General features: G+C 70.6%; 58 protein-coding genes (1 of these 58 cut by a window edge). 41 read left to right on the top strand and 17 right to left on the bottom strand.

Going from position 1 to position 55,198, the window contains the following annotated elements; all coding sequences use genetic code 11:
• Window positions 1-1,591: the 3' portion of a methyl-accepting chemotaxis protein gene (locus MFF55_RS09280; protein ID WP_306421407.1), read on the top strand. It extends 80 nt beyond the left edge of the window; 1,591 of the gene's 1,671 nt are visible here — the last part of the coding sequence; its start codon lies beyond the left edge, outside the window; its stop codon occupies window positions 1,589-1,591.
• A 14-nt stretch (window positions 1,592-1,605) separates the two neighbouring features.
• Window positions 1,606-1,932 (top strand): GAF domain-containing protein, encoded by a 327-nt coding sequence (locus tag MFF55_RS09275; RefSeq protein ID WP_238243799.1) that lies wholly within the window; start codon window positions 1,606-1,608, stop codon window positions 1,930-1,932.
• 28 nt (window positions 1,933-1,960) lie between these two features.
• On the opposite strand, the gene MFF55_RS09270 is transcribed toward MFF55_RS09275, so the two are convergent.
• The 8 genes from MFF55_RS09270 to MFF55_RS09235 all read right to left on the bottom strand — a co-directional run bounded on the left by MFF55_RS09270 (window position 1,961) and on the right by MFF55_RS09235 (window position 9,249).
• Window positions 1,961-2,380, bottom strand: a complete 420-nt coding sequence (locus MFF55_RS09270; protein ID WP_238243798.1) for a PilZ domain-containing protein — start codon at window positions 2,378-2,380, stop codon at window positions 1,961-1,963.
• 120 nt (window positions 2,381-2,500) lie between these two features.
• Window positions 2,501-2,782: a hypothetical protein gene (locus MFF55_RS09265; RefSeq protein WP_238243797.1), complete on the bottom strand. Its 282-nt coding sequence runs from the start codon at window positions 2,780-2,782 to the stop codon at window positions 2,501-2,503.
• The gene (locus tag MFF55_RS09260) at window positions 2,779-3,267 is read right to left on the bottom strand and encodes a TspO/MBR family protein (protein WP_238243796.1); all 489 of its coding nucleotides are present in this window, start codon (window positions 3,265-3,267) and stop codon (window positions 2,779-2,781) included. The genes MFF55_RS09265 and MFF55_RS09260 overlap by 4 nt, the downstream gene beginning before the upstream one ends.
• Entirely contained in the window at window positions 3,264-4,448 is a 1,185-nt protein-coding gene (locus tag MFF55_RS09255; protein WP_238243795.1) for a geranylgeranyl diphosphate reductase, read from the bottom strand. Before MFF55_RS09255 ends, MFF55_RS09260 begins: the two co-directional genes overlap by 4 nt.
• Before the next feature lie 11 nt (window positions 4,449-4,459).
• On the bottom strand, window positions 4,460-5,794 hold the full coding sequence (locus MFF55_RS09250) for a BCD family MFS transporter (RefSeq protein ID WP_238243794.1): 1,335 nt from the start codon (window positions 5,792-5,794) through the stop codon (window positions 4,460-4,462).
• The gene (gene chlG, locus MFF55_RS09245) at window positions 5,794-6,678 is read right to left on the bottom strand and encodes a chlorophyll synthase ChlG (protein WP_238243793.1); all 885 of its coding nucleotides are present in this window, start codon (window positions 6,676-6,678) and stop codon (window positions 5,794-5,796) included. The genes MFF55_RS09250 and chlG overlap by 1 nt, the downstream gene beginning before the upstream one ends.
• A gap of 192 nt (window positions 6,679-6,870) precedes the next feature.
• Window positions 6,871-8,319, bottom strand: a complete 1,449-nt coding sequence (gene ppsR / locus MFF55_RS09240) for a transcriptional regulator PpsR (protein ID WP_238243860.1) — start codon at window positions 8,317-8,319, stop codon at window positions 6,871-6,873.
• A gap of 45 nt (window positions 8,320-8,364) precedes the next feature.
• On the bottom strand, window positions 8,365-9,249 hold the full coding sequence (locus MFF55_RS09235; RefSeq protein WP_238243792.1) for a cobalamin B12-binding domain-containing protein: 885 nt from the start codon (window positions 9,247-9,249) through the stop codon (window positions 8,365-8,367).
• Between the two features lie 299 nt (window positions 9,250-9,548).
• On the opposite strand from MFF55_RS09235, the gene bchF reads away from it, so the two are divergent.
• From bchF to MFF55_RS09130, 22 genes are all read left to right on the top strand, one after another.
• The gene (bchF, locus tag MFF55_RS09230) at window positions 9,549-10,049 is read left to right on the top strand and encodes a 2-vinyl bacteriochlorophyllide hydratase (RefSeq protein WP_238243791.1); all 501 of its coding nucleotides are present in this window, start codon (window positions 9,549-9,551) and stop codon (window positions 10,047-10,049) included.
• Complete coding sequence (locus MFF55_RS09225) at window positions 10,046-11,329, top strand: ferredoxin:protochlorophyllide reductase (ATP-dependent) subunit N (protein WP_238243790.1); 1,284 nt, start codon at window positions 10,046-10,048, stop codon at window positions 11,327-11,329. The genes bchF and MFF55_RS09225 overlap by 4 nt, the downstream gene beginning before the upstream one ends.
• 5 nt (window positions 11,330-11,334) lie before the next feature.
• Window positions 11,335-12,894, top strand: coding sequence for a ferredoxin:protochlorophyllide reductase (ATP-dependent) subunit B (gene bchB, locus MFF55_RS09220; RefSeq protein WP_238243789.1), 1,560 nt, complete (start codon window positions 11,335-11,337; stop codon window positions 12,892-12,894).
• Complete coding sequence (locus MFF55_RS09215) at window positions 12,869-16,579, top strand: magnesium chelatase subunit H (protein WP_238243788.1); 3,711 nt, start codon at window positions 12,869-12,871, stop codon at window positions 16,577-16,579. Before bchB ends, MFF55_RS09215 begins: the two co-directional genes overlap by 26 nt.
• Window positions 16,576-17,469 (top strand): ferredoxin:protochlorophyllide reductase (ATP-dependent) iron-sulfur ATP-binding protein, encoded by an 894-nt coding sequence (bchL, locus tag MFF55_RS09210; protein WP_238243787.1) that lies wholly within the window; start codon window positions 16,576-16,578, stop codon window positions 17,467-17,469. The genes MFF55_RS09215 and bchL overlap by 4 nt, the downstream gene beginning before the upstream one ends.
• 14 nt (window positions 17,470-17,483) lie before the next feature.
• Window positions 17,484-18,218, top strand: coding sequence for a magnesium protoporphyrin IX methyltransferase (bchM, locus tag MFF55_RS09205; protein WP_238243786.1), 735 nt, complete (start codon window positions 17,484-17,486; stop codon window positions 18,216-18,218).
• Complete coding sequence (locus MFF55_RS09200) at window positions 18,215-19,651, top strand: BCD family MFS transporter (RefSeq protein ID WP_238243785.1); 1,437 nt, start codon at window positions 18,215-18,217, stop codon at window positions 19,649-19,651. The genes bchM and MFF55_RS09200 overlap by 4 nt, the downstream gene beginning before the upstream one ends.
• An 18-nt stretch (window positions 19,652-19,669) precedes the next feature.
• Window positions 19,670-20,443, top strand: coding sequence for a photosynthetic reaction center subunit H (gene puhA, locus MFF55_RS09195; RefSeq protein ID WP_238243784.1), 774 nt, complete (start codon window positions 19,670-19,672; stop codon window positions 20,441-20,443).
• Window positions 20,440-21,117 (top strand): photosynthetic complex putative assembly protein PuhB, encoded by a 678-nt coding sequence (gene puhB / locus MFF55_RS09190; RefSeq protein WP_238243783.1) that lies wholly within the window; start codon window positions 20,440-20,442, stop codon window positions 21,115-21,117. The genes puhA and puhB overlap by 4 nt, the downstream gene beginning before the upstream one ends.
• Window positions 21,118-21,187: 70 nt before the next feature.
• Complete coding sequence (gene puhC / locus MFF55_RS09185; protein WP_373874764.1) at window positions 21,188-21,646, top strand: photosynthetic complex assembly protein PuhC; 459 nt, start codon at window positions 21,188-21,190, stop codon at window positions 21,644-21,646.
• The gene (locus tag MFF55_RS09180; protein WP_238243781.1) at window positions 21,643-21,942 is read left to right on the top strand and encodes an O2-dependent cyclase accessory protein; all 300 of its coding nucleotides are present in this window, start codon (window positions 21,643-21,645) and stop codon (window positions 21,940-21,942) included. The genes puhC and MFF55_RS09180 overlap by 4 nt, the downstream gene beginning before the upstream one ends.
• Window positions 21,939-23,030: a magnesium-protoporphyrin IX monomethyl ester (oxidative) cyclase gene (gene acsF / locus MFF55_RS09175; RefSeq protein WP_373874763.1), complete on the top strand. Its 1,092-nt coding sequence runs from the start codon at window positions 21,939-21,941 to the stop codon at window positions 23,028-23,030. Before MFF55_RS09180 ends, acsF begins: the two co-directional genes overlap by 4 nt.
• 1 nt (window position 23,031) lies before the next feature.
• On the top strand, window positions 23,032-23,853 hold the full coding sequence (gene puhE / locus MFF55_RS09170) for a putative photosynthetic complex assembly protein PuhE (protein ID WP_238243780.1): 822 nt from the start codon (window positions 23,032-23,034) through the stop codon (window positions 23,851-23,853).
• 132 nt (window positions 23,854-23,985) lie between these two features.
• Window positions 23,986-25,203, top strand: coding sequence for a 5-aminolevulinate synthase (hemA, locus tag MFF55_RS09165; RefSeq protein WP_238243779.1), 1,218 nt, complete (start codon window positions 23,986-23,988; stop codon window positions 25,201-25,203).
• A 163-nt stretch (window positions 25,204-25,366) separates the two neighbouring features.
• Window positions 25,367-26,380, top strand: a complete 1,014-nt coding sequence (gene bchI, locus MFF55_RS09160) for a magnesium chelatase ATPase subunit I (protein WP_238243778.1) — start codon at window positions 25,367-25,369, stop codon at window positions 26,378-26,380.
• Between the two features lie 49 nt (window positions 26,381-26,429).
• The gene (locus tag MFF55_RS09155) at window positions 26,430-28,190 is read left to right on the top strand and encodes a magnesium chelatase subunit D (protein ID WP_373874762.1); all 1,761 of its coding nucleotides are present in this window, start codon (window positions 26,430-26,432) and stop codon (window positions 28,188-28,190) included.
• Entirely contained in the window at window positions 28,187-29,083 is an 897-nt protein-coding gene (gene bchO, locus MFF55_RS09150; protein ID WP_238243776.1) for an alpha/beta fold hydrolase BchO, read from the top strand. The genes MFF55_RS09155 and bchO overlap by 4 nt, the downstream gene beginning before the upstream one ends.
• An 80-nt stretch (window positions 29,084-29,163) precedes the next feature.
• Window positions 29,164-30,693, top strand: a complete 1,530-nt coding sequence (locus MFF55_RS09145; RefSeq protein WP_238243775.1) for a phytoene desaturase — start codon at window positions 29,164-29,166, stop codon at window positions 30,691-30,693.
• Complete coding sequence (locus MFF55_RS09140) at window positions 30,674-31,756, top strand: phytoene/squalene synthase family protein (protein ID WP_238243774.1); 1,083 nt, start codon at window positions 30,674-30,676, stop codon at window positions 31,754-31,756. Before MFF55_RS09145 ends, MFF55_RS09140 begins: the two co-directional genes overlap by 20 nt.
• Complete coding sequence (locus MFF55_RS09135) at window positions 31,753-31,905, top strand: hypothetical protein (RefSeq protein WP_238243773.1); 153 nt, start codon at window positions 31,753-31,755, stop codon at window positions 31,903-31,905. Before MFF55_RS09140 ends, MFF55_RS09135 begins: the two co-directional genes overlap by 4 nt.
• Window positions 31,902-32,036, top strand: a complete 135-nt coding sequence (locus MFF55_RS26775; protein WP_283206719.1) for a hypothetical protein — start codon at window positions 31,902-31,904, stop codon at window positions 32,034-32,036. Before MFF55_RS09135 ends, MFF55_RS26775 begins: the two co-directional genes overlap by 4 nt.
• Entirely contained in the window at window positions 32,024-32,209 is a 186-nt protein-coding gene (locus MFF55_RS09130) for a hypothetical protein (protein ID WP_238243772.1), read from the top strand. The genes MFF55_RS26775 and MFF55_RS09130 overlap by 13 nt, the downstream gene beginning before the upstream one ends.
• 17 nt (window positions 32,210-32,226) lie before the next feature.
• On the opposite strand, the gene MFF55_RS09125 is transcribed toward MFF55_RS09130, so the two are convergent.
• The 3 genes from MFF55_RS09125 to crtD form a co-directional block, all read right to left on the bottom strand.
• Window positions 32,227-32,424: a DUF2283 domain-containing protein gene (locus tag MFF55_RS09125; RefSeq protein WP_238243771.1), complete on the bottom strand. Its 198-nt coding sequence runs from the start codon at window positions 32,422-32,424 to the stop codon at window positions 32,227-32,229.
• Window positions 32,425-32,507: 83 nt separating this feature from the next.
• Window positions 32,508-33,407 carry a carotenoid 1,2-hydratase family protein gene (locus MFF55_RS09120; protein ID WP_238243770.1) on the bottom strand — a complete coding sequence of 300 codons (900 nt, stop codon included), beginning with the start codon at window positions 33,405-33,407 and terminating at the stop codon, window positions 32,508-32,510.
• The gene (crtD, locus tag MFF55_RS09115; RefSeq protein ID WP_238243858.1) at window positions 33,365-34,906 is read right to left on the bottom strand and encodes a 1-hydroxycarotenoid 3,4-desaturase CrtD; all 1,542 of its coding nucleotides are present in this window, start codon (window positions 34,904-34,906) and stop codon (window positions 33,365-33,367) included. The genes MFF55_RS09120 and crtD overlap by 43 nt, the downstream gene beginning before the upstream one ends.
• Window positions 34,907-35,005: 99 nt before the next feature.
• Between crtD and MFF55_RS09110 the strand changes: the two genes are divergently transcribed.
• The 12 genes from MFF55_RS09110 to pufC all read left to right on the top strand — a co-directional run bounded on the left by MFF55_RS09110 (window position 35,006) and on the right by pufC (window position 46,127).
• The gene (locus tag MFF55_RS09110; protein WP_238243769.1) at window positions 35,006-35,875 is read left to right on the top strand and encodes a polyprenyl synthetase family protein; all 870 of its coding nucleotides are present in this window, start codon (window positions 35,006-35,008) and stop codon (window positions 35,873-35,875) included.
• A gap of 35 nt (window positions 35,876-35,910) precedes the next feature.
• Window positions 35,911-37,062 carry a methyltransferase gene (locus MFF55_RS09105; protein WP_373874768.1) on the top strand — a complete coding sequence of 384 codons (1,152 nt, stop codon included), beginning with the start codon at window positions 35,911-35,913 and terminating at the stop codon, window positions 37,060-37,062.
• A gap of 92 nt (window positions 37,063-37,154) precedes the next feature.
• Window positions 37,155-38,093 carry a chlorophyll synthesis pathway protein BchC gene (bchC, locus tag MFF55_RS09100; protein WP_238243767.1) on the top strand — a complete coding sequence of 313 codons (939 nt, stop codon included), beginning with the start codon at window positions 37,155-37,157 and terminating at the stop codon, window positions 38,091-38,093.
• The gene (locus tag MFF55_RS09095) at window positions 38,090-39,091 is read left to right on the top strand and encodes a chlorophyllide a reductase iron protein subunit X (RefSeq protein WP_238243766.1); all 1,002 of its coding nucleotides are present in this window, start codon (window positions 38,090-38,092) and stop codon (window positions 39,089-39,091) included. The genes bchC and MFF55_RS09095 overlap by 4 nt, the downstream gene beginning before the upstream one ends.
• 5 nt (window positions 39,092-39,096) lie before the next feature.
• Window positions 39,097-40,659: a chlorophyllide a reductase subunit Y gene (bchY, locus tag MFF55_RS09090; RefSeq protein ID WP_238243765.1), complete on the top strand. Its 1,563-nt coding sequence runs from the start codon at window positions 39,097-39,099 to the stop codon at window positions 40,657-40,659.
• A complete protein-coding gene (gene bchZ, locus MFF55_RS09085) occupies window positions 40,659-42,128 on the top strand; it encodes a chlorophyllide a reductase subunit Z (protein ID WP_238243764.1) in 1,470 nt (489 codons plus the stop codon). The genes bchY and bchZ overlap by 1 nt, the downstream gene beginning before the upstream one ends.
• 83 nt (window positions 42,129-42,211) lie before the next feature.
• Entirely contained in the window at window positions 42,212-42,433 is a 222-nt protein-coding gene (locus MFF55_RS09080; RefSeq protein ID WP_238243857.1) for a hypothetical protein, read from the top strand.
• A 127-nt stretch (window positions 42,434-42,560) separates the two neighbouring features.
• Window positions 42,561-42,791, top strand: a complete 231-nt coding sequence (pufB, locus tag MFF55_RS09075; protein WP_238243763.1) for a light-harvesting antenna LH1, beta subunit — start codon at window positions 42,561-42,563, stop codon at window positions 42,789-42,791.
• A gap of 10 nt (window positions 42,792-42,801) precedes the next feature.
• Window positions 42,802-42,990, top strand: a complete 189-nt coding sequence (gene pufA / locus MFF55_RS09070) for a light-harvesting antenna LH1, alpha subunit (protein ID WP_238243762.1) — start codon at window positions 42,802-42,804, stop codon at window positions 42,988-42,990.
• 213 nt (window positions 42,991-43,203) lie between these two features.
• Window positions 43,204-44,028, top strand: coding sequence for a photosynthetic reaction center subunit L (gene pufL, locus MFF55_RS09065; protein ID WP_238243761.1), 825 nt, complete (start codon window positions 43,204-43,206; stop codon window positions 44,026-44,028).
• Between the two features lie 18 nt (window positions 44,029-44,046).
• Window positions 44,047-45,024: a photosynthetic reaction center subunit M gene (gene pufM / locus MFF55_RS09060; RefSeq protein WP_238243760.1), complete on the top strand. Its 978-nt coding sequence runs from the start codon at window positions 44,047-44,049 to the stop codon at window positions 45,022-45,024.
• Window positions 45,021-46,127: a photosynthetic reaction center cytochrome PufC gene (gene pufC, locus MFF55_RS09055; protein ID WP_238243759.1), complete on the top strand. Its 1,107-nt coding sequence runs from the start codon at window positions 45,021-45,023 to the stop codon at window positions 46,125-46,127. The genes pufM and pufC overlap by 4 nt, the downstream gene beginning before the upstream one ends.
• 112 nt (window positions 46,128-46,239) lie before the next feature.
• On the opposite strand, the gene MFF55_RS09050 is transcribed toward pufC, so the two are convergent.
• Window positions 46,240-46,701, bottom strand: coding sequence for an adenylyl-sulfate kinase (locus MFF55_RS09050; RefSeq protein WP_238243758.1), 462 nt, complete (start codon window positions 46,699-46,701; stop codon window positions 46,240-46,242).
• Window positions 46,702-46,952: 251 nt separating this feature from the next.
• Here MFF55_RS09050 and MFF55_RS09045 point away from each other — a divergent pair, with 251 nt between their 5' ends.
• Window positions 46,953-47,333, top strand: coding sequence for a hypothetical protein (locus tag MFF55_RS09045; protein WP_238243757.1), 381 nt, complete (start codon window positions 46,953-46,955; stop codon window positions 47,331-47,333).
• Between the two features lie 97 nt (window positions 47,334-47,430).
• Here the strand turns inward: MFF55_RS09045 and MFF55_RS09040 are convergent, their stop codons facing one another.
• The 3 genes from MFF55_RS09040 to MFF55_RS09030 form a co-directional block, all read right to left on the bottom strand.
• Complete coding sequence (locus MFF55_RS09040; protein ID WP_238243756.1) at window positions 47,431-48,360, bottom strand: MBL fold metallo-hydrolase; 930 nt, start codon at window positions 48,358-48,360, stop codon at window positions 47,431-47,433.
• A gap of 67 nt (window positions 48,361-48,427) precedes the next feature.
• Complete coding sequence (locus MFF55_RS09035; protein ID WP_238243755.1) at window positions 48,428-49,429, bottom strand: DUF2865 domain-containing protein; 1,002 nt, start codon at window positions 49,427-49,429, stop codon at window positions 48,428-48,430.
• Window positions 49,430-49,584: 155 nt separating this feature from the next.
• The gene (locus MFF55_RS09030; RefSeq protein WP_238243754.1) at window positions 49,585-50,553 is read right to left on the bottom strand and encodes an AraC family transcriptional regulator; all 969 of its coding nucleotides are present in this window, start codon (window positions 50,551-50,553) and stop codon (window positions 49,585-49,587) included.
• A gap of 408 nt (window positions 50,554-50,961) precedes the next feature.
• Here MFF55_RS09030 and MFF55_RS09025 point away from each other — a divergent pair, with 408 nt between their 5' ends.
• Window positions 50,962-52,308 (top strand): Nramp family divalent metal transporter, encoded by a 1,347-nt coding sequence (locus tag MFF55_RS09025; RefSeq protein ID WP_283206720.1) that lies wholly within the window; start codon window positions 50,962-50,964, stop codon window positions 52,306-52,308.
• 73 nt (window positions 52,309-52,381) lie between these two features.
• Window positions 52,382-53,272, top strand: coding sequence for a DUF6662 family protein (locus MFF55_RS09020; RefSeq protein WP_238243753.1), 891 nt, complete (start codon window positions 52,382-52,384; stop codon window positions 53,270-53,272).
• 21 nt (window positions 53,273-53,293) lie between these two features.
• Here MFF55_RS09020 and MFF55_RS09015 read toward each other — a convergent pair whose 3' ends face one another.
• Entirely contained in the window at window positions 53,294-53,452 is a 159-nt protein-coding gene (locus MFF55_RS09015) for a hypothetical protein (protein WP_238243752.1), read from the bottom strand.
• A gap of 260 nt (window positions 53,453-53,712) precedes the next feature.
• Here MFF55_RS09015 and MFF55_RS09010 point away from each other — a divergent pair, with 260 nt between their 5' ends.
• Window positions 53,713-53,889 (top strand): DUF1328 domain-containing protein, encoded by a 177-nt coding sequence (locus tag MFF55_RS09010; protein ID WP_017486158.1) that lies wholly within the window; start codon window positions 53,713-53,715, stop codon window positions 53,887-53,889.
• Between the two features lie 79 nt (window positions 53,890-53,968).
• On the opposite strand, the gene MFF55_RS09005 is transcribed toward MFF55_RS09010, so the two are convergent.
• Window positions 53,969-54,181, bottom strand: coding sequence for a NepR family anti-sigma factor (locus MFF55_RS09005; protein ID WP_238243751.1), 213 nt, complete (start codon window positions 54,179-54,181; stop codon window positions 53,969-53,971).
• A 180-nt stretch (window positions 54,182-54,361) separates the two neighbouring features.
• On the opposite strand from MFF55_RS09005, the gene MFF55_RS09000 reads away from it, so the two are divergent.
• Complete coding sequence (locus MFF55_RS09000; RefSeq protein WP_238243750.1) at window positions 54,362-55,165, top strand: response regulator; 804 nt, start codon at window positions 54,362-54,364, stop codon at window positions 55,163-55,165.
• Window positions 55,166-55,198 lie beyond the last annotated feature (33 nt).

Genomic DNA, 55,198 nt, shown 5'->3' with positions numbered 1-55,198 from the left:
AGACAACGCCCATCACATCGTCGACGTGTCGGCCGCGCGCGCCACGCTCGCGCTGCGCCTGACCGCGGCGATCGACGAGGCGACCATCCAGGAGAAGAACGCCATCCTGGAGACGAGCCAGACGGAGCGCGAGCGCGCCGGCGCCCTCTATGCGCAGGCCCGCCAGAAATCCTTCGCCGCGGCCGATGCCCTGGTCGGGCTCTCGGACTCGCCGGAGCGGCGCGCCACCAACGAGGGCGTGAAGCAGCGGGTCACCGCCTTCTACGCCGTGTCCGAGCGGGTTCTCGCTCTCGCCATGCGCGGGGAGACGGCGCTGGCGACGAAGATGTCGGACGGCGAGGCCCGCGCCCTGCGTCGCGACCTCATGGGCGTCCTGGGCGAGCGCGCCGACGTCAACGTGGCCGCGCTCGCCGCGGAGAAGGCGCGGGCCTACGCGCTGACCCGAACGGCGACCTGGACCCTGATCGGTTCGGGCGCGTTCGGGCTGATCCTCGCGATGGGCCTGGCGGGCCTGATCGTGGCCGGCGGCGTCAGCCGTCCGCTCAAGGCCATGGCCGCGGCCATGAACCGACTCGCCGAGGGCGATCTCGCGATCGCGGTGACTGGCGCGGAGCGGAAGGACGAGGTCGGCTCCCTCGCCCGCTCCCTCCAGGTGTTCAAGGACAACGCGATCGCCTCGCGCGAGGCGGCCGCTTCGCAGGCCGCCGAGAACGCGGCCAAGATCCGCCGGGCCGAGCTGCTCGACGCGACGACCCGGCGCTTCGAGGCGGACATCTCCGCCCTGACGGAGGGTCTCGCCGGCGCAGCCCGCCAGATGGAGGACACCGCCGGGTCGATGTCGGCGACGGCGGAGCAGGCGATCCGGCAATCGGCGAGCGTCGGCCAAGCCGCCGAGGAGACCTCGGCCAATGTCCAGACCGTGGCGGCGGCCACCGAGGAGATGTCGGCCTCGATCCAGGAGATCATCGCGCAGGCCGCGCAATCCGCGCAGATGGCCGACCAGGCCGTGCAGGACGCCCAGCACACGGACGAGACGGTCCGCCACCTGACGCAGGTCGCCGAGCGGATCACCGACGTCGTGGCGCTGATCTCCAACATCGCCGGCCAGACCAACCTGCTCGCCCTCAACGCGACGATCGAGGCGGGACGGGGCTTCGCGGTGGTCGCCACCGAGGTCAAGGAGCTCGCCGGCCAGACGGCGCGGGCCACCGACGAGATCGGCACCCAGATCGGCCAGATCCAGGCGGCGACCCAGGCGGTCGTCACCGACATCCAGCGGATCGCGCGCACGATCGGCGAGATGTCGCGGTTCTCGTCCGGCATCGCCGCAGCGATGGAGGAGCAGGGGGCGGCGACACAGGAGATCGCGCGCAACGTGCAGGAGGCCGCCCAGGGCACCCAATCCGTCACCGCCACGATCACGCAGGTGCAGCAGGGCGCGGACGTGACCGCCTCGGCCGCGGCGCAGGTGCTCACGGCGGCCCGGGCGCTCTCGCGGCATTCCGAGAGCCTCGGCCGCGAGGTCGGCGGCTTCCTCGACAACGTGAAGGCGGCGAGAGGCGCCCGCACGATCGCGCTGCGATTTTTTTAGCCGGATTGACGTCGATGAAGTCCGGCCACGCGGCGCTTCGCGCCCTGGGAACTCCCTCGTGTCTGCCCGACGGGCGGTCCGACACGATCCGCCGGACGGCCGGCGATTTGCTCGGCGTGCCGATCGCCCCGGCGTCGATCATCGACGCCGACCGGCAATGGTTCGAGGGGCGCTGCGATCCCGACGTCGAGGGGATCCCGCGCGACGCGTCGTTGTGCGTTCACGCGATAATGGGCGACGACGCCATGGTCGTCGAGGAGGCCCGCGCCGACCCGCGGTTCTGCGAACCCGGCATGGCCGAGCGCGAGACGGAGCGTCGGCGGGCGGCGGCAGGGCGATAGGCCGGCGGGTCTCTGCGGAAAGGGAGTGTCAGAAGGTCGAGAACGACCGCCTGCGCGACCGGAGGCCGACGCTGCCGGACTCCGGGTTGGCTGTCTCCACAGGCACCGGCTCGGGTGCGGGCTCCGACGCCTTGATCTCGCGCGGCGGGGCGGGAGGCGGGACCTTGCCGACGCGCTCGATCCGGACGCCGACGTAGTCCCCACGACGCCAGGCAAGCCGCACCTGGCAGAGGAAGTCGCGTCCGATGATCCGGAGCAGGAAGATCTCCGGCAGGTCCTGGCGGGCGGGAACGCCGATCCGCGCGCCGGATTTCGAGACGTCCTTGACGTTGCAGGGGATCTCCGTGCCGTCGCGCAACCGGATCGTCGCGATCCAGTTCGTGGGGTTGCGCTCCTCGCGACGCTGGATCGGCGTGTCCTCCGCGAGGACTTGGTTCTCGGGCGCCACGGTGGCCTTCCTGCAGCATGTCCGGGACGGCATCTTGAGCCGGAAACCTTACGGAAGACCTAGCGGCGCCACGCTGCGTCCGGGCCGGATCCGATCAGGTCCGGTCCCCGGCGGGACCACCTAGATCGAGGCGCTCCCCGCGCGCAGGCGCAGGCCGAGCTCCGTCACATGCGCGAGGAGGGCTCCGACGAGGCAGGCGGCGATGACCGGCCACGAGGCTCCCGTCAGCGCCCCGCGGAGCGCCAGCATCAGGGCGGCGCCGGCGGCGAGGTTGCAGAGGAGGGGCAAGGGGGCCGGCCCGCCTCCGCTGCGCGAGCGCCAAACCAGCAGGGCGACGGCCTCGAGGGCGACGAGGACGAGGATGAGGTCGATGATCCGGCCGCTCGCGAAGAGCTCGCTCATGCCGCGCTCGTCCGGAAGGGGCCGTTCAGCCGCACGATCGTGAGGTTCAGGTAGGCCGCGACCCCGACCCAGCCGAGATAGGGCAGGAGCAGGAGGGCCGCCGTCCCGGAGACTCGCGCCGTGACGCCGATCAGCACGAGGATGGAAAGCCAGAGGAACAGGACCTCGACGAGCGCCCAGTCCGGCCGGCGCATCCGGAAGAAGAGGCCGCTCCAGGCGATGTTGAGCACGGCGTTGACGGCGTAGGCGCCGACGAGCGCGGACCGGGCGCCGGCGCCCTCGTCCGCGTTCCAGGCCATCACGGCGGAGATCGTGGTCAGGGTGAAGATCGTGGTCCAGACCGGGCCGAAGGCCCAATCCGGCGGCTTCCAGGACGGTAGGCGCAGGCTCCGGTACCAGGGGCCGGTCGTCGTCAGGACGCCGCCGGCCACCGCCACGAGGATCGCGACGCCGGCGGCGACGAGGGCCGGCGTCCACTCGATCACGGCGAGACCCAGCGGAACAGGTGGGCGAGGTCCTTGAAGAAGATCCGGGCATGGGCCGCGGGTTTCGCGCGGACCAGTTCCTTGTTCATGTAGGAATCCCAGGTGAGCTGCTGGACGTCCTTGTCCCGGCAGATCGAGACGAAGCGCTCGCGCAGGCCGTCGTTGCGGTACCAGACCCATTGCATGATGCCGAGGATGAGGAAGACCCGGCCATGCAGCTTCATGAAGCGGCGGCGGGCCTGGGCCAGCGCGCCGGCCTTGCCGGTCGCCAGGAAGGCGTTGGCCGCCTCGGCCGAGAGCCGCCCGCCGAGCATGGCGTAGTAGATGCCTTCGCCCGAGGCCGGCGCGACGATGCCGGCGGCGTCGCCCGTGAGGAGCACGTCGCGGCCGTTGTCCCATTTCTTGAGGGGTTTGAGCGGGATCGGCGCACCCTCGCGCCTCACGGTCTCGCCGGCGTCGAGGCCGGTGGCCTCGCGCAGCGCCCGGATCGAGCTGCGCAGCGAAAACCCTTTTCGCGCCGAGCCGGTGCCGATGCTGATGGTCTCGCCGTGCGGGAAGACCCAGGAATAGAAATCGGGCGAGTGCTTGCCCTGGTAGTAGACGTCGCAGCGGGTGGCCTCGACGTCGCCGATGCCGTCGGCCGGCCGGCGGACGATCTCGTGATAGGCGAAGACCTGCTTCATCGCGGCATGGCCCGGGATCTCGGCCCGGCCCACCGGCGAGCTGGCGCCGTCGGCCCCGATCACGAGGCGCGTGCGGACTTCCGCCGGCGCGCCGTCCACCGTGAAGTGGACGACCGCGTGGCCGTCACCCTCGCGGGCGATCCGCTGGAAGGTCGCCGCCCGCAGCTCCGCGCCGGCGAGCACGGCGCGGTTGCGCAGCCAGGGGTCGAAATGCTCGCGGTCGACCATGCCGACGAAGCCGTCGCCGATCGGCATGTCGACGCGCTTGTCCTTGGGCGAGATCATCCGGGCCGAGCGCACCCGGGCCACCAGCAGGTCGTCGGGAATCGCGAAGTCGCGGATCAGGCGCGGCGGGATCGCGCCGCCGCAGGGCTTGATCCGGCCCGGCTTGTCGAGGAGGAGCACCCGCCGGCCCACCCGGGCGAGGTCGGTGGCGGCGGTCGCGCCGGCCGGGCCGCCGCCGACCACCACGACGTCGAAGGTTTCAGGCTCGGCCATGGTGATCTCCCTCAGAAGCGGGGTTCGAACTGAAGCGCGGCCTGCGCCCTCAGGGCTCGCGGGGTGCGCGTCGCGGGAGCGTGCTCGATCCAGAGGGCGAGCGCCGCGCCGACGACGAACAGCGCCGCCTCGGCCGCGAAGACCGCAGCGTAGGCATTGACCGCTTCGGGCGTGACGAGGCGGGCCAGATCGACGGCCACCGTGCCGAGAAATCCGCCGGCGCCGAAGGCGACGCCCTGCGCCGCGCCCCAGACCCCCATCCGGGTGCCGCGCTCGGCCTCGCCGCCGGCGCCCGCGAGCCCCATCATCGAGCCGATGGCGGCCACCGCGAACATGCCGTTGAAGAGACCCAGCGCGAAGACGGCGATCCTCAGGGGAAAGTCCGGACCGGAGAGACCGCCCCCGGCAATGGCCAGCAGCGAGGCGCCCGAGCCGAGGCAGCCGACCACGGTCCAGAGCTTCAGGGAGCCGAGGACCGGCCCGCCGATCCCCATGGTGACGCCGGCCACGAACAGCATGCCGGCAAGCACGCCGCCGTGCTGGAGGCCCGCGAGCTTCGTCGTGACGCCCGGCGTCATCGCGAAGACGAGGCCGGCGAAGGGCTCCAGGATGAGTTCCTGCGCGCTGTAGGCCAGCATCGCCACGAAGATGAAGATCGTGAAGCGGCGCGAGGCCGGCTCCGCCCAGACCTTGGCCAGCACGGCGAGGAAGGGTTTTTTGTCGGATCGAGCCGCGTCGGCAAGCGGCGCGCAGGCGGGCTCGACGCCGCGCACGGCGAGGCAGGCCACGAGGAAGGCGATCAGCGAGACGGAGCCCGACACCGCCACCAGCCGAGCGCCGGAGAACGGATCGAGGAAGTGCCCGGCGAGCGGCGCGGTGATCGCGAAGCCCGCGATCATCATCACCCAGACCAAAGTCGCGGCCGCGCCCCGGCGGCGCGCCTCGACGCCGGTGGCGAGGAGTACCAGCAGCGAAGTCCCCGCGGCACCCGCGCCCATGCCGACGGTGAGGAAGGAGAGGACGGCGAGCGCCAGGCCGGCGGTCGGATGCGTCTCGATGAGCGCCGTCGCGACCGCGGCGCCGAAGCCGCCGAGCGTCAGCGCGGCCATGCCGCCGACGATCCAGGGCGTGCGCCGTCCGCCGACATCGGAGCCGTAGCCCCAGCGCGGGCGCAGCACCTGCACCGCGTAGTGCAGGGCAACGAGGGCTCCGGGTATCGTGGCCGGCAGCGCCAGCTCCACCACCATCACGCGGTTGATCGTCGAGGTCATCAGCACGACGACGGCGCCGAGCGCCGTCTGGACGAGGCCGAGCCGTACGATGGCGAGCCAGCCGAAGGAGGCCATCACAAGCCCCCCTGCACGATGGGGCGCAGCGCGAAGGCCGCGACCAGCATGCCGAGCACGTAGAGCGTGGTGCCGGTGCCGTTGTACCAGGCCGCCCGCTCGCGCGGCGCCTTGAGGAAATAGGCCATCAGGGCAAGCTGTCCGGCCAGCAGCACGGCAATGCCGGCGGCGTACCCCGTCCGCTCCCAGATCAGCAGCAGCGAGACCACCAGCGTCTGGGGCAGCGCCATCACCAGGCAGGCGAACAGGGCCGCGTTGCCGGCGCCCATCTGAACCGGGATCGAGCGCAGGCCGAGCGCCCGGTCGCCCTCGATCGACTTGAAGTCGTTGAGGGTCATGATGCCGTGCGCGCCGACCGCGTAGAGCAGCGCGATCACGACGACGCGGCGATCGGGCATGGCGGCCGCCATGACGGCGGCGCCGGTGAACCAGGGCAGGCCCTCGTAGCAGAGCCCGCAGGCCGCGTTGCCCCACCAGCCGTTCCGCTTCAGGCGGATCGGCGGGGCCGAGTAGATCCAGGCGAGGACGAGCCCGAACAGGGCGGCGCCGAGTACCCAGGGGCCGAGAACGGCGGCGACGCCAAGCGAGAGCACGGTCCAGGCCGCGGCGATGTAGAGGCCCCAGCGGCCGGGGATGCGGCCCGAGGGGATCGGCCGGTTCGGCTCGTTGATCGCGTCGACGTGACGGTCGAACCAATCGTTGGCTGCCTGGCTCGTGGCGCAGACCAAGGGTCCAGCCAGGATCACGCCCGCGGCGATCACCGGCCATTGCCCGCTCGGCGTCGCGCCCGACGAGACGACGCCGCAGGCGAAGGCCCACATGGGCGCGAACCACGTGATCGGCTTCAGGAGCTCGATGAAGGCGCTCGGTGCGGGCGTTGCCATGGAGCGAAGGCTAAGGATGCACCCCCGGATGTGTCAAGATTAGTTTACACACTCACGTCCGCGACTCGCCATCGCGAATGACGTGGCGATCACGAAGCCGAGAGCACGCCATGAACCATAGTGCCGCTTTCCGGAGCTCCGGCCCGCCGAGGGTGGTAGTTCGGCGGCTATGCGGTCGCGGCGCCGATCGAATCAGCGATCGGCTTCGGCCGATTCCTGCCCGTCCAGGTCGCCGATGCCGTAGCGGCGCAGCTTGGCGTAGAGGCCCTGGCGGCTGAGGCCGAGCATCTCGGCGGCGGAGGCGCGGTTGTCGCGCGTGATGCGCAAAGCCGCCTCGATGCAGAGGCGCTCGATCAGGTCGGTGGATTCGCGGACCAGATTCTTCATGGAGACGCGGCCGACGAGCTCGGTCATCTGCTCGACCGAGCGGGGCAGCTCGCGTCCGCCGCTAACGGCGGGCGCCGCCCGTCGCGGCGTCCCGCGGATCGTGAAGCCGAGGCAGGGGTGGCCGCCCCCGGCGACCGAGACGGCGGCGACCTCGACGTCCTCGAGGCCGCCGTACTCGCCGCGCAGGCTAGTGGCGAAGTGGCGGACCGACCCGTGCTGGCCGAGCGTGGCGAACAGGGCCGCAGCCTCGGTTTCCTCCCGGCCGAGCCAGCGTTCCAGCGGCTCGCCGCGCACCTGCTCCTCGGTGGCGAGCTGGACGAGGTCGAGGAAGGCGGCGTTGGCGGCCAGGATCCGGCGGCTCGGATCGGTGACGACGAAGCCTTCCGGAAGGCTGTGGATGACGTCCAGCGCGCTGGCATGGGCCCGCGACGGGCCGCGCTCCGAGGCCTCGGGACCCGCGGACGACAGCCGCAGCAGGATGTTCGTCACGGTCTCCTGCCGGAACAGGGAGGCCGCGACGCGGGTCTCGCCGCGGCCGTTGCCGAGCCGGGCCACGAGGTCGCCGGCCTGGCCGGTCACGCGCAGGCCGGCGAAGAGCGACCCGAGCTCCCGGGCGCTCGCGGAATCGAACAGGTCGACGGCGTCCTGGCCGACGATCCGCTTCTCGGGCTTGCCGAGCAGGCGGGCCGCGGCGGGGTTGACGTCGGTGACGCGCCGGGTCGCGGCGTCGACCACGAGGACGGGCTCGCCGGCGAGCTGGAAGAGCAGGCGGTAGCGGGTCTCGGCGCCGCGCATGCGCAGGTAGTCGCGCTCCAGGGCCTGCTGCGTCTCCGCGAGCTTCACCTGAAGGTTGGCCATCGCCCGCAGGTTCCGGCCGATCACGATGATCGGGCCACCGTCGGCGAGCCGCATCGCGGAGTAGCGCACCGGCAGGTCGACGCCGATGGCTGAGGGGTGGTTCACCTGCCGCCAGCGCGTCACCGCGCCGGGCACCGCATCCCTCAGGAGCGCCGTGATCTTGGGCCGGCTCTCCACCGTGACGGTGTCGATCCAGGGGCGGCCGAGCCAAGTCTCGCAGCCTTCGCCCGCGAGGTCCGGGCTGCCGAAGGTGACGTCCCGGATGATGCCGGACGTATCCACCACCAAGGACAGATCCGTTGCGGCCGCAACGAGAACCCCGGCCGCCTCAGCATCGAGGGGACCGAGTGTTTTGCGGAGCGCCGCGAACGCGTCGTTCGGCGCAGGGCTCGCCAGGCTGGTCAATGATCACCACGTCGTGATGTCTTGGGGAGCGGTCTTTCAACAGGGTCTGGCCGGCAGATCAAGCAAGCTTTCTGCAACGGTGATGGCGCAGCGGGCGTCGGCGGCGGTCGCGTCGGCCCCCACGAGACCGACATAGGCCGGATTGTCGATGAGGATCGGGCCGCCAACCATGACGCGAACGCCCTGGTTCCGCGAAACCCGGCGCAGGTCGCCCACCGCCTGTCTCAGCACCGGCAGGAGTGTCTCGCAGCCGACCGAGAGGCCGATCACGTCGTACCACTCGGCACGGGCGAGCCGGAGCGGGTCGTGGTCCGGATCGCGCGCGACGCTCGTCACGTCCCATCCGGCCTCGCGGAAGAACCGCTCGATCAGCGCGAGGCCGAAGCTGTGGGTCTCGCCCGGGCAGGGCAGCAGCAGGATGGAGCGGCCGTGGCAATGCCCGGCCGGCTCCCCGCCGAAGCGCAGGGTGAGGTCGTGCATGATCCGCTGCAGGCGGCCGACCGCCACCGTCAGCTCCGCGAAGTCGCAGAGGTCCTCCTCCCAGAGGACGCCGAGGTGCCGGGCGGTGGGGGCGAGGAGATCGAGGAGCAGGCTGTCGAGGGAGAGGCCGTCCTCGACCAGCGCCGCGATCTCCGACTCGACGTCCTCGGAACCGGGCGACAGCACCAGAGAGGTGAAGGCGACGATCTGCGCGGTGGTCGGGAGGATGGCGGGGCGCGCCGTGCGCGGATCGGCCCGGTGGGCCAGCATCAGGCGGGGGATGATCTCGGCCTCCACGACCTGCGCGAGGTCGCCGTGCCAATGCGCCGGCCGCTCGACCCGGGCATGCTTCAGGAACGCTTCCGCCTTGAACTGGCTCGGCTCCTCGCGGGAGGACCGACCATGAGCGAAGCACTCGCCGAACCGACTCACGTCATCCATGGGACCCCTCCCAATGCTGCTGACGGCTTCTTGATTCGGCTCGATCGTTGAATGTCGAGCTTCGCGTTCTCAGACGTCTTGGTGTCTTGACGCTGCCTGGGCGTTCAGGCGGGCCTTAGGCTGAACGATACCGCTTCATTTGGCTTTGGCAATGCTCAAGTTGTAGTCGCAGCCATCCATCACTGTCAAATTTCTTGAACGTAAAGCTGGGTTGACACTTTGGTGGCTGCTTCATAACCTCGCCTGGCAATGCGGTCCCCCAACGGGATCGCTGCCAAGAGCGAATGAGGGCGGAAGCGATGGGTCCAGCACGGGACCAAGCGACACGGCCGCTCTACTCCGCGGCGGAGCGCGCCCGGCGCGACGCCTCGCCCTGGACCCTCGTTCAGGGCGTCCTCGCCCCCCTGCAGTTCCTCGTCTTCCTGCTGAGCCTCGCCCTGGTCCTGCGCACGCTGGCGACCGGGGCCGGCGAGGCCGCGGCCCACGCCTCCGTCGTCGTGAAGACGCTCGTCCTCTACGCGATCATGGTGACGGGCTCGATCTGGGAGAAGGACGTCTTCGGGCGCTACCTGTTCGCGCCGGCCTTCTACTGGGAGGACGTGGTCAGCATGCTCGTGCTGGCCCTGCACACGGCCTACCTCGTCGCGCTGGCCTCCGGCCGGTTCGACACCAGCGTGCTGATGCTGCTGGCGCTCGCGGCCTACGCCTCCTACGTGGTGAACGCGGCGCAGTTCCTGCTCAAGCTGCGCGCCGCGCGCCTCCAGGCCCCGGCCCTCGCCCTGGCGGAGGGCGCGCGATGAACGCGCACGTGCCACTTCCCACTCTCGACGATGGCTGCGGCGTCTCGGTCCGCCAGGAGCGCGGCCAGCGCGCGGTGTTCTGCGGGCTGACCGGCATCGTCTGGCTGCACCGCAAGATCCAGGACGCGTTCTTCCTCGTCGTCGGCTCCCGCACCTGCGCCCACCTGATCCAGTCGGCCGCCGGCGTCATGATCTTCGCCGAGCCGCGCTTCGCCACCGCCATCATGGACGAGCGGGACCTCGCCGGCCTCGCGGACATGAACGACGAGCTCGACCGGGTCGTCGCCCGCCTGATCGAGCGCCGCCCCGACATCCGGCTCCTGTTCCTCGTGGGCTCCTGCCCCTCCGAGGTGATCAAGCTCGATCTCGGCCGCGCCGCGCAACGCCTGTCGCGGCGCCTCAGCCCCGAGGTGCGCGTGCTCAGCTACTCGGGCAGCGGCATCGAGACGACCTTCACGCAGGGCGAGGACGCCTGCCTCGCCGCGCTGGTGCCGGAGATGCCCGCCGCGAGCCCCGATGCCGCGCCCTCGCTCCTCGTCGTCGGCGCGCTCGCCGACGTGGTCGAGGACCAGTTCGCCCGCCTCTTCGCCGATCTCGGCATCGCGCCGGTGCGCTTCCTGCCCGCGCGCCGGGCCGCGGAGATGCCGCCCGTCGGGCCCAACACCCGCTACCTCCTCGCCCAGCCCTTCCTCACGGATACGGCCCGCGCCCTCGAAGAGCACGGCGCGACCCGGCTCGCCGCCCCGTTCCCCCTCGGCGCCGAGGGCACGACCCGCTGGCTCAAGGCGGCGGCCGACGCCTGGGGCGTCGCGCCCGCGCATTTCGATGCCGTGACGGCGCCGGGCCTCAAGCGGGCGCGCCGCGCGCTCGAACCCTACCGGGACCTGCTGCGGGCCAAGCGGATCTTCTTCTTCCCCGATTCGCAGCTCGAGATCCCGCTCGCCCGCTTCCTGTCGCGGGAGATGGAGGCGGAGCTCGTCGAGGTGGGCACGCCCTACCTGCATCGCGGCCACCTCACCGACGACATGGCGCTCCTGCCCCGCCTCACGCAGGTGGTGGAGGGCCAGAGCCTCGACGATCAGATGGACCGCTGCCGCCTCGCCAAGCCGGACCTGACGGTCTGCGGCCTCGGCCTCGCCAACCCGCTCGAGGCGGAGGGGCTCACCACGAAGTGGTCGATCGAGCTCCTGTTCACGCCGATCCAGGGCTACGACCAGGCCGGCGATCTCGCCGAGCTGTTCGCCCGCCCCCTCGTGCGCCGCACGCGGCTGGAGGTCTAGCGCCGATGCAGCTCACCGTCTGGACCTACGAGGGACCGCCCCATATCGGCGCCATGCGCGTCGCGACCGCCATGCGCGGCCTGCACTACGTGCTGCATGCGCCCCAGGGCGACACCTACGCCGACCTGCTCTTCACGATGATCGAGCGGCGGGACGCCCGCCCGCCCGTCACCTACACCACCTTCCAGGCCCGGGACCTCGGCGCCGACACCGCCGAAATCTTTCAGAGCGCGGCCGCCGCGGCCTACGAGCGCTTCCGGCCGGAGGCGATGATCGTCGGGGCCTCGTGCACGGCCGAGCTGATCCAGGACGATCCGGGCGGGCTCGCGAAGGCGCTGAACCTGCCGATCCCGGTGATCCCGCTCGAATTGCCGGCCTATCAGAAGAAAGAGAACTGGGGCGCCTCGGAGACCTTCTACCGGCTGGTGCGTGCGCTGTCTGGACCAGCGCCCGCCTCAGGAACCGCGCGCGAGCGTGCCGACGGTCGGCGCCCCCTTTGTAACGTCCTCGGGCCCACGGCCCTCGGCTTCCGCCACCGCGACGACCTCGTCGAGATCAAGAGCCTGCTCGACCGGCTCGGGATCGACGTGAACGTGGTCGCGCCGCTCGGCGCGAGCCCGTCCGACCTCGGGCGCCTGGCGCAAGCCGACTTCAACATCGTCCTCTACCCCGAGGTGGCGCGCGCCGCCGCGCAGTACCTCCAGAAGACCTTCGGCCAGCCGATGGTCGAGACGGTGCCGATCGGGGTGAGGGCCACGATCCGGTTCGTCGAGGAAGTCGCGGTGCTGGCCGGGGTCGATCCGGCGGCGGTGCTCGCCGGCGCTCCCTCGCGCCTGCCCTGGTATTCGCGCTCGGTGGACTCGACCTACCTCACCGGCAAGCGGGTCTTCATCTTCGGCGATGCCACGCATGCCCTGGCGCTGGCGCGGGTCGCCGCGACCGAGATCGGCTTCAAGGTCGTGGGGCTGGGCACCTACACCCGGGAATTCGCCCGCGAGGTCCGGGCGGAGGCGGAAGCCCACGGCATCGAGGCGCTGATCTCGGACGACTACCTCGACGTCGAGGCGGCGATCCAGGCGGCGCAGCCGGAGCTCGTGCTCGGCACGCAGATGGAGCGCCACATCGCAAAGCGGCTGGGCGTGCCCTGCGCCGTGATCTCCGCGCCGATCCACGTCCAGGACTTCCCCGCGCGCCACTCGCCGCAGATGGGGTTCGAGGGCGCCAACGTCCTGTTCGACACCCTGGTCCACCCCCTGATGATGGGCCTCGAGGAACACCTCATCGGCATGTTCCGGGAGGATTCCGAGTTCCACGCCGACGCGGCGCCCTCCCATCTCGGGGCCAAGCCGCGTCCGGCACCGGAGCCTGAGCCCGTCACCTCGATCACCGTCACGCCCGCCGGCCCCGCGCCCTGGGCCGCCGACGCCGAGAAGGAACTGAAGAAGATCCCGTTCTTCGTGCGGGGCAAGGCCCGCGCGAACACCGAGCGCTTCGCCCGCGAGCGGGAGCTTGCGCTCATCACCGTCGAGACTCTGTACGATGCCAAAGCGCATTTCGGCCGCTGAGCGCCCGACGCTCCGCATCGTCCTCGTGACGATGGACAACCACATGGCGAGCGCGCTCGAGCGCGCGCGGCTCCGCTTGCGCGACGAGATGCCGGGCCTCGTCATCGGCTTCCACGCCGCGGCCGAGTGGGACACCAATCCGGCGGCGCTCGACGAGTGCAAGGCCGACATCGCCCGCGCCGACATCGTGCTCTCGACCATGCTGTTCATGGACGAGCACGTCCGCGCCATCCTGCCGAGCCTGCTCGCCCGCCGTCCCCATTGCGACGCGATGGTCGGCTGCCTCTCGGCGAGTGAGGTCGTGAAGACGACCCGCCTCAACCGCTTCGACATGGACGGCACCAAGGGCGGCGCGCTGAGCTTCCTGAAGAAGCTGCGCGGCAAGCCGGGCGCCCAGGGCAACGGCGCCCGCCAGATGGCGATGATCCGCAAGCTCCCGAAGATCCTGCGCTTCATCCCCGGCTCGGCCCAGGACGTGCGGGCCTATTTCCTCACCCTGCAATACTGGCTCTCGGGCTCGGACGAGAACATCGCGAGCCTGGTGCGCTTCCTCGTCGGCCGCTACGCCGCCGGCCCGCGCCTCGCCTGGCGCGAGATCGCCGCGGCGCCCGCGCCGCTCAGCTACCCGGAGACCGGGCTCTACCATCCCCGCATGAAGGGCCGCGTCGGCGAGGATCTCTCGCGGCTGCCCCTGCCCGCCGGTCCGGCGAAGGGCCGCGTCGGCCTCCTCGTGATGCGCTCCTACGTGCTGGCCGGCAACACCGCCCATTACGTCGGCGTGATCGCGGCGCTCGAGGCGCGCGGGCTTGCCGTGGTGCCGGCCTTCGCCAGCGGCCTCGACAACCGCCCGGCCGTCGAGGCCTTCTTCCGTCGGGACGGTCGCCCGACCATCGACGCCCTGGTCTCGCTCACCGGCTTCTCGCTCGTCGGCGGCCCCGCCTACAACGACGCGGCCTCGGCCGAGGCGCTGCTGCGCGGCCTCGACGTGCCCTACCTCGCTGCCCACGCGCTGGAATTCCAGACGGTCGAGCAGTGGGAGGAATCCGACCGCGGCCTCTCGCCGGTCGAGGCCACGATGATGGTGGCGATCCCCGAGCTCGACGGGGCGACGACGCCGATGGTGTTCGGCGGCCGCTCCTCGCGCTCGCCGGGCGAGATGGCCCGCGACATGAGCGTGCATCCCGAGCGCGCCGCCATGCTTGCCGCCCGCGTCGCCCGGCTCATCGCCCTGCGCAAGACGCCCAAGCGCGAGCGCAGGGTTGCGGTGGTGCTGTTCAGCTTCCCTCCGAACGCCGGCAATGTCGGGACCGCGGCCTTCCTCTCGGTCTATCAGTCGCTCCACAACACGCTGACGGGCCTCAAGGCCGACGGCTACGACGTGGCCGTGCCCGACAGCGTCGACGACCTGCGCAACGCGATCCTCGCCGGCAACGCCGCCCGCTACGGCACGTCGGCCAACGTCCACCACCGCATCGCGGCCGACGATCATGTCCGGCGCGAGAAGCATCTCGCCGAGATCGAGGCCCAGTGGGGTCCCGCGCCCGGGCGCCACAACAGCAACGGGTCGAGCCTGTTCGTGCTGGGCCATCAGTTCGGAAACGTCTTCGTCGGGGTCCAGCCCGCCTTCGGCTACGAGGGCGATCCGATGCGGCTCCTGTTCGAGCGCGGCTTCGCCCCGACCCACGCCTTCTCGGCCTTCTACCGCTACCTGCGCGAGGATTTCGGCGCCGACGCCGTCCTGCATTTCGGCACGCACGGGGCGCTCGAATTTATGCCGGGCAAGCAGACGGGCCTGTCGGCCGCCTGCTGGCCGGAGCGCCTGATCGGGGATCTGCCCAACATCTATCTCTACGCGGCCAACAACCCGTCGGAGGGCATGATCGCCAAGCGCCGCTCGGCGGCGACCATGGTGAGCTACCTGACGCCGAGCCTCGCCCAGGCCGGGCTCTATCGCGGGCTCATCGACCTCAAGGCCTCCATCGAGCGCTGGCGGGGGCTGGAGCCCGAGGCGGAAGCCGAGCGGCACGACCTCGCCGACCTCATCCAGGCGCAGGGCGCGGCCCTCGACCTCGCGGACGCCGAGCCGGCCTGGGGCGACGATCTCGGCGCGAGGGTCGCGGCATTGGGCCTTGCCCTCACCGAGCTGGAACAGACCCTGATCCCGCACGGCCTGCACGTGACGGGAGAGGGCGTCCCGACGCAAGAGCGCGTCGACCTGCTCCTGGCGCTGGCGGAGGCCTCCCACGGGCTCGTTCCGGAGCGGGCCGGGATCGAAAGCCTCGTTGCGGGCGGCCGGATCGACGATGCGCTCATCCTCGCGGGCCTCGCCCTCAACGAGGCGCACCGGGCGGCCTTCGCGGCCCTTCGCGAGACCGACGCCCTGCTGGCAGCCGATCACGAGGTGCCGGCCCTGCTGCGGGCGCTGGACGGCCGCTTCATCGCGCCGGTCGCCGGCGGCGACCTCCTGCGCAATCCGGACGTGCTGCCCACGGGCCGCAACATCCACGGCTTCGATCCCTACCGCCTGCCCTCCGCCTTCGCGGTGGCCGACGGCACCCGCCAGGTCGCCCGCATCCTCGCCCGCTACGGCGAGGAGGGCGCGCCGCTCCCCGAGAGCGTCGCCATCGTCCTGTGGGGCACCGACAACCTGAAGAGCGAGGGTGGGCCGATCGCCCAGGCCCTGGCGCTGGTCGGCGCGACGCCCCGCTTCGACGGCTACGGCCGTCTCTGCGGCGCCAGCCTGATCCCGCTGGAGACGCTGGGCCGCCCCCGCATCGACGTGGTCGTGACGCTCTCGGGCATCTTTCGCGATCTGCTGCCCCTACAGACCAAGCTCCTGGCCGAGGCCTCCTTCCTCGCAGCCACCGCCGACGAGCCCGTCGAGCAGAACTTCGTCCGCAAGCACACGCTGGCGCATCAGGCCGAGCACGGCTGCGATATCGAGACGGCGGCGCTGCGGGTCTTCTCGAACGCCGAGGGCACCTACGGGGCCAACGTCAACAGCCTCGTCGAGTCCGGCCGCTGGGAGGACGAGGACGAGATCTCGGAGACCTTCTCCCGGCGCAAGTCCTTCGCCTATGGCCGCGACGGTCGCCCGTCCGCGCGGCGCGCGCTGATGAAGAGCGTGCTCGCGCGTGTCGACCTCGCCTACCAGAACCTCGATTCCGTCGAGGTCGGGGTGACAAGCGTCGATCACTACTTCGACGGCCTGGGCGGCATGGGCCGGGCCGTGGCCAAGGCGAAGGGCGAGGCAGTGCCGATCTTCATCAGCGACCAGACCCGCGGGGAGGGCAAGGTCCGCTCGCTCTCCGAGCAGGTCTCGCTCGAGACCCGCACCCGCATGCTCAACCCGAAATGGACCGAGGGCATGCTCGGCCACGGCTACGAGGGCGTGCGCCAGATCGAGGCCCACCTCACCAACACGATGGGCTGGTCGGCGACCGCCGACGCGGTCGCGCCATGGGTCTACCAGCGCATCACCGAGACCTACGTCCTCGATCCCGCGATGCGCGAACGCATGGCGGCACTGAACCCGACGGCGTCCGCCAAGGTCGCCCAACGACTGATCGAAGCGCACCAGCGCGGTTTCTGGACCCCCGATGCGGAGACGCGCGACGCGCTCGACCGTGCCGAGGAGGAACTCGAAGACCGCCTCGAAGGCGTCACCACAGGGGTCGCAGCATGAACATCGCCATCCGCAATCCGGTCATCGCACGCCGGGAAGAGGGCAGCGTCCAGGTCGAACTGGACCCGACTCTCAAGATCGGTACCGCCAAGGTGTTCGCCGTCTACGGCAAGGGCGGCATCGGGAAGTCGACGACCTCGTCGAACCTGTCGGTCGCCTTCTCGAAGCTCGGCAAGCGGGTGCTGCAGATCGGCTGCGATCCCAAGCACGATTCGACCTTCACCCTCACCAAGCGCCTCGCACCGACGGTGATCGATGCGCTGGAGGCGGTGCAGTTCCACTCGGAGGAACTGCGCATCGAGGATTTCGTGGCCGAGGGCTACAACGGCGTCATGTGCGTCGAGGCCGGCGGCCCGCCCGCCGGCACCGGCTGCGGCGGCTACGTCGTCGGTCAGACCGTGAAGCTCCTGAAGGAGCATCACCTGCTCGAGGACACCGACGTCGTCATCTTCGACGTGCTCGGCGACGTGGTCTGCGGCGGCTTCGCCTCGCCGCTCCAGCACGCCGACCAGGCGCTCATCGTCACCGCCAACGACTTCGACTCGATCTTCGCGATGAACCGGATCGTCGCCGCGATCCACTCAAAGTCGAAGAACTATCCGGTGCGGCTGGGCGGCGTCATCGCCAACCGCTCGGCCAAGACCGACGAGATCGACCGCTTCAACGCGGCAGTGGGCCTCGAGCGGATCGCCCACTTTCCCGATCTCGACGTCGTCCGGCGCTCGCGGCTCAAGAAGTCGACCCTGTTCGAGATGGAGCCGACGCCGGAGCTGATCGCGGTGACGGACGAGTACATGCGCCTCGCCGCCCATCTCTGGGCCGGCGGCAAGCCCCTCTCGGCGATGCCGATGAAGGACCGCGACCTGTTCGAATTCCTCGGCTTCGATTGATCGGACCCCGCGCCATGGCAACCGCTTCCTACACCGAGCGCCGGACCCAGCTCACCACCTATTTCGATCGCACCGCGGTCGATGCCTGGGCGCGGCTGACCTCGGACGCGCCGGTCTCGAAGATCCGCGCCACGGTGCGGGCCGGCCGCGACGCGATGCGGGCGAATCTTCTCTCCTGGTTGCCGGAGGATCTCTCGGGCAGGCGCGTGCTCGATGCCGGCTGCGGCACCGGGGCGCTCAGCATCGAGGCCGCCCGCCGCGGCGCCGAGGTCGTCGCGATCGACGTGTCGCCGACGCTGATCGGCCTCGCCCGCGAGCGCCTCGGCGCGGTGCCCGGGGGAGGGCGCATCGATTTCCGGGTCGGCGACATGCTCGACCCCTGGCTCGGCCGCTTCGACCACGTCGTCGCGATGGATTCGCTGATCCACTACAACGGCCCGGACATCGCCCGGGCGCTGGCCGAGCTCGGGCTTCGCACCGACAGGTCGATCGTCTTCACGGTGGCGCCTCGCACCGCGCTGCTGACGCTGATGCACGCGGCCGGCAAGCTCTTCCCCAAGGCGGACCGGGCCCCGGCCATCGTGCCGATCACCGAAGCGGGCCTGCGCCGCCGGATCGCGCGGGAGCCGGTGCTCGGCGGCTTCGCCGTCGGGCGCACGAAGCGGGTGAACAGCGGGTTCTATCTCTCGAACGCGATCGAGCTCTCGCGGATGACTCCTCCCCCCGCAATGGGGGGAGGATCGCGATGAAGGTCGCGGACCTCACAGCCCGCGCCCTGATGCGCCTCGGCCCCGGCATCCTGCCCTTCGCGGATGCCGCGACGCCGGAGCTGCCGATGGGCCGACTGCTGCGGCTGTCGCTGTTCCAGGTCACCGTCGGCATGGCCGCGGTGCTGCTGATCGGGACGCTCAACCGGGTGATGATCGTCGAGCTCGCTGTGCCGGCCTGGATCGTGGCCGTGATGCTGTCGCTCCCTCTGGTCTTCGCCCCCCTGCGGGCCCTCGTCGGATTCCGCTCCGACAACCACCGCTCGGTGCTGGGCTGGCGGCGGGTTCCCTACATCTGGTTCGGCACGCTGCTGCAGTTCGGCGGGCTCGCGATCATGCCGTTCGCCCTGCTGCTCCTGTCCGGCGACACGACGGGGCCGCTCTGGATCGGCCAGATCGCCGCGGCGCTCGCCTTCGTGCTCGTGGGCTCCGGCCTCCATACGGTGCAGACCGTCGGCCTCGCCTTGGCGACGGACCTCGCCCCCGCCCATGTCCGGCCGAGGGTGGTGGCGCTGCTCTGCGCGATGCTGCTGGCCGGCATGATGACGAGCGCCATCGTGTTCGGCCTGCTCCTCGCGGATTTCTCGGCCGTGCGGCTGATCCAGGTGATCCAGGGCGCGGCCCTCGTGACCATCATCCTCAACGGCCTCGCTCTCTGGAAGCAGGAGCCGCGACAGCCCGGCCGGACGGCGAGGGCGCTGCCGCGCCCCAGCTTCTCGGAATCCTGGGCAACCTATGCCAGCAGCGGGCTGGCGCGGCGTCGCCTCGTCGCGACGGGCCTCGGCACCGCCGCCTTCTCGATGCAGGACATCCTGCTCGAACCCTATGGCGGCCAGATCCTGCACCTGCCGGTCGCGGCGACGACGGCGCTCACCGCCATGCTGGCCGCCGGCGGCGGCCTCGGGCTTCTGTTCGCGGCGCGCTGGCTCAACCGCGGCGGCGATCCGTTCCGCGTCGCGGCGGCTGGGACGGTGGTGGGCATCGCGGCCTTCTCGGCGGTGATCTTCGCCGCGCCGCTGGCCTCGGCGCAGCTCTTCGCCACCGGCGTCATGCTGATCGGGCTGGGCGGCGGTCTCTTCGCCCACGGCACGCTGACCGCCTCCATGGCCAAGGCCGGTCCGGAGGATACGGGCCTGGCGCTCGGCGCCTGGGGCGCGGTGCAGGCCAGCGCGGCGGGCATCGCCATCGCCGCGAGCGGCATCGTCCGCGACATCGGGTCGAGCCTCTCGGCCTCGGGCGCGCTCGGCGAGGCCATGAGCGACCCGGCCGTCGGCTACCTCATCGTCTACCACATCGAGATCGCGCTCCTGTTCGCGACCCTCGTCGCGATCGGTCCGCTCGTTCGCGACACCGCCACACGGGAGCGGGAGGGCCGGACCCTCCTCACGCCCGCCTACGTCAACCGGCCCCGCTGAACCGCCAGGAGACCCGCCATGCCGAGAGGTGAATTGACAGGCTACATCGACGTCGCGCAGATCATCCTGTACGCGTTCTGGATCTTCTTCGCAGGTCTCGTCTTCTACCTGCGCCGAGAGGATCGCCGCGAGGGATATCCCCTCGAGAACGAGGCGGCCGGCCGGCTCAAGCGGCCCGACCCGATCCTGATCCCGACCCCGAAGCAGTTCCTGCTCTCGGACGGCAAGGTGAAGAACGCGCCGCAGACCGACATGCAGCCGGCCCGGAACTACAAGGGCCACAAGCGCGAGATCTGGCCGGGCGCTCCGATGGAGCCGGACAACGGCGGCCTGAACGACATGATCGGGCCGGGTGCCTACGTCGACCGCGACGATGCGCACGACCACACCTGGGACGGGGCCAAGCGCATCGTGCCCCTGCGCGTCGCCGACCACTTCATGGTCCATGAGGACGGGCCGAACCCGATCGGCATGCCGGTCGTCGGCGCCGACCGCAAGGTCGCCGGCACCGTCGCCGATCTCTGGATCGACCGCGGCGAGAGCCTCGTGCGCTACTACGAGGTCGAGCTCGCGGGGAGCGGGCGGCGGGTGCTGATGCCCCACGCCTTCTGCACGACCGGGCGCTTCTCGCGCACCGTCAAGTCCGAGGCGCTGCTGGCGCATCAATTCGCCGACATCCCGGGCACCAAGGACCCCGATTCGGTCACCCTCTACGAGGAGGAGCGGATCATGGCCTATTTCGGCGGCGGCACCCTCTACGCCACGCCCGAGCGCCAGGAGGCCTACCTGTGAGCCGCGCCGCCGCCCTTCCCCCCAACGCCTTCGACGCGCCGCCGGGCCTGCCCGGACCGCTGCCGGCGGGCGAGCACATCCTCTGGCAGGGCCGCCCCTGCGCCTTCGGCGTGACCGTGCGGATCTTCCACGCGCGGCTGGTGGCGCTCTGGTTCGGCGCGGTGGCGCTCGTCGCCGGCCTCAGCGCGGCCGGGGAGGGCTCCCCGGGACAGGCCCTCCTCGTCGCCCTGCCGACGCTGGCCATCGGGGTCGGCGCGCTCGCACTCCTCGCCCTGTTCGGCTGGCTTGCGGCGCGCACCACCACCTACACCATCACCAACCGGCGGGTCGTGATGCGGGTCGGCATCGCCCTTCCCGTCACCTTCAACCTGCCCTTCGCCATGATCGAGGGCGCCGGCCTGCGCCGCTTCGCCGACGGCAGCGGCGACTTGCCCCTGCAGTTGCGTCCGGGCATCCGCGTCGCCTACCTTCACCTCTGGCCTCATGCCCGGCCCTGGCACGTCACCCGGCCCGAGCCCATGCTGCGCTCGATCCCGGAGGCCGCGACCGTGGCATCGGTCCTCGCGCACGCCCTTGTCGGCGCGCGCGAAACCGGAGAGGAAACGGCAGTGCCGATGGTGGTCGGGCGTCCGCGCGCGCCGGTCCGCCAGGGGCGCCTGGCCGCTGCGAGCTAGAGCATTCTCCGCCGAAGCGGCAGCCGCTTCGGCGAGGGAGAATGCGGCACGGCAAGAGGAGAGGGTTGCGATGAGGAGCGACGGCTTGGACAGGAAGATCCCCGGCTTCCTGGTGATCGGGGCCGGAGCGCTGATCGGCTTCACGATGCTGGTGGTCGCCCTCGGCCGGACCGGCGGCGTGGCGGTGCCGGAGGCGCAGCCCGCACAAGCCCGGCAGAGCGTGGCGCTGCGCGTCGACGACCAGGCCGACGGCTCGATCACCCTGCGCGACGCCGGCAGCGATCACCTCATCGCCACCGTGATGCCAGGTCAGGACGGTTTCGTGCGCGCGACCTTGCGCGCCTTCGCCCAGGCCCGCCTGCGCGAGGGTCTGACGCGCGAGCAGCCCTTCCGGCTGACGCGCTTCGAGGACGGCAGCCTCGAACTCGGCGACGACGCCACCGGCCGCCGGGTCAATCTCGGCGCCTTCGGACCGACGAACCTCCAGGCCTTCGCCCGGATCATGCCCGGAACGGGGGCGGCACAGTGAGCGGATGGATCGGACGAGAGACGATCGAGGTGCCCTGCACCGTCGAGATCGAGCAGACGCCCGAGAGCCTGCACGCCCACGTCACCCTCGACGCCGCCTTCGAGATCGAGCCCGGCGACGAGGTCCAGGTCCACGGCGCGCCGACGAGCGTCCCCTACGGCGAGCGCATCGTGGTGCAGCGCACAGCGACGATCACCCGCGCTGGCAAGCTCGAACGGCTCTGGACAAAGCTCGCCGGCCACTTTGAACTGACCGAGCTCTACGAAGTCAGCTTTTCCGAAAGGAGGCGCCTGTGAACGTCTCGATCCAGCATCAGGCTCCCAAGGGGGTTCAGCCGAAGTACCCGCTCAACGAGGGCACCAAGGCGGCGCAGGAGACGACCTTCCTGTCGCCCCGCTTCTACACGACGGATTTCGTGGAGCTCGACCGCACCAACGTCGAGCCCGTGCGCCAGCAATGGGACGTGCTCATCGCGGAGTTGAAGGCCGACCCGAACAAGCGCCACTTCGTGCGCAACGAGGAGTTCGACGTCGACATGTCGGGCCTCGACCCGGAGCTCCGCAAGGAGTTCATGGACTTCCTCGTCTCCTCGATCACGGCCGAGTTCTCGGGCTGCGTGCTCTATGCCGAGATGAGGAAGCGCGCCAAGAACCCGGATATCCGCGAGCTGTTCGGCCTCATGAGCCGCGACGAGGCGAGGCACGCCGGCTTCATCAACGACGTGCTCAAGGATTTCGGCATCGGCGTTGACCTCGGCTTCCTGACGAAATCGAAGAAGTACACCTTCTTCCGGCCGAAGTTCATCTTCTACGCCACCTATCTCTCTGAGAAGATCGGCTACGCCCGCTACATCACGATCTTCCGCGAGCTCGAGAAGAACCCGGACAAGCGCTTCCACCCGATCTTCAAGTGGTTCGAGAAGTGGTGCAACGACGAGTTCCGCCACGGCGAGGCCTTCGCGCTCCTGATGCGCGCCAACCCGAAGCTGACCACGGGCGTGAACCGCTACTGGATCAAGTTCTTCCTGCTCGCCGTCTTCGCGACGATGTATGTCCGCGACCATTGCCGGCCGCATTTCCACAAGGCGCTCGGCGTCGATCCGACGGAATACGACTTCAAGGTCTTCCGGATCACCTCCGACATCTCGAAGCAGACCTTCCCGCTGACGCTGGACCTCGACAACCCGCGCTTCAAGGCGGCCTTGGACCGGCTGCTCGCCTGCTCGAACGGGATCGCCGACGCCAAGGCGCAGGGCGGGATCGTCGGTAAGATCAAGCACGGCGCCTGGATCGCGATGTCGGCGATCAACTTCGCCCGGCTCTACGCGATCCCCACCATCGACAACCCGATGCCCGCCGAGATCCGCCTCGAGCCGGTCTGGTAGCGTGGGCGCCTACGCGCTCCCCGCGCTCTACGCGATCGTGGTCTGGTGGTTCTCCACCGGCCTGATCCTGCTCCTCGACCTGAAGCCGCGGCACACCCACGGCTGGAGCATGGCGGGGGCGACCCTGGTCCTCGTCGGGGCGCTCTGGGCCATCGCGACGAGCGCCGGGGATGCGAGCGAGGCCGGCGCCTACATCGCCTTCACCGGGGCGCTGCTGGTCTGGGGCTGGCAGGAGATGAGCTACTACATGGGCTTCGTCTCCGGCCCGCGCACCACCGGCTGCCCGCCCGGCACCAAGGGCTTCGCCCGTTTCCGGGCGGCGGCGGCGACCAGCCTCTGGCACGAGGCGGCGATCGTCGCCGGGGCGCTCGCCATCCTCGCCCTCACCTGGGGCGAGCCCAACCGCTTCGCCCTATGGACCTACCTCGTGCTTTGGGGGATGAACCTCTCGGCCCGGCTCAACATGTTCCTCGGCGTGCGCAACCTCAACGCCGAGTTCCTGCCCGAGCACCTGAGCTATCTCGCCTGCTTCCTCACCCGGAAGCCGATGAACCTGCTCTTCCCGTTCTCGGTGAGCGCCGGCACGATCCTGACGGTGGCGCTCGGCCTCGCCGCCCTCGACGGCACGGCCTCGCCCCACGATCTCGTCGGCCTGACCATCCTGACGACGCTGGTGGCGCTCGCCACCCTGGAACACTGGTTCCTGATGCTTCCCCTGCCGGCCGCGGCCCTCTGGAGCTGGAGCCTGCCCGGCGCCAAGCCGCCCGCGCCCCGCCTCGACGGGCCCGAGCCGGTCCCGGCCTGCCCGCACGACATCACCTAAAAATCACCCATCCTGACGAAGATGCGAGCCGAGAAAAAAGGGCTGGCAAATTCGGCGTCTAGAATTATTGTCATCTCACAGTGTCAAGCTGACTTGTCACAACAACGAAGCGCGATGGGGAAGGGGACGGCCATGGATTACGAGCGTTTCTTCGGTTCCGAGCTCGCCAGCCTCCACCGTGAAGGCCGCTACCGCGTCTTCACCGATCTCGAGCGCCAGAACGGCCGCTTCCCCCACGCCACTCACCACAGCCCCGGCGGTCAGCGCCCGGTCATGGTCTGGTGCTCGAACGACTATCTCGGCATGGGCCAGCACCCCAAGGTGCTCGGCGCGATGCACGAGGCGCTCGACCGTTGCGGCGCCGGCGCAGGGGGCACCCGCAACATCTCGGGCACCAACCATTACCACGTCCTCCTGGAGCGCGAGCTCGCTGATCTGCACCGGAAGGAATCGGCCCTGCTCTTCACCTCGGGCTACGTCTCGAACTGGGCGGCCCTCGGCACGCTCGCCGGCAAGCTTCCCGGCTGCGTCGTGCTCTCCGATTCGGAGAACCATGCCTCCATGATCGAGGGCATCAAGGCGAGCCGCGCCGAGCGTCACATCTTCCGCCACAACGATCCGGAAGACCTCGACCGGAAGCTGAGCCTGATCGACCCGGCCCGGCCGAAGCTCGTCGCCTTCGAATCGGTCTACTCGATGGACGGCGACATCGCGCCGATCGCCGAGATCTGCGACGTCGCCGAGAAGCATGGCGCGCTCACCTATCTCGACGAGGTCCATGCGGTCGGCCTCTACGGCGAGCGGGGCGGCGGCATCTCGGAGCGCGAGGGCCTCGCCCACCGCCTCGACGTCATCGAGGGGACGCTGGGCAAGGCGTTCGCCGTCCATGGCGGCTACATCACGGGCTCGGCCAAGCTCTGCGACTTCGTGCGCAGCTTCGCCTCGGGCTTCATCTTCACCACCTCGCTGCCCCCGGCCGTGGCCGCGGGTGCGGCGGCGAGCATCCGCCACCTCAAGGAGAGCGGCGTGGAGCGCGCCCGCCACCAGGAGCGCGTCGCCCAGGTCAGGGCCCGACTCGACGCGGCCGACATCCCCTACCTGCCGAACGACAGCCACATCGTGCCGGTGATGGTCGGCGACCCCGTGCTCTGCAAGGCGATCTCGGACACCCTGCTCGACGAGTTCGGCATCTACGTCCAGCCGATCAACTACCCGACCGTGCCCCGCGGCACCGAGCGCCTACGCATCACGCCCTCGCCGCTGCACACGGACGCGGATATCGAGCACCTCGTCGGCGCGCTGTCGGCGATCTGGGGCCGGATGGGCGTGCAGCGCGCGGCGGCGGAATAGCGGGCGGTGAGAAGGGCTCTTCCCTCCCCCTTGTGGGGAGGGGTAGGGGTGGCGGTGGCTCCGCTTGCCGCCAAGCAGGGTCACCCAGCCACCCCCACCTCCAACTCCTCCCCACAAGGAGGAGGAGAGACGCGCGGGCTCCCGAGGAACGAGTAACCCCAGCGTGACCACCTTCCCCTTCTCGGCCATCGTCGGCCAGGACGAGATGCGCCGGGCGCTCCTGATCGCCGCCGTGGACCCGTCCGTCGGCGGCGTCCTCGTCTTCGGCGACCGCGGCACCGGCAAGTCGACCGCGATCCGCGGCCTCGCGGCGCTCCTCCCGAAGATGAAGGCGGTGGCCGGCTGCCCGTATTCCTGCGATCCCGGCCAACCGGCGGAAAGTTGCCCGCATTGCGCGAAGGGCGGCCCGCGGAAAAGCGGGCTCGTGCCGGTGCCTGTCGTCGACCTGCCGCTCGGCGCCACCGAGGACCGGGTCGTCGGGGCCCTCGATCTCGAACGCGCGCTGGCGCACGGCGAGAAGGCCTTCGAGCCGGGGCTGCTGGCCCGAGCCAATCGCGGCTTCCTCTACATCGACGAGGTCAACCTGCTCGACGACCACCTCGTCGACCTGCTGCTCGACGTGGCCGCAAGCGGCGTCAACACCGTCGAGCGCGAGGGCCTGAGCGTGCGCCATCCGGCGCGCTTCGTGCTCGTGGGCTCCGGCAACCCGGAGGAGGGGGAGCTGCGCCCTCAGCTCCTCGACCGCTTCGGCCTCGCCGTCGAGGTGACGACGCCGACCGATCTCCCGACCCGCATCGACGTCGTCCGCCGCCGCGACGCCTTCGAGCGCGATCCCGACGGGTTCTGCCGCGGTTACGAGCGGGCCGACCGCGCCCTCCAGAAGCAGCTCACCGCCGCGCGCGCGCGCCTTCCCGGGATGGACGTGCCGGACGCGACCCTGGAGGCCGCTGCCCGCCTCTGCCTGGCGCTCGGCACCGACGGCTTGCGCGGCGAACTCACCCTGATGCGCACCGCCCGGGCGCTCGCCGCCTTCGAGGGCGCGGACATCGTGGCTATCGACCACCTCAAGCGTATCGCCCCCTCGGCGCTCCGCCACCGCCTGCGCCGCAACCCGCTGGACGAAGCCGGCTCCACCGCCCGGGTGACCCGAGCGGTGGAGCAGGTCTTTTCGCAGTGACGCGGCGGCGATGCGCCTTTCCCTCTCCCCGCCCGGCGGGGGGAGGGGAATGCCCCCCGCCATGAGCGATCCCTGGTCCGACGCCCTGCGCGTGGCGCACCTTGCCGCCGCCGATCCGCATGGATGCGGCGGAATCCTCGTCCGGGCGGGGGCCGGGCCGGTACGGGATGCTTGGCTCGCGGTCCTCCGCGGCCTGATCGGCGAGGACACCCCCGTCCGCCGGATGCCCGCCGGCATCGCCGACGACCGGCTGATCGGCGGCCTCGACCTCGCCGCGACGCTTCGAACCGGGCGCCCGGTCGCTCAGCGCGGCCTCCTGGCGGAGACGGACGGCGGATTCCTCGTCGTGCCGATGGCCGAGCGGCTGCCCCCGGGCACCGCCGCCCGCCTCGCCGCCGCCCTCGACAGCGGCGTGGTGCTCGTCGAGCGCGATGGGCTGCAGCAGCGCCTGCCCGCCCGCTTCGGTCTCATCCTGCTCGACGAGGGCATCGACGACGAGGCCGCGCCCGCCGTGCTCGCCGAGCGGCTGGCGTTCCGCGTGGACCTCACGGACGTGGCACTGCGCGACGCGAAAAACGCTGCCTCCGCAGAGCGGAGAGGGAGATGCGTCGAGCCCCATCATGTTGGGATGGACGACGATAGCGTCGCCGCCCTCTGCGAGGCGGCCGCAGCCTTGGGCGTGCTCTCCCTGCGCGGCCCCTTGCTGGCGGCCCGGGTGGCCCGGATCGCGGCCGCCCTCGACGGGCGGAACGCGGTCGCGGAGGCCGATGCCATCGAGGCGGCCCGCCTCGTGCTCGCGCCGCGGGCCACGCGGATTCCGGCCTCCGACGCCCCGCCCGAGCAGCCCACGGATCTGGACGAGACCGGCACCGAACCCGAGTCGCCGGCCGAGGCCGCAGCGCCCGAATCGTCACCGGACGCGGAGGAGGGCGGTCCGCCCTCCCTCGACGAGCAGGTGATCGCGGCGGCCCGCGCCGCGATCCCTCCGGGCCTCCTCGCGCTCCTGAGCGGCGGCGGCCCCCGGCTCCGCGCTCCGAAGGCCGGGCGCGTCGGCGCCTCCGCGGCGGCCTCCCGATCCGGCCGGCCGATCGGCGCCAGGCCCGGCGATCCGCGCCACGGCCGGCTCAACCTCATCGAGACCCTGCGCGCTGCCGCGCCCTGGCAGCGGATCAGGGGCGCGGCGCCCGGCCGCGTCATCGTCCGCCCCGAGGACGTTCGGATCACGCGCTTCCGCCAGCGCACCGAGACGACGACGATCTTCGCGGTGGACGCTTCCGGCTCCGCCGCCCTGGAGCGCCTGGCCGAGGCCAAGGGCGCGGTCGAGCTGCTGCTCGCCGAGGCCTATACCCGCCGCGACCGGGTGGCGCTCGTTGCTTTCCGCGGGCAGGGCGCCGACGTGATCCTGCCGCCGACCCGCTCGCTGGTGCGGGCCAAGCGCGGGCTCGCCGCGCTGCCCGGCGGCGGCGGCACGCCCCTCGCCGGCGGCATCGAGGCTGCCACGAACCTCGCGCTCGGCGTGCGCCGGGGCGGGGGCACCCCGGTCGTGGTCCTTCTCACCGACGGCCGGGCCAATGTGGCGCGCTCCGGCGAGGGCGGGCGGGCACGGGCGCTCGAGGACGCCCTCGGGGCCGCACGCGCCTTCCGCGCGTTGGGCGTGCGCGCCATCCTCATCGACACCGCCCCACGGCCGCAGGAGCCTGCCCGACGCCTCGCCGCCGCGATGGAGGCCCGCTACCTCGCCCTGCCGCACGCCGATTCGGGCGCCATGAGCGCGGCCGTGCGCGCCGTCATCGACCGGGGGCCAGCATGAGCGGCGAGCGTCCCGACTGGGCGCGCGACGGCGCGGATTGGCCGAACCGCGAGGCGAGCCGCTTCGTCGAGGCGGCGGGGTTGCGCTGGCACGTTCAGGAGATGGGCTCCGCGGACGCGCCGCCGCTGCTGCTGCTCCACGGCACCGGGGCAGCGACGCATTCCTGGCGCGGCCTCGCCCCGCTCCTCGCGGAAACCTTCCGGGTGATCGCGCCGGACCTACCCGGCCACGGCTTCACCGATCCGCTGCCGGCCGGGCGCCTCTCCCTACCGGGCATGGCCCGGGCGGTGGGGGGGTTGCTGCGCACGCTCGAGGTCAGCCCCGTGCTCGTCGCCGGGCATTCGGCCGGCGCCGCGATCCTCGTCCGGCTCTGCCTCGACGGCGGCGCCGCGCCCGGCCTTCTCGTCGCCCTCAACGGCGCGCTGACGCCGTTTCCGGGCCTCGCCTCCGTGCTGTTCCCGAGCCTTGCCAGGATGCTGTTCCTCAACCCCGTGACGCCGCGGATCTTCGCCTGGTCGGCCGACCAGCCGGCGGTGGAGCGGCTCATCCGCGGCACCGGCTCCCGGCTCGACGCGCAGGGGCTCGACCTCTACCGCCGCCTGTTCCGCCACCCCGCCCACGTCGCCGGCGCGCTGGGGATGATGGCGAACTGGGACCTCGCCACCCTCGACCGCGACATCCATCGCCTGACCACGCGCACGCTCCTCATCGTCGGCGGGGACGACAAGGCGATCGCTCCCGAGACCGCCTTCGCACTGAAGGATCGCCTGCCCAACGCCCGCGTCGAGCTCCTGCGCAACCTCGGCCACCTCGCGCACGAGGAGGCGCCCGACAAGGTCGCGGCGATCATCCTCCGTGAGGCCCGCGCGGCGGGGCTGCTCGCAGCGAATTGAATCCGGGCCGCCACCGATCGAAAGAAGACTCGGCGGAACGGCTCTTGATTTCGCGCAATGCTCCCGCATAGTGTCAACGCATGTTGACACTCGCCGCCTCGCCGACGATCGCGGATGCCAAGCCCGACCGACTCCACGCGGTGGTGATCGGCAGCGGCTTCGGCGGTCTTGCGGCGGCGATCCGGCTCGGGGCGCGGGGCTACCGCGTCACGGTGCTGGAGCGCTTGGAGCAGGCGGGCGGCCGGGCCCGGGTCCACCGGCAGGACGGCTTCACCTTCGATGCCGGCCCGACCATCGTCACCGCGCCCTTCCTGTTCGAGGAGCTCTGGGAGCTGTGCGGACGGCGGATGGCGGACGACGTCACCCTGGCCCCGATGTCGCCGTTCTACCAGATCCGTTTCGATGATGGCGCCACCTTCGACTACAGCGGCGACCTCGCCGCGATGCGAGCGGAGGTCGCGCGGTTTTCTCCTGCGGATGTCGCGGGTTACGAGCGCTTCATGGAGCAGAGCCGCAAGATCTGCGAGGTCGGCTTCGAGGAGCTCGGGCACGTGCCGTTCGGGTCGATCCGCGACATGGTCCGCCTCATCCCCGACCTGATCCGGCTCGGAGCCCATCGCAGCGTCTACGGCCTCGTGGCCAAGCACATCCGCGACGAGCGCCTGCGCACGATCTTCAGCTTCCACCCCCTCCTCATCGGCGGCAGCCCCTTCCGCGCCACGGCGATCTACTGCCTGATCGCCCATCTCGAGCGGCGCTGGGGCGTGCATTTCGCGATGGGCGGCACCGGCCGCCTCGTCGACGGTCTCGTCGGGCTGATTCGGAGCCAGGGCGGCGGTGTGCGCTGCGGCGCGGACGTGGCCCAGATCCTGGTCGAGGAGGGCCGCGCCACCGGCATCGCCCTGACCGGCGGCGAGCGGATCGCCGCCGACATCGTGGTCTCGAACGCGGACTCCGCCTTCACCTACAAGCACCTGCTGCCGCAGGCGCCCCGCCGGCGATGGAGCGGGCGCAAGCTCGCGACGAGCCATTCCTCGATGGGATTGTTCGTCTGGTATTTCGGCACGAACCGGAAATACCCGGACCTTGCCCACCACACGATCCTGATGGGGCCGCGCTACCGCGGGCTCATCGACGACATCTTTCGCACGAAGCGGCTGTCGCCGGACTTCAGCCTCTACCTGCACCGACCGACCGCCACCGACCCGCTGATGGCGCCGCCCGGCTGCGACGCCTTCTACGTGCTCTCGCCGGTGCCGAACCTCGACGGCGGGCAGGATTGGAGCGTCGAGGCCGAGCCCTATCGGCAGGCGATCGCGCGACACCTCGAAGCGACCGTGATGCCGGGCCTGTCGGACTGCGTCGTCACCTCGAAGGTGACCACGCCCCAGGATTTCGCGAGCGATTTCCTCAGCTTCCGCGGGTCCGGGTTCGGCCTCGAGCCCGTGCTGACCCAGTCGGCCTGGTTCCGGCCGCACAATGCTTCGGAAGACGTCGCCAACCTCTACCTCGTCGGTGCGGGCACCCATCCGGGCGCCGGCCTGCCCGGGGTGCTGTCCTCCGCCAGAATCCTCGATCGCGTGGTGCCGGATGCTCGCGTCTTCGCTTGATGTCGTTGCCTTCGGGCCTCACGCCGCCGCCGCCGACCACGCCGCCTGCCGGGCCGCGATCCGCACCGGATCGCGAAGCTTCTATGCGGCCTCGATGCTGCTGCCCCCGGCGGTCCGGCGCCCGGCCTACGGCCTCTACGCCTTCTGCCGCCATTCCGACGATGCGGTCGACGAGAGCGCCGCGGGCGATCGGGCGGAGGCGGTGGGGCGGCTCTCCCGCCGGCTGGCCCGGGCCTATGAGGGCCGTCCCGCCGACAGCCCCGCCGACCGGGCGCTCGCCGACCTCGTCGTCGAGCACGCGATCCCGCCCGCGCTTCCCATGGCGCTCCTGGAAGGCTTCGCCTGGGACGCGAGAGGGCGCCGCTACGAGACGCTGTCCGAGCTCAGCGCCTACGCGGCGCGGGTCGCCGCGAGCGTCGGCGCGATGATGACCCTGATCATGGGCGTACGCGACCCTCAGGTCCTCGCCAGGGCCTGCGATCTCGGCGTGGCGATGCAGCTCACCAACATCGCCCGGGACGTGGGCGAGGATGCGCGGGCGGGGCGCCTCTACCTGCCGTTGGCCTGGCTGCGCGAGGCCGGGATCGACCCGGACGGCTTCCTCGCCGATCCGGTGACGACGCCGGCCCTGCAGGGCGTCGTCGCCCGCCTCCTCGCCGCGGCGGATCTGCTCTACGCGCGCGCCGAGGCCGGCATCGCCGGCCTGCCCTCCGGCTGCCGGCCGGCGATCCGTGCGGCGCGCCTGATCTATGCCGAGATCGGCCGCGCGCTGGAGCGGGGGGGCCTCGACCCGGTCGGAACCCGCGCCCGCGTTCCGGGGAGGCGCAAGGCGGCGCTCCTCGCCCGCGCGGTGCTTCCCCTGCCGACCGGCGGCGCGAGGGGCGAACCGGCCCTTCCCGAGGTCGCCTTCCTCATCGAATCCGTGACCGCCCGGGCGCCGATCCCGCGCCGCCCGGCGTGGTGGGACGTGCCGGGCCAGGTCGTGCGGGTGCTCGACATCATCGAGATCCTGCGCGAGCGCGAGGCCTTCGCCCGCGAAGGGCCCTCGCACGCCGTGCCATGAGCGAGGCGTTCTACGGCGTCTTCGAGATCCTCCTCGCCTTCGGGCTGGTGCTCGGCATCGCGATCTGGCAGCTCGTGGTGCTCAAGCGCAGCATCCGCCGCGACAAGGCCGAGGCCGCCGCCCGCTCCAGGCAAGCCGATCCACCATGATCGCCCTGGCGATCCTCGAACTTCTCGTCATCGGGCTGGCGGCCTGGCAGCTCGTGAAGGTCCAGCGCAGCATTCGGCGCGACCGGGAAGGCGCCGACAACACCGAGCGGACCAAGCCATGGACCAAATGATCGGCGACATCATTCTCTGGGTGCTAAGCGGCATTAGGATATGGCTGCTCTTCGGCATCCCGTTCGCGGTCATCCTCGGGCTGGCGATCTGGCAGCTCGTGAAGGTCCGGCGCAGCATCCGGGCGGACCGGGGGGCTGCGGTGCGGGACGAGCTGAGCCTACCTGATCGATAGGTTCCGGACCAGGAGAGTCAGGCCGCGGTCGACCGCACGAAATCCGAAACGCGCGCGAGGTGTTGGCTGGCATCGAGAATCTCGATTGCGATCACGCGCCCTTCGGCATCGAAATCGAGCACGATGCCCGGCCTGACCTCTTCGCGCTCGACGACCGAGTCGTCGGCCAGGCGCATGTAGAGCGCATCCGCGTCGGAGTCGTATCTCGCCTTCACGCTCTGCCCCTCTGACCGCGATCGAGAAACAACGTGACGACCCGGCAGACGTCACCGTCTCAGAAATAGACTACCCAAATCTGCTATGCCATCGGCCGCGGCATCCGGAACGGCAGCATCAGGCGGACCAGCGGGTTCTTGAAGCGGTCGAGGGAGAGGCTCTCGTGGACCGGCCGCACCGCCTCGCCGCAGAGCGTCGAGGCCAGGACCGAGCGCGAGTAGAACGGCGTGTCCTCGAAAGTGCGGACCACCGCGGCCTTCGCGTCGTCGCTGCGCGTCGAGCGCGGCACCCGCCAGAGCCGGGTCGGGGGCAGCGAGGCGGCGAGCGGGGGCTTGATCTCCCGGCGCGTCCCGTCCGGCGCGAAGTGGAGCGACAGGTTCTGGCCGCTGCCGTCGCGGCGCCGGACGTCGTAGAGGACCGCCGCGCCGCGCGCGAGTTCCGCCCGGCACCAGGTCCAGTCCGTGAAGGCGTCCTCGAGCGCCGAATCGCCGTGATTGGTGTCGAAATAGGCGGTGCCGGTCCAGGCGAGGGAGGGCTCCGTCAGCGAGACCTCGACCTGTGAGAGGGGCGCCATCGGCCACCAGCGATGGGCGCCGTGGCTGTCGAGGGTGAAGGTCTCCGCCGTGATCCCGCTCGGCCGGACCTTGACGGTGCCCCGGACCCGCGAAGGGATCGGCGCCGTGCGCTCGTCGATGCGGATCGTCAGGGTGGTGCCGTCCCATTCGAGATCGCTCGGACCGATCGCGATGGAGCGCGCGTCGCGGCTGAGGCTGTCGCGCCCGCGCTCGGTCATGCAGAACCGGTTGGCGCGCTCCCCGTAGAGCACGACGTTGACCGCGCAATGGTCGAAGGGGTCCTTGGAGAGGTCCCAGGCGTAGTAGGGCGAGAACACGCTGCCGATGAAGGCGATGATGGTGAGCCCCTGCCGCCCGTCGGCGCTCAGGGCGTCGACGTACCACCAGACATAGCCGCCCCGGCCCACCGTCGTGTCGAAGCGCGGCTCCGCCTGAGATCCGACAGGAGGCTGTCCGCCGCGAGTCCCCCCGAGAGCGCCGCCATCGGCACCCCCGGCCCCGGATGGACGCTGCCCCCCGCCAAGTAGAGCCCCGGCAGGCGCGTCCGCGCGCCCGGCCGCTTGAACGAGGCCATCCAGCCGTGCGAGGCGCGGCCGTAGAGGGCGCCCCCGGTCGCCGGAAACAGTCGCTCGAACCCGGCGGGCGTCGTCGTCACCGTGCCGGGCGCCTCCGCCAGGGTCAGCCCGCAACGGCTGAGGCGGGCGCGCAGATTCGTCTCGCATCGGGCGATCTCCGGATCGGTGAGGGGGTGTTCGAGGCCGTTGGCGGATGCGTTGACGAGGCAGAGCAGGCGCTCGGCGCGTTCCGGCGGCGCAGCGTCGTCCCGGTCCTGCGCGCAGACATAGACGGTGGGGTCGGCGGGCAAGGTGCCCCGGCGCAGGGCCGCGAACTCGGCCGCGTAATCGGCCGAGAAGAAGACGTTGTGGCGGACGAGCGGGAAGCCGTCCGCGCGCGCCTTCATGCAGAAGGTCACGGCCGAGAGCGAGCGCTCGGAGGGCGGAACCGGCCCGGTGACGCGCGCAGCCTCCGGGCCGAACAGACCGGCACCGAGCGCGGCGATGTCGGCATTCGCGACGACGTGATCGGCCGGGATGCGCTCGCCGGAGGCCAAGGTGACGCCAGCGATGCGACTGCGCTCCACCGCGATGCCGGCAACATCGGCGTCGTAACGGAAGCGGGCGCCGCGAGCCTGGGCGAGCTCGGCGATCGCGGCGGCGAGCCGGCTCAGCCCCCCCTCGATCGTCCAGACGCCCTCGGCCTCGACATGGGCCACGAGCATCAGGGTGGCGGGCGCCTGGAAGGGCGAGGAGCCGCAATAGGTCGCGTAGCGCCCGAAGAGCTGGCGCAGCCGGGCATCGCGGAAATAGGTGCCGAGCGCATCCCATAGGGTCGTGAAGGGCTGGATGCGCCAGAGATCGCCCATTCCCGAAAGACCCACCCGGCGCCCGAGCTCGAGCGGATTCGGGCGCTCGCCCCGGATGAACGGTCCTTCGAGGGTGCGGTAGACCTCGGCGGCTCGCGCGCGGAAGCGGCGATACCCCTCGGCCTCGCCCGGTCCCGCGAAGGCGGCGATCGCGTCGACCGACGCTTGCGCATCCGCGAACAGGTCGAGGCGTTCGTCGGGTCCCCAGGCGTGACGGGCGAGGATCTCGGCTTTTTGCAGGGACACGCAGGCATCGAGATCCGCACCGCAATCGGAAAAGATCTCGTCGAAGACCCAGCGCATGGTGAAGACGGTAGGGCCGGCCTCGACCGGCGCGTCGCCGACCGCGACGCTGCGCATCTTGCCGCCGGGCCGGGAGGCCCGCTCCACCACCGTGACGTCAAGGCCCGCATGGGCGAGCCGGAGGGCCGCGACAAGCCCCGCGATTCCGGCCCCGATCACCACGACCCGCTGCTCCGCCAAACCCTCAAGCCCCCCGATGCCGCTGGCCGTCACCTTGACGAGTGTCAATATTATCTGACACTCTGAAATGACAACATCAAGATACATGGGAGGGTCGGCATGGACGCGAATCGTCGGATCGAGCAGGCTCTGGACGCGGCCGTCGCCCATGCCGAGGCGCCTGGCGCCCCACCCAGGCTGGCGGAGGCCATCCGCTATGCCGTCTTCCCCGGCGGTCACCGCATCCGGCCGCGGCTCTGCCTCTCGGTGGCGCGCGCCTGCGGCGACGACGATCCGATGGCCTCGGACGCCGCGGCGGCCTCGATCGAGCTCCTGCATTGCGCCTCGCTGGTCCACGACGACCTGCCCTGCTTCGACGACGCCCCGATGCGGCGGCAGAAGCCCTCCGTGCACGCGGCCTTCGGCGAGCCGCTCGCGGTGCTCACCGGCGACGCTCTCATCGTCTCTGCCTTCGAGACGCTGGCCCGCGGCGCGGCGCGCTCGCCCGCCCGGCTCGCCGCCCTCGTCGGGCTGATCGCCCGAGCCGCGGGCTCGCCGGCCGGCATCGTGGCGGGCCAGGCCTGGGAATCGGAGGAGACCGTCGGGCTCACCGAGTACCAGCAGGCCAAGACCGGCGCTCTGTTTGCCGCCGCCACCGTCGCCGGCGCTGCCGCGGCGGGTGCCCAGGCGCTGCCCTGGCGGCTGCTCGGGGAATGCCTGGGCGAGGCCTACCAGGTCGCCGACGACCTGCGCGACGTCGCCTGCCGGCAGGAGGAGGTCGGCAAACCGGTGGGGCGCGACGCGACGCTGGGCCGGCCGAACGCGGCGGCGCTGCTCGGCATGGGCGGGGCTCTCGCCCGCCTGAAGCGGCTCGCGCGTGAGGCGATCGAGGTGATCCCGGCCTGCCCCGGCGCCGATATCCTGCGGGCTGAGATCGAGGCGCAGACGCGCCTGTTCCTGCCCGCGAGCCTGGCGCAGGAACTCGCCTGAGCGGGGGCCCGCGCCCGGTGGCGTCCTCCCCCTCCCTGGCCCACAAGGCCCCGGCGCCGCCGCGATCCTGGCGCGAGCGCTGGCTGGCCTTCCGCACCCGCACGATCGCGAATCCCGCCTTCCAGCGCTGGGCCGCGAGCTTCCCGCTCACCCGCCGCATCGCCAGACGCAACACCCGCGCGCTGTTCGACCTCTGCGCCGGTTTCGTCTATTCGCAGGTGCTGTTCGCCTGCGTCCGGCTCGACCTTTTCACGATTCTAAGCGAGGGGCCGCTCGCCCCTGAGGCGCTGGCCGGTCGCCTCAGGCTGCCGCCGGAGCGGACCCTGCGGCTCCTCAAGGCCGCCACCTCGCTTGATCTCCTCACCGTCCTGCCGGATGGCCGCTTCGCGCTCGCCGATCTCGGAGCGGCGCTCGTCGGCAATCCCTCGATCGCGGCGATGATCGACCACCATTCCATGCTCTACGAGGATCTCAGCGATCCCGTGGCGCTGCTGCGCGGCGAATCGGGGCCGACCCGGCTCGGCGGCTACTGGCCCTATGCCGACCGCACGAAGGCCGACCTGATCGGCGAAGGGGGTGTGGCCGCCTACAGCGCCTTGATGGCGGCCTCGCAGGCGCTCATCGCCGAGGACATCCTCGACGCCTATCCGGTCGCCCGGCACCGCTGCCTCATGGATGTCGGGGGCGGGGAGGGTGCCTTCCTGCGCGCTGCGGCCGCCCGGGCGCCTGCCCTGTCGCTCCAGCTGTTCGATCTGCCGCCTGTGGCGGAGCGCGCCGCGCGTCGCTTCGCCGAGGCCGGGCTGGCATCGCGCGCAGCCGCCCTCGGCGGCAGCTTCCTCGACGACCCGCTGCCCACGGGCGCCGACGCGATCTCCCTGGTGCGCGTCGTCCACGACCACGACGACGAGGTCGTGCGCCTGCTGCTGCGCCGCGTCCACGACGCCCTGCCGTCGGAAGGAACCCTGATCCTGGCGGAGCCGATGTCGGGCACGGACGGGGCCAAACCGATCGCGGACGCGTATTTCGGCTTCTACCTGCTCGCCATGGGAAGCGGGCGCTGCCGCAGCCTGCCGGAGCTGAGCCGCCTCCTGAGCGAGGCCGGGTTCGTGGGTGTTCGCGAGGTGGCGACGCGACGTCCCCTGTTGACGCGTCTCGTCACGGCCCACCGCGATCCCTCGCACACGTAAATAAGAGTTGACGTACCAAAGTGTCTATCTAGGATGACACATTGAAGGCGTTCTTGAGTGGCGCCGCAGAACGAAGGGAGGGTCTGATTACCATGCATGCTCTCGCCGTCGTCCTGGAACAGCCCGAACATCTCAGCCTCAACCGCCTGGCCCTCGACGCTCCCGGCCCCGCCGACGCGGTCGTCGCCGTGCGCTGGAGCGGCATCAGCACCGGGACCGAGCGCCTGCTCTGGTCCGGCCGGATGCCGGCCTTCCCCGGCATGGGCTACCCGCTGGTGCCGGGCTACGAGTCGGTCGGCGAGGTGGTGGAGGCCGGTTCCGAGTCCGGCACCCGGGTGGGCCAGACCGTGTTCGTTCCGGGCTCCCGCTGCTTCGGCCCCGTCCGCGGCCTGTTCGGCGGCGCAGCCTCCCACCTCGTCAGCGCGGGCTCACGCCTCGTCCCGATCGATGCGAAGCTCTCCGAGCATAGCATCCTCATCGCGCTCGCCGCCACCGCCCACCACGCGCTCTCCGAGGTCGTGCCGGGCCGCCGCTCCCTGATCGTCGGTCACGGCGTGCTCGGGCGCCTTCTGGCCCGGCTGACGCTTGCCGCCGGCGGCGAGCCGGTGGTGTGGGAGACGAACCCGATTCGGGCCGCGGGCGATCACGGCTACGCCGTCCTCGCGCCCGAGGCGGACGCACGGGCGGACTACGCCGCCATCACCGACGTCAGCGGCGATTCCGCGATCCTCGACCGGCTGATCGCCAGACTGAGCCCCGGCGGCGAGATCGTGCTCGCCGGCTTCTACGAGGCGCCGCTCGCCTTCGCCTTCCCGCCGGCCTTCCTGCGCGAGGCCCGCATCCGGGTCGCCGCGCAGTGGCGGCCAGAGGATCTCGCAGCCGTCACAGCCCTGATCACCGGCGGCCGCCTCTCCCTCGACGGCCTGATCACGCATCGCCGCCCCGCGGCGGAGGCGGAGCCGGCCTACCGCATGGCCTTCGGCGATCCCGAATGCCTGAAGATGATCCTCGATTGGAGAGCCGCCGCATGAACATGCACCTGAACGGCGCGGCCCTGAAGGCGACCGAAGCGCTGCGCGCCGAGGCTGGGATCGACCCCGATCCGGTGCCCGTCGCCGCGACCAAGGAGACGCAGATCATCGCGATCTACGGCAAGGGCGGCATCGGCAAGTCGTTCACGCTGGCCAACCTCAGCTACATGATGGCCCAGCAGCGCAAGAAGGTCCTGCTCATCGGCTGCGACCCGAAGAGCGACACGACGTCCCTGCTCTTCGGCGGCCGCGCCTGCCCGACCATCATTGAAACGTCCACCAAGAAGAAGCTTGCCGGCGAGCAGGTCGCCATCGGCGACGTCTGCTTCAAGCGCGACGGCGTCTACGCGATGGAGCTCGGCGGGCCGGAGGTCGGCCGCGGCTGCGGCGGGCGCGGCATCATCCACGGCTTCGAGCTGCTGGAAAAGCTCGGCTTCCACGAATGGGGCTTTGACTACGTCCTCCTCGACTTCCTCGGCGACGTGGTCTGCGGCGGCTTCGGCCTGCCGATCGCCCGGGACATGTGCCAGAAGGTCATCGTCGTCGGCTCGAACGACCTGCAGTCGCTCTACGTCGCCAATAACGTCTGCTCGGCGGTGGAATACTTCCGCAAGCTCGGGGGCAATGTCGGCGTCGGCGGCCTCGTCATCAACAAGGACGACGGCACCGGCGAGGCCCAGGCCTTTGCGCAAGCGGTCGGCATCCCGGTCCTGGCCTCGATCCCGGCCGACGACGACATCCGCAAGAAGAGCGCGAATTACGAGATCATCGGCCGGCCCGAGAGCCCCTGGGGCTCGCTCTTCGCGGATCTGGCGCAGAACGTCCACGACGCGGCGGCCAACCACCCGACCCCCCTGAGCCAGGATGGGCTGCTCGGCCTGTTCAAGGGCGAGGCCGTGGGCCGCGGCGTCACGCTCGTGCCCGCCACCTTCGAGGACATGTGCGGCACGGCGCAAGTCGTGAAGCCGTCCCTCGAAGTCGTCTACGACGAGGTCTGACGCACATGGCCGTCACCCTCGACATCGCCGATCTCCGCGCCCGCAAGGAGCGCCCGGCCTCGACGCTCGCCGCCGAACCGGTGAACCTCGCCGCGGCGACGTCCGACGGGCTCGGCTGCCACGCCGGCAAGGATGCGATGAAGGCTGCGGCCAACGCCGCCGGCATGAGCGAGACCCTGGCGCAATACGCCAAGGACTACCCGCAGGGTCCCCACGACCAGCCCCAGAGCATGTGCCCGGCCTTCGGCTCGCTGCGCGTCGGCCTGCGCATGCGCCGCACGGCGACGATCCTCTCGGGCAGCGCCTGCTGCGTCTACGGGCTCACCTTCACCTCGCACTTCTACGGCGCGAAGCGGACGGTCGGCTACGTGCCCTTCAATTCCGAGACGCTGGTCACGGGCAAGCTGTTCGAGGACATTCGCGAAGCGGTGTGCGAGACGGCCAAGCCCGCCGATTACGACGCCGTCGTCATCATCAATCTCTGCGTGCCCACCGCCTCAGGCGTGCCGCTGCGCCTTCTCCCGAAGGAGATCGACGGCGTGCGCATCATCGGGATCGACGTGCCGGGCTTCGGCGTGCCGACCCATGCCGAGGCCAAGGACGTGCTCGCCGGCGCGATGCTGAAGTTCGCTCGCACGGAAGCCGAGCAGGGGCCCGTCCAGGCGCCCCGCACCGGCCGCTCCGAGCGCCCGACGGTGACGCTGCTCGGCGAAATGTTCCCGGCCGACCCGGTCGTGATCGGCGCCATGCTCGAGCCCCTCGGCCTCGCTGCCGGCCCCGTGGTGCCGACCCGCGAATGGCGCGAACTCTACGCCGCCCTCGACTGCGCCGCGGTGGCGGCGATCCATCCCTTCTACACCGCCTCGATGCGCGAGTTCGAGGCCGCCGGCCGGCCCATCGTCGGCTCGGCGCCGGTGGGTCACGACGGCACCGCCGATTGGCTCGACCGGATTGGCGAGACCTGCGCCGTGCCGCGCGCGACCGTCGAGGCCGCCAAGAACCGGTTCCTGCCGATGATCAGGGGCGCGCTCGCCGCGACTCCGATCAAGGGCCGCATCACGCTCTCGGGCTACGAGGGCTCCGAGCTTCTGGTCGGGCGCCTCCTCGTCGAGAGCGGCGCGGACCTCCGCTACGTCGGCACCGCCTGTCCGAGGACGCCCTATTCCGAGGCGGACCGCGACTGGCTCGAGGCCCACGGCGTCCAGGTCCGCTACCGCGCCTCGCTGGAAGACGACCTCGCCGCCATGCACGAGTACCGGCCGGCCCTTGCGATCGGGACCACGCCCGTCGTCCAGAAGGCGAAGGCACTGGCCATTCCCGCCCTCTACTTCACGAACCTCATCTCCGCCCGCCCGCTGATGGGCGTGGCCGGCGCGGGCTCGCTCGCCAAGGTGATCAACGCCGCCCTCGGCAACCAGCATCGCTTCGACGCCATGCGCGATTTCTTCGCGGGCGTCGGCGAGGGCTACGCCGCCGGCATTTGGGAGGAGGTCCCGCAGCTCCGCCAGAACGTCGCCTCGGCCACTCGGGCCAAGCCCGCTCACAATCCGATCGGGGAGATGGCCTGATGCTCGTCCTCGATCACGACCGGGCCGGCGGCTACTGGGGCGCCGTCTACGTCTTCACCGCCATCAAGGGCCTGCAGGTCGTCATCGACGGTCCCGTCGGCTGCGAGAACCTGCCCGTCACCTCGGTGCTGCACTACACCGACGCGCTGCCGCCCCACGAACTCCCGATCGTCGTCACGGGCCTCGCCGAGGAAGAGCTCGGCCGCCACGGCACCGAGGCCGCGATGAAGCGGGCGCATGCGACCCTCGATCCGGGCATGCCGAGCGTCGTCGTGACCGGCTCCATCGCTGAGATGATCGGCGGCGGCGTGACGCCGGAGGGCACCAACCTCCAGCGCTTCCTGCCCCGCACCATCGACGAGGACCAGTGGCAGACGGCCGACCGGGCCATGTCCTGGCTCTGGCAGGAATACGGGGCGAGGAAATTCGCCAAGAAGGGCATCCCGGCCCGGCCCGAGCGCAAGGAGGGCGTGAAGCCCCGGGTGAACATCATCGGCCCGGCCTACGGCACCTTCAACATGCCGTCCGACCTCGCCGAGATCCGCCGCCTCGTCGAGGGCATCGGCGCCGAGGTGAACCTGGCCTTTCCGCTGGGATCCCACCTCGCCGACGTGCCCAAGCTCGTGAACGCGGATGCCAATATCTGCCTCTACCGCGAGTTCGGGCGGCTCCTCTGCGAGAGCCTGGAACGCCCCTACCTGCAGGCGCCGATCGGCATCCACGCCACCACCAAGTTCCTGCGCAAGCTCGGCGAGATCCTGGGGCTCGACCCCGAGCCCTTCATCGAGCGCGAGAAGCACACGACGATCAAGCCGGTCTGGGACCTGTGGCGCTCGGTGACGCAGGATTTCTTCGGCACCGCGAGCTTCGGCATCGTCGCCTCGGAGACCTATGCCCGCGGCGTCCGGCGCTTCCTCGAAGACGAGATGGGCCTGCCCTGCAACTTCGCGATCTCGCGCCTTGCCGGAGCGAAGACCGACAATGCGGCGGTCCGCGAAATGATCGCCAAGAACCCGCCGCTCGTCCTGTTCGGCTCCTTCAACGAACGCATGTACGCGGCCGAAGCCGGATGCCGGGCGGTGTTCGTGCCGGCCTCGTTCCCCGGCGCCATCATCCGGCGCCACACCGGGACGCCGTTCATGGGCTTCTCCGGGGCGACCTACCTCATCCAGGAGGTCTGCAACGCCCTCTTCGACATGCTCTTCCACATCCTGCCGCTGGCCCGCGACATGGATGCGGCCGTCGAGGCGACGCCGGCCCGGCTCCATCGCGAGCTCGCCTGGGACGACGACGCCCGCACGCTGCTCGACGACCTCGTCGAGCGCCAGCCGGTTCTGGTGCGCATCTCGATGGCCAAGCGCCTGCGCGACGCCGCCGAGCGCGGCGCCCGCACCCAGGGCGCCCCGGAGGTCGGCGAGGTCCATGTCGCCCGCGCCCATGACGCTCTCAAGCTCGGGGTCGCCGCATGACCGCCTCAGCCGCCCCGCGCCACGCCTTCACCTCGCCCTCGGCCCAGCCGCACTCCGCGGTTCGCCACATGGAGACCCACGCCATGCCCCGCACGCTCAGCGCGACCTCCTCTCGGCAGCATCAGGACGAGATCCAGTTCCGGGTCATCCTGGCCGCGACCTACCCGTTCTTCCTGGTGGCCGCCATCGCCCAGCGCCTGGCGCCCGCGGCGAGCGCGCGCCCGCTGCCGGTGCAGCGCCGCTCGGTCTTCGCGGAGGCGAAGGCCATGGCGGTCCAGGCCATTCCCTTCGCCTTCATGGGCTGACGCGCGCCGGGCCGTCCACGGCCCGCGCGCCCGGTCGAATGGGGAGAAGATCCGTCGGGCCGCTCGCGGTCCCGACGATACCCGCTGCGCCTGAATCGCGCGGCCAGTCAAAGCGGAGGTTCGATCGATGGCCAATGGAATAGTCGAGAAACCGAGCAGCCTATCCGGGCTGACGGAGCCTGAAGCGAAGGAGTTCCACGCGATCTTCCTGACGAGCTTCATCATCTTCACGGCGATCGCCGTGGTCGCGCACATCCTCGTCTGGTTGTGGCGCCCCTGGCTGCCGGGACCCAAGGGCTACGCCGCCCTCGACAGCGTGACGAGTGCCGCCCACGGCCTCGTCTCCATGATCTCCTGAGGAGGACACCATGCATAAGGTTTGGCTTCTCTTCGATCCGCGCCGCACCCTCGTGGCGCTCTTCACCTTCCTGTTCGTCCTGGCGCTGCTGATCCACTTCATCCTGCTCAGCACCGAACGGTTCAACTGGCTGGAAGGCCCGAAGGCACCCAGGGCTGCGGATGCGCAGTCCCTCGTGCTGCCGACGATGCCCGCCTGACGAGGGCGGAGCACGCCGGGGCTCCCTCTCCGAAGGGGAGAGGGCTGGGGTGAGGGGCGTGGCCGCTCCGAGGATGTCACACACCTCACCCCGTCCCTCTCCTTCCGAGAGAGGGAACCCGCGATTGTCCGCGGATGAGCCTCCGACTTGGGTCGGGGCCCGTCCGCGGCACCAAACAACACCGTGAGCAGGTGAGGCCGGGAGGGTTTCGCGATGGCGATGCTGAGTTTCGAGCGAAAATATCGGGTTCGCGGCGGCACGCTGATCGGCGGCGACCTGTTCGATTTCTGGGTCGGCCCGTTCTACGTCGGCTTCTTCGGGGTCACGACGATCTTCTTCTCGGTGCTCGGCACCGCGCTGATCATCTACGGCGCGGCGCTCGGCCCGACCTGGAACATCTGGCAGATCAACATCGCGCCGCCGGACCTCAAGTACGGGCTGGCGCTGGCGCCGCTCAAGGAGGGCGGCCTCTGGCAGATCATCACCTTCTGCGCCATCGGGGCCTTCGTCTCCTGGGCGCTGCGCGAGGTCGAGATCTGCCGCAAGCTCGGCATGGGCTACCACGTGCCCGTGGCCTTCGGCGTGGCGATCTTCGCCTACGTGGCGCTGGTGGTGATCCGGCCCTTCCTGATGGGCGCCTGGGGGCACGGATTCCCCTACGGCATCCTCTCCCATCTCGATTGGGTCTCGAACACCGGCTACCAGTACCTGCACTTCCACTACAACCCGGCGCACATGCTCGGCGTGACGTTCTTCTTCACGACGACGCTGGCGCTGGCGCTCCACGGCTCGCTGATCCTGTCCTCGACCAATCCCGGCAAGGGCGAGGTCGTGAAGACGCCCGAGCACGAGGACACCTTCTTCCGCGACTCCATCGGCTACTCGATCGGCACGCTCGGCATCCACCGCCTCGGCCTGTTCCTGGCCCTTTCGGCGGGCTTCTGGAGCGCGGTGTGCATCATCATCAGCGGACCGTTCTGGACCCAAGGCTGGCCGGAATGGTGGGGCTGGTGGCTCAATCTCCCGGTCTGGCGCTAAAGAGGGACCTGTCACGCCATGGCGTATTATCAGAACATCCTCACGCAGGTGCAGGTCCGCCCGGTCGAACCCGAGTTCGGCGTCCCCGTCGCCGTCGACCGCCGCTGGGGCCGGCCCTTCAACAGCTACCTGATCGGCCTGTTCGGCAACTCGCAGGTCGGCCCGATCTACGGCGGCTATCTCGGCATCCTGTCCTTCGTCTGCGGGCTGATCGCCTTCGAGATCATCGGGCTCAACATGTGGGCCTCGGTGAACTGGGATCCGGTCCAGTTCGTGCGCCAACTGCCCTGGCTCGCCCTCGAACCGCCCCGGCCCCAATACGGGCTGAAGATCCTGCCTCCCCTCGAAGAGGGCGGCTGGTGGCTGATCGCCGGCTTCTTCCTCACCGTCTCGATCCTGCTCTGGTGGGTCCGGCTCTATCGGCGCGCCAAGGCGCTCGGCATGGGGATGCACGTGCCCTGGGCCTTCGCCTCCGCGATCTGGCTCTACCTCGTCCTCGGCTTCATCCGGCCGATCCTGATGGGCTCCTGGAGCGAGGCGGTGCCCTTCGGCATCTTCCCGCACCTGGACTGGACCGCCGCCTTCTCGCTGCGCTACGGCAACCTCTTCTACAACCCGTTCCACATGCTCTCGATCGTCTTCCTCTACGGGTCGACGCTGCTCTTCGCGATGCATGGCGCCACAATCCTCGCGGTCGGCCGCTACGGCGGCGAGCGTGAGATCGACCAGATCGTCAACCGCGGCACCGCCACCGAGCGCGCCGCCCTGTTCTGGCGCTGGACCATGGGCTGGAACGCCACGATGGAATCCGTGCACCGCTGGCAATGGTGGTTCGCGGTCCTGACCACCCTCACCGGCGGCATCGGCATCCTTCTCACCGGCACCGTCGTCGACAACTGGTACCTGTGGGCGGTCAAGCACGGCGTCGCGCCGCCCTATCCGCAGGTCTTTCCGACCATCGTCGATCCCCTGAGCGCACCGGGAGGCACCCCATGAAGACCCTGCTCGCCGTCGCGGGCGCCGTCGCCGCCCTCTTCCTCACCATCGCGATGTTTGGGACGGCGGGCTGGACCCACCCGCCCCTCGTCTCGAGCCAGAACGGCTTCCGCGGCACCGCGATGGGCCAGGTCGAGAACCGGGAGGCTGCGGCCGAGGTCAAGGCCGCCAACGTGGCCCCGGCGCCCGCCGACCCCGTCGATACGGGCGGGGAGCGGGCCGGCCAGACCTATCAGAACGTCCAAGTGCTCCAGAACATCTCCACGGAGCAGTTCAACCGCCTGATGGTCTCGATCACGGAATGGGTCTCGCCCGAGCAGGGCTGCGCCTATTGCCACAACGTCGAGAACATGGCCGACGACAGCATGTATCAGAAGCATGTCGCCCGGCGGATGCTGCAGATGACCCAGCACATCAACGCTGACTGGAAGGGCAACCACGTCGGCGGCGCCGGGGTGACCTGCTACACCTGCCACCGCGGCAATCCCGTGCCGCAGAACATCTGGTTCACCGATCCGGGGCCGAGTGCCATGTCGGGCTTCCGGCCGCGCAACAACGGACAGAACATCGCCGCGAAATCGGTGGGGCTGTCCTCGCTTCCGTACGACACCTTCACCGAGTACCTCGCGGACAAGGCCATCGACAACAACGCGATCCGCGTGAACGCGACCACGGCCCTGCCGACGGCGCCCGGCAAGCCGATCCAGCAGGCCGAGAAGACCTTCGGCTTGATGATCCACATGTCGCAGGGCTTAGGCGTCAACTGCACCTACTGCCACAACACGCGGGCCATCGCCGACTGGTCGGAGAGCACCCCGAGGCGCACCACGGCCTGGCACGGCATCCGGATGGTCCGGGACATCAACGGCAACTTCATGGAGCCGCTGACCTCGACCTTCCCGCCCCACCGCCTCGGCGTGCTGGGCGACGTGGCGAAAGTGAACTGCACGACCTGCCACAACGGCGTGAACAAGCCGCTGAACGGTGCCAACGTGATCGACGCCTATCCGGAGCTCGCGTCGAACACCGCCGCGCCGGCGGCCCCCGCACCCGCTGCGCCGGCGGCTCCCACACCGGCGACGCCGCCCGCGGCACCGCAATAGCACGGCCAACGAACCTCGAGGCCCGGGAGCCGGCAGCGGCTCCCGGGCCTTGCCTTGTCTCGTAGCAAGCCCATCGCGGCGCCGAGGGGCCAAGCGGGCTCTCAGCGCCGGCTCACCTGGGAGAACCAGGCACCGGAAGGCCGCGGATCGCAGCCTCGGTGACGTCCGCCCAATGCGTCGGATCTCCCTCCGGCGTGACGCGCAGGTGATGCCGCTCGGGCGCCTCGAAGAGCCTGTTGGTATCGGCGAAGCGACCGGCCGGGATGCGGTCGACGAACACGACGAAGGCCTCGCCGCCGGCCGTGAACGCCGCCCGGGTTTCGGCCGTCGGACAGACGAAATCGGCGATGACGAAGGTGCCGGTGACCGCGACCCTGTCGCAGAGCCAGCCCATCCGCCGGGCCTGCTCGATCCGATCGGCGGGCGCGAAGCCGAGGTCGCGGTTGATGTTCTCGCGAACCGCATCGGCGTTGAAATGCACGGCGTTCAGGCGCTCGGCCAGGAGGGTCGAGAGGGTGGTCTTTCCCGCGCCGGGGAGCCCCATGACCAGGATCTTCCGCAGCGACCCGCTCATCGTGAATCCGCTTCCTCCACCGCTCGGCATGGAGGGCGTATAACCGCCGCATCACATCTGGCCTAGGGGCGCCCCTGCAGGCAAACGTATCGCGCCGGCTTGGTTCCGTAAGGGGCCAGGATGGATCCCACCCCGCGCCCGAGAAGCGGCGTCTGGTTTTCATCGGCCGCGCATCGTAGAGAAACGGCAACGAAGAAGTCACGTCCGGACCGGTTTCGTCCGGGCGCGGCATGTGCCTGAGGAGTGCGCCGATGCCCCGTCCGTCGAACGCTTGCGCCGCGGCGCTGATCGCCCTTTCCCTCGGCGGTTGCCAGGCTCTCGGCGGGAGCACGGGGGTGATGCCGGAGAGCGAGGTCGGGCCGCCGCCCTCGATGCGCGGCGCGATCCCGGGCAAGGCGCGCGCCGCCGAGGTCGACCCGGACGGCGTTCCCCTCCAGACGGCACCGACCCGCCGCCTCGATCTGCCCAAGAGCGCGGCCGCAGGGCAGGGCCGGGCGAGCACTCCGCAGGAGCGGCGCATCCGGCGCGAGGAGTTGGAGGGCGCCGGGGAGGGCGGCGCGAGGGGCGGCGGCAGCACCCTCGGGCCGCAGATGGGCGCGAGCGGCGGCATGGGCGTCGGCGGCAAGTTCTGAGTCTCCTGAGCTGACGGCGCGTTCGGGGCCGCCGCGCGAGGTCCCCGCTCCTTGCCGTCGGATGACGGCCTCGCGAAGCCGGCTTCTCTTGGAGGCCTCAGGCCGCCGGCCCGGGTGCGTAGCGCCCGTCGAGCCGGGGCGGCCCGTCGCTGACGATGATCCCGCGCTCCACCAGATCCTCGAGATGGGCGAAGACCGAAAGGGCGGCGGCGCCGGTCAGGGCCGGGTTCAGGCCCTGGTAGATGGCGCCGACGATCGTCCGGATGTCGCGGTCGCCGCCCTCGATCCGCGCCCGGATCGCGGCTTCGCGCTGGCGGCGATGGCCACCGAGCGCGCGCACGAACCGGCGCGGCTCGCGGACGGGACCGCCGTGCCCGGGCCAGAACACCGCCTCGTCGCGGTCGCGGAGGCGATCGAGCGAGGCCATGTAGGCGCGCATCGAGCCGTCGGGCGGGGCGACGACCGTCGTCGACCAGGCCATGACATGGTCGCCCGAGAACAGGGCCGCGTCCTCCGGCAGCGCGAAGGCGAGGTGGTTCATGGTGTGGCCCGGCGTTTCGATGGCGCGCAGGGTCCAGCCCGATCCGGCGAGGACGTCCCCCTCCACCATGATCCGGTCGGGGTCGTGGTCCGGATCGGCGCCGGCATCGAGGCGGAGCTCGCCCTCGGCGAGGCCGCGGGCCGCCCGGTGCGGGCCGCAGCCGACGATCGGCGCGCCCGTGCGCTCGCGCAGCAATCTGGCTCCCGGCGAATGATCCCGGTGGGTGTGGGTCACGACGATCGCGGCGAGGCGCTCGCCGGCGATGGCGTCTATCAGGGCGGCGATGTGGTCCGGATCGGCCGGTCCCGGATCGAGGATCGCGACCTCGCCGGAGCCGACCACGTAGGAGCAGGTGCCGCTGGCGGTGAAGGGCCCGGCATTGCCGCAGACCCGCCTCCGGATCAGCGGCGACACCTGCCGGGTCTCGCCGCTCGCCGGCATCGTCCCGTCGAAGACCGGATCGGTCCCGGCGCTGGTGTTGGTCATGCCCGGTCCGGCCCCATCGGAGGGACGCGCCTACGCGATCGGGTGGGGCGTGACAATCGCGGGCGGCTCAGAGCTTGAAGGGCGAAGGCACCACCACCCGCACCGTCGCGAAGGAAGGCTCGACCTCGATCGGCGGCGCGAGCGTCTCGAATCCGCCGATCTGCGCGACACGGGTACGCGGGCCGCGATCGGCCGCGCGCAGGGCCTGACGGAAGGACCGGGCCTCGGCCTCGCGGCGGATCACGTCGATCTTGCGGTCGATCTCCTGGTGGGTCCGGCGGGAGAGCCCCTTGGCCTCGCGGAAATCCACGATCGTGAAGCCGCCGCTGCGCATCCGGGTCACGACGCGCGCACTCTCGGCGGTGGTGACGACGTCGCCGGTGCGCAGCGTGAGGTCGCGCGCGAGCGGCAGGGGCGGCAGCACGCCCCCCTCCGGCTGGCAGCCGCAATGGGCGACCCGCGTCGTCCGGAAGAGGTTCGCCGACGGCAGGGACCGGTAGGGCTTGCCGTCGAGGCCGACGGCCCGGTCGAGGTCGCTCTGGTTGCCGGCGAGCGTGAACAGGGCGGTCGGCGTGTTCGGGCAGGCGGCGGCGCAGGCCGCCTCGTGGACGGGAAGGTCCTTGCGGGAGCGCAGCTGCCCCAAGGGGAACAGGTAGCCGTCGCAGGCGCGCACGCAGACGGTGCGGGCCCCGAGCGCCGTGGTGGCCAGGGCCGCGCTGGCCGGGGCGGAGGACGCTCGGCTGGGCCGGCGCAACCGCGGCCGAGCCTCGCTTGCAAGCTCCACCCGCGGCCGCGGCGTGTAGGAGGCGGTACGCGGGGCGGCGATGCGGCGGGCATCCGGCAGCGACGCGTAGCGCCGCGGCTGCTGCGCCTGAATGCGGGGCTGGGGCGCCGCCGGGGGCGGACCCCGGAAGAGCTCCTCGAAGAATCCGAGGAGACCGCCGCGCTCGGAGGCCTGGACCAGGCTCGTTCCCGCCGTCACGCCGCCGAGGCCGAGGGCCAGGCCGGCGAGCGCCGTCGCGATCATCTGCCGGCGTGCGCGGGAGGGAACCAAGCGCGTCCAGACCATTCCCAAGCCTCCGTCCTCCCGATCGCCGGGCCTGGCGCCGCCCCCCGGAGAGGGTCTGCCCGCCGAGCCTGCGCGGCCGGTCCGGTTAGAGCGCAGCGCCCAGGGCGAGGCAACGGGGCAAAACCACCGAGAGCCCGGCAGGATCGGCCCGGGGGTCAGTCGCGGGTCAGCTCGGAGGGGAACAGGCCGAAGGCGGCCTTGAAGTGATGGCTGAAGCGGCCGGCATTCGAGAACCCCCACCGGCGCGCCACCGCCTCGATGGAATCGGCGCTCGTCAGGAGCTTCGCACGGGACCGCTGCAGCCGGACACGCCTCTGATACTCGGTGATGGAGAGGCCGACGAAGCGGCGAAAACCGTATTGCAGCGCCCGCAGGCTGACTCCAGCGAATCCGGCAATGTCCGTGGCGGGGGCGGGGGCCTGCGGATGCGCCTCGATGAAGTCGACCGCCGCCTTCACGTAGCGCGGCGCGATCAGGGGCGGCTCGCGTTCAAATTCCCGCGAGTAGGTGTGCGGCCAAGTCTCCAGGATGAAGTCGATCAGCACGGCCGGCATCCGCGCCGCCGTGAAGGGCGAGTGCCCGAGCGACTTGCCGAAGGTCTCGTCCGTCACGCAGGCGAGAAGGGTCGACAGGGCGCCATAGCGTATGGCCTGGGCCCCGATCCGCGGCGCGAACTCGATCTCCCGCGAGATCGGGCGGTCGATGAGGGCGGCCAGGCGCCGGGCCAGCACCCCGCGATCGATCGCGATGCTGCGCGTCCGGAAATCGGGCGAGTAGCACAGGGCTTGGCAGCCGGTGCCGTCGACCGCGAGCACCTCGTTCGGACCGGCCGAGGCGGGTTCACGGGTCCCGCTCACCTCTAGGCGCCCGGAAGTGGGCAGGACGAAGCCGACGGCATCGAAGGCCACGCGGGGCAGGATGCGCAGGCCGTCGACGATCTCGCTGCGGCTGAACCTGATGCCCGGCAGGGCACCGCAGGCCGCGCGAAGGCGCAGGCGCGGAACCCCGGCGAGGGGCACGACATCGACCGGCACGTACCAGCGGCTGAGCGACTCGGCGATCTGGTCGGCGTCCTGCCGCGTGCCGTCGACGATCATCTGCGAAAAATCGGAAGCTTGCCTCACCTTGCGTCCTGATCCCGGCCGGCGCGATTCATCCTGAAGGTTTCCTGCAGCCCCGCGACGGCCAAACCCAAGCTATCAGCAGTCTTTGTGAAAAACGATATCCAAACCACAGGCCATCCCAATTTTTATGCAGCCAAATACTTACTATCGAAATTATGAATGCATCCGACATCAGCGCGGGAGGGCGGCGGGGTCAGACCATGACCGCGATTTACTACCCGTGCCGCCTTGCCGCGACGAGACTCGCTTGGGACGATGGAGCGGCAATCTCTGACCCTTTCCCCATGGCATCACCATGGACCCGTCCAGGCTGGCATGCACCCCTGGCAACCACGGATCGAACTTAGCCATTTATCTCGATTATAGCACCTGCTATGAACCCGGCCGTTGCAACGGGTGAAACGGGTCGTGGACGTGCTGCAGGACGATCGGGCGTGGCGCTTCAGCCGCGGAAATGAGGACGAGCCGAGCCTCGGCCGCCTGAACGGGAGCGTGCCGGTGCAGGCCACCGGCACCTGGCTCCGGCGCCTGATGGGCTTCATCGGCCCCGGCTACATGGTCTCGGTCGGGTACATGGACCCGGGCAACTGGGCGACCGACATCGCCGGCGGCTCGCAGTTCGGCTACACGCTGCTCGCGGTCATCCTGCTCTCGAACCTGATGGCGATCGTGCTGCAGGCGCTCGCCGCCCGGCTCGGCATCGCGACGGGACGCGACCTCGCCCAGGCCTGCCGGGACGCCTATCCGAAGCCCGTCGGCTTCGCCCTCTGGCTGATCTGCGAGGCGGCGATCATCGCCTGCGACCTCGCCGAGGTGATCGGCACCGCCATCGCCCTCAAGCTGCTGTTCGGCATCCCGCTCGTGGTCGGGGCCGTGATCACGGCGCTCGACGTGTTCCTCGTGCTGCTGCTGCTGCGGCGCGGCTTCCGGGCGCTCGAAGCCTTCGTGATCGCGCTGCTCATCGTGATCTTCGTCTGCTTCGGCATCCAGATCGCGCTGGCCGCGCCGCCGGTCCAGGCGGTGCTCGCCGGGTTCATCCCCTCGACCGAGATCGTGACGAACCCGGCCGCCCTCTACATCGCCATCGGCATCATCGGGGCCACCGTGATGCCCCACAATCTCTATCTCCACTCCTCGATCGTTCAGACGCGGAACTATCCCCGCACGGAGGAGGGCCGGCGCGGCGCGCTGCGCTTCGCCGTCACGGATTCGACGATCGCGCTGATGCTGGCGCTCTTCGTCAACGCCTCGATCTTGATCATGGCGGCCTCGGTCTTCCACGCGAGCGGCCGCACCGAGGTGAACGAGATCGAGCAGGCCCACGAGCTGCTCTCGCCGCTGCTGGGCGTGGGCATCGCCTCGACCCTCTTCGCCGTGGCCCTGCTCGCCTCGGGCCTGAACTCCACGGTGACGGCGACGCTGGCCGGCCAGATCGTGATGGAAGGCTTCCTGCGCCTGCGCATCCCCGACTGGGCACGGCGGCTGATCACGCGCAGCGTCGCGATCGTGCCGGTCGTGATCGTGACGGCGCTCTACGGGGACGCGGGCACGGCCAAGCTCCTCGTGCTGAGCCAGGTCGTGCTCTCGATGCAGCTTCCCTTCGCGGTGATTCCGCTCGTCCGCTTCGTCTCGGACCGTTCCAAGATGGGCAGCCTCGTCATCCCGACCTGGCTGAAGCTTCTGTCCTGGGCGATCACCGGCATCATCGTGGCGCTCAACCTCAAGCTCCTGTTCGAGACGATCTTCGGCGGCTGACGGCGCATGCCGGCGACGTGGCCCCGTTGCGCCGATGATTATACCAATTGCTATACCTTGAAGGGAGGTCTTCATGATGCGTGCGAACCGGATAGGCAGGCCCGCCGCGTCTGCGGCCTTCCTCGGCCTCCTTCTCGCCGTCGCCGGCCAGGGACCGGCCTCGGCCGAGCCGCACGGGATCGATACCGAGCACCTGTTCGGCTTCACGGAAGGGTCGGATATCGGCGTGCCGGGCGAGCGGGAGCTCGAATCCGAGACCACGAGCCGCGTCGGCAAGCGCGGCGGCCGCTTCAGGGCCTTCGACAGCGGCCTCGCGCTGAAGATGCCGCTGACCGACTGGTTTCGCGTCGCGCCGGGCATCAGTTTCGCGGCCTACGACATCGGGGGCGTGCCGGGCCTCGCCGACCGCTCCGTCGGCACCTTCAGCGGCGCCTTCGTCGAGGCGCGCTTCCGCCTGCTCCGGCGCGATGCGGCGCCTTTCGGCCTCACGCTGAACGTCGTGCCGAGCCTCGGACGGATCGATGCCGGCACCGGCCAACGAGTGCGCAGCTACGGCAGCGAATTCGGCCTGCTGGTCGACCGCGAGCTGATCCCGGGACTGGTCGTGGGTGCGATCAACCTCGGCTACGGCCTGGCCTCAGTCCGCAGCGATGCGGGCGGCGCAACCGCGGAGGGCTCGAACCTCGAAGTCGCCGGGGCCCTGGCCTACCAGATCCAACCCGGCCTGTTCCTGGGCGGAGAGGCCCGTTACGTGCGAGCCTATGGTGGGCTGGCGCTCGAAGACTTCGCGGGCGACGCGGTCTATCTGGGGCCTACGCTCTACACCGCCCTGTCGGAGCGTGCCTGGCTGTCCTTCACCTGGGGTAGACAAGTCCACGGACGGGCGGTCGGCGAGCGGGGTGACCTCGACCTGACGACCTTCGACCGTCACCAGCTGCGGCTCAGGATCGGCTACAGCTTCTAAGCCCTGCCGATCGCCGGTGGTTCAGCGGCTCCGGCCGGAGCGCACGCGGACGGGAACCGGCTGCGGCGCCGGACCGGCCCCTTCGAGAAGCCGGCCGGCCTCCCGGGCGATCGCCTCGGCGACGGCCGCGACCGCCTTCATCAGGCGACGCGCGGGGGAGGGGGAGGCGGTTTCTCTCATGATGTCATCCACGAGCAGGGCCTGGGGACGAACGCGACGCCGCCGGGTGGGTTCCGACATCGCCGCACACCCAATCTGGCAAGCATTCAGGCTGAGCGCGAGGGGCCACGGCGATCCGCCGCAGCGGCGGTGCCTGCCCAACTCGTGACCCAACTGTGACGAAAGCGTGGCAGCCCCAGGAACCCTGTCGGAGGACTTGACGTTGATGGTGTCATGAGGTCGCGGCCTAGACGTCGCGCCGTTGGAGAAGGATCAAGCACATGCTCGGTTGGGCCGTAACATTCCTGGTCGTGGCGCTCGTCGCCGCCCTGCTCGGCTTCGGTGGCATCGCCGGAACCGCGATGGAAGCCGCCAAGCTCGTCTTCTTCGTCGCGATCGTCCTGTTCGCCATCTCGGCCGTCATCGGCCTGATGCGCGGCCGGTCGTCGACGCTCTAGAGGCGGTTCCGGGACCCGCGTCCCGTCTCAAGCAAGGGGGCCGCTCCGCTCAGGCGGGCGGCCTCTCTCGCTTCGGTGCCTAGGAGGGACGGTCGGAATCGTCGAGCCGATCGATCAGGTCGCGAAAACGATCGGGAACGGGCTGCTGGACGATGGCGTCGTACATCGTTCGAAGATGCAGTCCGATGCGCTTCTGGGTCTGGTCGCTCAGTCCCGTTCCCTGGGCGCCGCTGCACACACCCGCCGTGCGGTCCCCTGGCGAGGACCCGGCGGACTTTCCGTCATCGTTCATTCAACGATCCCCTGCTGCCGACGGCCGGCAGCGCCGCGATTGTTTTGCGGCTTGACATAGGTCATGGCTGCAGCAGCAACGCTACGGCACGGGATCGGTTCCGCGCTCAAGGGAACGGAGCTGGACCGTCCGCGTTAGCGCGGGAAGTCTTGCAAGAACGGCGAAGCCGAAGGGGACCGGATGTCGACAGCTCAATTGGTGGTGCAGCACCTTCCTTACCTGCGCCGCTACGCCCGCGCCCTGACGGGCAGTCAAGTGGCGGGCGACGCCTACGTCGCCGCGACGCTCGAGACGCTGGTCAACGAACCCGAGACCCTCGGCCGCAGCAGCAACGTCAAGGCGGATCTGTTCCGGGTCTTCACCCGCATCTGGAACTCGCTGTCCGTCAACGGCCACAGCGAGCAGGTCCAGCACGATCTGCCGGCGGAGGTCCGCCTCGGTCAGATCACACCCCTGCCGCGCCAAGCCTTCCTGCTCTCCTGCCTCGAGGGCTTCTCCGAGGAGGATGCGGCGATCATCCTCGACGTGGACGTCGCGCAGGTGCGCGACCTCGTCGACGAGGCGGGTCGCGAATTGGCGGCCGACATGGCCACCGACATCTTGATCATCGAGGACGAGCCGCTGATCGCGATGGATCTCGAGGCCCTCGTCGAGGGGCTCGGACACAACGTCATCGGCGTGGCGCGCACCCGGACGGAGGCGGTCAAGATCGCTTCCGAGGGAACGCGGCCCGGGCTGATCCTCGCCGACATCCAGCTCGCCGACGGCTCGTCGGGCCTCGATGCCGTGAACGATCTCCTGAAGACCTTCGAGGTGCCGGTGATCTTCATCACCGCCTATCCGGAGCGGTTCCTGACGGGCGAGCGGCCGGAGCCGGCCTTCCTCATCGCCAAGCCGTTCCAGCCGGCCAACGTGTCGGCCGTGATCAGCCAGGCGCTGTTCTTTCAGCAGAGCGCCCGTCGCCGCGAGGCCAAGTCAGCCTGACTTCAGCCCAAGGCCCAGACATGAGAAAGGCCC

Origin of the sequence: Methylobacterium iners (genome assembly GCF_022179305.1) — a bacterium.
Lineage (GTDB): Bacteria > Pseudomonadota > Alphaproteobacteria > Rhizobiales > Beijerinckiaceae > Methylobacterium > Methylobacterium iners.
The sequence above is the reverse complement of the archived record's forward strand: the minus strand, read 5'-3'. Positions and strand labels throughout refer to the sequence as shown.

Excerpts from the sequence above, each read along its gene's own strand:
- MFF55_RS09275 (WP_238243799.1), top strand. The coding sequence starts at position 1,606 with ATGAAGTCCGGCCACGCGGCGCTTCGCGCCCTGGGAACTCCCTCGTGT.
- MFF55_RS09265 (WP_238243797.1), bottom strand. The coding sequence starts at position 2,782 with ATGAGCGAGCTCTTCGCGAGCGGCCGGATCATCGACCTCATCCTCGTC.
- MFF55_RS09255 (WP_238243795.1), bottom strand. The coding sequence starts at position 4,448 with ATGGCCGAGCCTGAAACCTTCGACGTCGTGGTGGTCGGCGGCGGCCCG.
- MFF55_RS09250 (WP_238243794.1), bottom strand. The coding sequence starts at position 5,794 with ATGGCCTCCTTCGGCTGGCTCGCCATCGTACGGCTCGGCCTCGTCCAG.
- chlG (WP_238243793.1), bottom strand. The coding sequence starts at position 6,678 with ATGGCAACGCCCGCACCGAGCGCCTTCATCGAGCTCCTGAAGCCGATC.
- MFF55_RS09235 (WP_238243792.1), bottom strand. The coding sequence starts at position 9,249 with ATGGATGACGTGAGTCGGTTCGGCGAGTGCTTCGCTCATGGTCGGTCC.
- bchF (WP_238243791.1), top strand. The coding sequence starts at position 9,549 with ATGGGTCCAGCACGGGACCAAGCGACACGGCCGCTCTACTCCGCGGCG.
- MFF55_RS09225 (WP_238243790.1), top strand. The coding sequence starts at position 10,046 with ATGAACGCGCACGTGCCACTTCCCACTCTCGACGATGGCTGCGGCGTC.
- bchB (WP_238243789.1), top strand. The coding sequence starts at position 11,335 with ATGCAGCTCACCGTCTGGACCTACGAGGGACCGCCCCATATCGGCGCC.
- MFF55_RS09215 (WP_238243788.1), top strand. The coding sequence starts at position 12,869 with ATGCCAAAGCGCATTTCGGCCGCTGAGCGCCCGACGCTCCGCATCGTC.
- bchL (WP_238243787.1), top strand. The coding sequence starts at position 16,576 with ATGAACATCGCCATCCGCAATCCGGTCATCGCACGCCGGGAAGAGGGC.
- bchM (WP_238243786.1), top strand. The coding sequence starts at position 17,484 with ATGGCAACCGCTTCCTACACCGAGCGCCGGACCCAGCTCACCACCTAT.
- MFF55_RS09200 (WP_238243785.1), top strand. The coding sequence starts at position 18,215 with ATGAAGGTCGCGGACCTCACAGCCCGCGCCCTGATGCGCCTCGGCCCC.
- puhA (WP_238243784.1), top strand. The coding sequence starts at position 19,670 with ATGCCGAGAGGTGAATTGACAGGCTACATCGACGTCGCGCAGATCATC.
- puhC (WP_373874764.1), top strand. The coding sequence starts at position 21,188 with ATGAGGAGCGACGGCTTGGACAGGAAGATCCCCGGCTTCCTGGTGATC.
- hemA (WP_238243779.1), top strand. The coding sequence starts at position 23,986 with ATGGATTACGAGCGTTTCTTCGGTTCCGAGCTCGCCAGCCTCCACCGT.
- MFF55_RS09155 (WP_373874762.1), top strand. The coding sequence starts at position 26,430 with ATGCCCCCCGCCATGAGCGATCCCTGGTCCGACGCCCTGCGCGTGGCG.
- bchO (WP_238243776.1), top strand. The coding sequence starts at position 28,187 with ATGAGCGGCGAGCGTCCCGACTGGGCGCGCGACGGCGCGGATTGGCCG.
- MFF55_RS09145 (WP_238243775.1), top strand. The coding sequence starts at position 29,164 with ATGTTGACACTCGCCGCCTCGCCGACGATCGCGGATGCCAAGCCCGAC.
- MFF55_RS09140 (WP_238243774.1), top strand. The coding sequence starts at position 30,674 with ATGCTCGCGTCTTCGCTTGATGTCGTTGCCTTCGGGCCTCACGCCGCC.
- MFF55_RS09135 (WP_238243773.1), top strand. The coding sequence starts at position 31,753 with ATGAGCGAGGCGTTCTACGGCGTCTTCGAGATCCTCCTCGCCTTCGGG.
- MFF55_RS26775 (WP_283206719.1), top strand. The coding sequence starts at position 31,902 with ATGATCGCCCTGGCGATCCTCGAACTTCTCGTCATCGGGCTGGCGGCC.
- MFF55_RS09130 (WP_238243772.1), top strand. The coding sequence starts at position 32,024 with ATGGACCAAATGATCGGCGACATCATTCTCTGGGTGCTAAGCGGCATT.
- MFF55_RS09110 (WP_238243769.1), top strand. The coding sequence starts at position 35,006 with ATGGACGCGAATCGTCGGATCGAGCAGGCTCTGGACGCGGCCGTCGCC.
- bchC (WP_238243767.1), top strand. The coding sequence starts at position 37,155 with ATGCATGCTCTCGCCGTCGTCCTGGAACAGCCCGAACATCTCAGCCTC.
- MFF55_RS09095 (WP_238243766.1), top strand. The coding sequence starts at position 38,090 with ATGAACATGCACCTGAACGGCGCGGCCCTGAAGGCGACCGAAGCGCTG.
- bchY (WP_238243765.1), top strand. The coding sequence starts at position 39,097 with ATGGCCGTCACCCTCGACATCGCCGATCTCCGCGCCCGCAAGGAGCGC.
- bchZ (WP_238243764.1), top strand. The coding sequence starts at position 40,659 with ATGCTCGTCCTCGATCACGACCGGGCCGGCGGCTACTGGGGCGCCGTC.
- MFF55_RS09080 (WP_238243857.1), top strand. The coding sequence starts at position 42,212 with ATGCCCCGCACGCTCAGCGCGACCTCCTCTCGGCAGCATCAGGACGAG.
- pufB (WP_238243763.1), top strand. The coding sequence starts at position 42,561 with ATGGCCAATGGAATAGTCGAGAAACCGAGCAGCCTATCCGGGCTGACG.
- pufA (WP_238243762.1), top strand. The coding sequence starts at position 42,802 with ATGCATAAGGTTTGGCTTCTCTTCGATCCGCGCCGCACCCTCGTGGCG.
- pufL (WP_238243761.1), top strand. The coding sequence starts at position 43,204 with ATGGCGATGCTGAGTTTCGAGCGAAAATATCGGGTTCGCGGCGGCACG.
- pufM (WP_238243760.1), top strand. The coding sequence starts at position 44,047 with ATGGCGTATTATCAGAACATCCTCACGCAGGTGCAGGTCCGCCCGGTC.
- pufC (WP_238243759.1), top strand. The coding sequence starts at position 45,021 with ATGAAGACCCTGCTCGCCGTCGCGGGCGCCGTCGCCGCCCTCTTCCTC.
- MFF55_RS09050 (WP_238243758.1), bottom strand. The coding sequence starts at position 46,701 with ATGAGCGGGTCGCTGCGGAAGATCCTGGTCATGGGGCTCCCCGGCGCG.
- MFF55_RS09045 (WP_238243757.1), top strand. The coding sequence starts at position 46,953 with ATGCCCCGTCCGTCGAACGCTTGCGCCGCGGCGCTGATCGCCCTTTCC.
- MFF55_RS09040 (WP_238243756.1), bottom strand. The coding sequence starts at position 48,360 with ATGACCAACACCAGCGCCGGGACCGATCCGGTCTTCGACGGGACGATG.
- MFF55_RS09035 (WP_238243755.1), bottom strand. The coding sequence starts at position 49,429 with ATGGTCTGGACGCGCTTGGTTCCCTCCCGCGCACGCCGGCAGATGATC.
- MFF55_RS09020 (WP_238243753.1), top strand. The coding sequence starts at position 52,382 with ATGATGCGTGCGAACCGGATAGGCAGGCCCGCCGCGTCTGCGGCCTTC.
- MFF55_RS09015 (WP_238243752.1), bottom strand. The coding sequence starts at position 53,452 with ATGAGAGAAACCGCCTCCCCCTCCCCCGCGCGTCGCCTGATGAAGGCG.
- MFF55_RS09010 (WP_017486158.1), top strand. The coding sequence starts at position 53,713 with ATGCTCGGTTGGGCCGTAACATTCCTGGTCGTGGCGCTCGTCGCCGCC.
- MFF55_RS09005 (WP_238243751.1), bottom strand. The coding sequence starts at position 54,181 with ATGAACGATGACGGAAAGTCCGCCGGGTCCTCGCCAGGGGACCGCACG.
- MFF55_RS09000 (WP_238243750.1), top strand. The coding sequence starts at position 54,362 with ATGTCGACAGCTCAATTGGTGGTGCAGCACCTTCCTTACCTGCGCCGC.